38 protein-coding genes and 1 riboswitch are annotated in these 46,279 nt (G+C 73.8%); of the genes, 12 read left to right on the top strand and 26 right to left on the bottom strand.

Features of this window, described 5'->3' with window-relative positions:
* Positions 1-130 precede the first annotated feature (130 nt).
* On the bottom strand, positions 131-889 hold the full coding sequence (locus tag ABZ920_RS05235; RefSeq protein WP_361498981.1) for a TraR/DksA family transcriptional regulator: 759 nt from the start codon (positions 887-889) through the stop codon (positions 131-133).
* Positions 890-1,453: 564 nt separating this feature from the next.
* Between ABZ920_RS05235 and ileS the strand changes: the two genes are divergently transcribed.
* Positions 1,454-4,606: an isoleucine--tRNA ligase gene (gene ileS, locus ABZ920_RS05230; protein ID WP_361498979.1), complete on the top strand. Its 3,153-nt coding sequence runs from the start codon at positions 1,454-1,456 to the stop codon at positions 4,604-4,606.
* 337 nt (positions 4,607-4,943) lie between these two features.
* On the opposite strand, the gene ABZ920_RS05225 is transcribed toward ileS, so the two are convergent.
* From ABZ920_RS05225 to rsmH, 16 genes are all read right to left on the bottom strand, one after another.
* Complete coding sequence (locus ABZ920_RS05225; protein WP_361498977.1) at positions 4,944-6,116, bottom strand: DivIVA domain-containing protein; 1,173 nt, start codon at positions 6,114-6,116, stop codon at positions 4,944-4,946.
* Positions 6,117-6,169: 53 nt separating this feature from the next.
* Complete coding sequence (locus ABZ920_RS05220) at positions 6,170-6,454, bottom strand: YggT family protein (RefSeq protein ID WP_276106645.1); 285 nt, start codon at positions 6,452-6,454, stop codon at positions 6,170-6,172.
* Between the two features lie 51 nt (positions 6,455-6,505).
* Positions 6,506-7,150 (bottom strand): cell division protein SepF, encoded by a 645-nt coding sequence (gene sepF, locus ABZ920_RS05215; RefSeq protein ID WP_361498975.1) that lies wholly within the window; start codon positions 7,148-7,150, stop codon positions 6,506-6,508.
* A 126-nt stretch (positions 7,151-7,276) separates the two neighbouring features.
* Positions 7,277-7,996: a YggS family pyridoxal phosphate-dependent enzyme gene (locus tag ABZ920_RS05210; protein WP_361498974.1), complete on the bottom strand. Its 720-nt coding sequence runs from the start codon at positions 7,994-7,996 to the stop codon at positions 7,277-7,279.
* A gap of 6 nt (positions 7,997-8,002) precedes the next feature.
* Positions 8,003-8,728, bottom strand: coding sequence for a peptidoglycan editing factor PgeF (gene pgeF / locus ABZ920_RS05205; protein WP_361498972.1), 726 nt, complete (start codon positions 8,726-8,728; stop codon positions 8,003-8,005).
* The gene (gene ftsZ, locus ABZ920_RS05200; protein WP_361498970.1) at positions 8,725-9,936 is read right to left on the bottom strand and encodes a cell division protein FtsZ; all 1,212 of its coding nucleotides are present in this window, start codon (positions 9,934-9,936) and stop codon (positions 8,725-8,727) included. The genes pgeF and ftsZ overlap by 4 nt, the downstream gene beginning before the upstream one ends.
* A gap of 287 nt (positions 9,937-10,223) precedes the next feature.
* The gene (locus tag ABZ920_RS05195) at positions 10,224-11,018 is read right to left on the bottom strand and encodes an FtsQ-type POTRA domain-containing protein (protein ID WP_361498968.1); all 795 of its coding nucleotides are present in this window, start codon (positions 11,016-11,018) and stop codon (positions 10,224-10,226) included.
* Between the two features lie 26 nt (positions 11,019-11,044).
* A complete protein-coding gene (gene murG, locus ABZ920_RS05190) occupies positions 11,045-12,133 on the bottom strand; it encodes an undecaprenyldiphospho-muramoylpentapeptide beta-N-acetylglucosaminyltransferase (protein ID WP_361498966.1) in 1,089 nt (362 codons plus the stop codon).
* Positions 12,134-12,139: 6 nt separating this feature from the next.
* On the bottom strand, positions 12,140-13,522 hold the full coding sequence (ftsW, locus tag ABZ920_RS05185) for a putative lipid II flippase FtsW (RefSeq protein WP_361498964.1): 1,383 nt from the start codon (positions 13,520-13,522) through the stop codon (positions 12,140-12,142).
* A gap of 144 nt (positions 13,523-13,666) precedes the next feature.
* Positions 13,667-15,085: a UDP-N-acetylmuramoyl-L-alanine--D-glutamate ligase gene (gene murD / locus ABZ920_RS05180; RefSeq protein WP_361498962.1), complete on the bottom strand. Its 1,419-nt coding sequence runs from the start codon at positions 15,083-15,085 to the stop codon at positions 13,667-13,669.
* Positions 15,067-16,158: a phospho-N-acetylmuramoyl-pentapeptide-transferase gene (gene mraY, locus ABZ920_RS05175; protein ID WP_361499408.1), complete on the bottom strand. Its 1,092-nt coding sequence runs from the start codon at positions 16,156-16,158 to the stop codon at positions 15,067-15,069. Before mraY ends, murD begins: the two co-directional genes overlap by 19 nt.
* The gene (gene murF, locus ABZ920_RS05170) at positions 16,158-17,588 is read right to left on the bottom strand and encodes a UDP-N-acetylmuramoyl-tripeptide--D-alanyl-D-alanine ligase (RefSeq protein ID WP_361498960.1); all 1,431 of its coding nucleotides are present in this window, start codon (positions 17,586-17,588) and stop codon (positions 16,158-16,160) included. Before murF ends, mraY begins: the two co-directional genes overlap by 1 nt.
* A 4-nt stretch (positions 17,589-17,592) precedes the next feature.
* The gene (locus ABZ920_RS05165) at positions 17,593-19,260 is read right to left on the bottom strand and encodes a UDP-N-acetylmuramoyl-L-alanyl-D-glutamate--2,6-diaminopimelate ligase (protein ID WP_361498958.1); all 1,668 of its coding nucleotides are present in this window, start codon (positions 19,258-19,260) and stop codon (positions 17,593-17,595) included.
* A 49-nt stretch (positions 19,261-19,309) separates the two neighbouring features.
* A complete protein-coding gene (locus ABZ920_RS05160; protein ID WP_361498956.1) occupies positions 19,310-21,265 on the bottom strand; it encodes a penicillin-binding protein 2 in 1,956 nt (651 codons plus the stop codon).
* Positions 21,266-21,270: 5 nt separating this feature from the next.
* Complete coding sequence (locus ABZ920_RS05155) at positions 21,271-21,840, bottom strand: septum formation initiator family protein (RefSeq protein ID WP_361498954.1); 570 nt, start codon at positions 21,838-21,840, stop codon at positions 21,271-21,273.
* Between the two features lie 82 nt (positions 21,841-21,922).
* Positions 21,923-22,927: a 16S rRNA (cytosine(1402)-N(4))-methyltransferase RsmH gene (gene rsmH / locus ABZ920_RS05150; protein ID WP_361498952.1), complete on the bottom strand. Its 1,005-nt coding sequence runs from the start codon at positions 22,925-22,927 to the stop codon at positions 21,923-21,925.
* Positions 22,928-23,374: 447 nt separating this feature from the next.
* Here rsmH and ABZ920_RS05145 point away from each other — a divergent pair, with 447 nt between their 5' ends.
* From ABZ920_RS05145 to ABZ920_RS05130, 4 genes are all read left to right on the top strand, one after another.
* Positions 23,375-23,920, top strand: coding sequence for a carbonic anhydrase (locus ABZ920_RS05145; RefSeq protein ID WP_361498950.1), 546 nt, complete (start codon positions 23,375-23,377; stop codon positions 23,918-23,920).
* A gap of 268 nt (positions 23,921-24,188) precedes the next feature.
* Positions 24,189-25,223, top strand: coding sequence for a MoxR family ATPase (locus ABZ920_RS05140; RefSeq protein ID WP_361498948.1), 1,035 nt, complete (start codon positions 24,189-24,191; stop codon positions 25,221-25,223).
* The gene (locus ABZ920_RS05135; protein ID WP_361498946.1) at positions 25,223-26,596 is read left to right on the top strand and encodes a DUF58 domain-containing protein; all 1,374 of its coding nucleotides are present in this window, start codon (positions 25,223-25,225) and stop codon (positions 26,594-26,596) included. Before ABZ920_RS05140 ends, ABZ920_RS05135 begins: the two co-directional genes overlap by 1 nt.
* Entirely contained in the window at positions 26,593-29,013 is a 2,421-nt protein-coding gene (locus tag ABZ920_RS05130; protein WP_361498944.1) for a DUF3488 and transglutaminase-like domain-containing protein, read from the top strand. The genes ABZ920_RS05135 and ABZ920_RS05130 overlap by 4 nt, the downstream gene beginning before the upstream one ends.
* Positions 29,014-29,405: 392 nt before the next feature.
* Here ABZ920_RS05130 and ABZ920_RS05125 read toward each other — a convergent pair whose 3' ends face one another.
* From ABZ920_RS05125 to ABZ920_RS05115, 3 genes are all read right to left on the bottom strand, one after another.
* Positions 29,406-29,795, bottom strand: a complete 390-nt coding sequence (locus ABZ920_RS05125) for a DUF3040 domain-containing protein (protein ID WP_361498942.1) — start codon at positions 29,793-29,795, stop codon at positions 29,406-29,408.
* Between the two features lie 276 nt (positions 29,796-30,071).
* Positions 30,072-30,842 carry a methyltransferase gene (locus ABZ920_RS05120; protein WP_361498940.1) on the bottom strand — a complete coding sequence of 257 codons (771 nt, stop codon included), beginning with the start codon at positions 30,840-30,842 and terminating at the stop codon, positions 30,072-30,074.
* A gap of 314 nt (positions 30,843-31,156) precedes the next feature.
* Complete coding sequence (locus ABZ920_RS05115; RefSeq protein WP_361498938.1) at positions 31,157-31,720, bottom strand: SAV_6107 family HEPN domain-containing protein; 564 nt, start codon at positions 31,718-31,720, stop codon at positions 31,157-31,159.
* 165 nt (positions 31,721-31,885) lie between these two features.
* On the opposite strand from ABZ920_RS05115, the gene ABZ920_RS05110 reads away from it, so the two are divergent.
* The 4 genes from ABZ920_RS05110 (at position 31,886) to ABZ920_RS05095 (ending at position 37,979) form a co-directional block, all read left to right on the top strand.
* The gene (locus tag ABZ920_RS05110) at positions 31,886-33,007 is read left to right on the top strand and encodes an ATP-binding cassette domain-containing protein (RefSeq protein WP_361498936.1); all 1,122 of its coding nucleotides are present in this window, start codon (positions 31,886-31,888) and stop codon (positions 33,005-33,007) included.
* Positions 32,979-35,063 (top strand): YhgE/Pip domain-containing protein, encoded by a 2,085-nt coding sequence (locus tag ABZ920_RS05105; protein ID WP_361498934.1) that lies wholly within the window; start codon positions 32,979-32,981, stop codon positions 35,061-35,063. The genes ABZ920_RS05110 and ABZ920_RS05105 overlap by 29 nt, the downstream gene beginning before the upstream one ends.
* 101 nt (positions 35,064-35,164) lie before the next feature.
* Positions 35,165-35,794 carry a TetR/AcrR family transcriptional regulator gene (locus ABZ920_RS05100; protein ID WP_361498932.1) on the top strand — a complete coding sequence of 210 codons (630 nt, stop codon included), beginning with the start codon at positions 35,165-35,167 and terminating at the stop codon, positions 35,792-35,794.
* Between the two features lie 673 nt (positions 35,795-36,467).
* Positions 36,468-37,979 (top strand): NAD(P)/FAD-dependent oxidoreductase, encoded by a 1,512-nt coding sequence (locus ABZ920_RS05095; protein WP_361498930.1) that lies wholly within the window; start codon positions 36,468-36,470, stop codon positions 37,977-37,979.
* Between the two features lie 337 nt (positions 37,980-38,316).
* Here the strand turns inward: ABZ920_RS05095 and ABZ920_RS05090 are convergent, their stop codons facing one another.
* The 6 genes from ABZ920_RS05090 to ABZ920_RS05065 form a co-directional block, all read right to left on the bottom strand.
* Positions 38,317-39,294, bottom strand: coding sequence for a hypothetical protein (locus tag ABZ920_RS05090; protein ID WP_361498928.1), 978 nt, complete (start codon positions 39,292-39,294; stop codon positions 38,317-38,319).
* A gap of 23 nt (positions 39,295-39,317) precedes the next feature.
* Entirely contained in the window at positions 39,318-40,274 is a 957-nt protein-coding gene (metF, locus tag ABZ920_RS05085; RefSeq protein ID WP_361498926.1) for a methylenetetrahydrofolate reductase [NAD(P)H], read from the bottom strand.
* A gap of 360 nt (positions 40,275-40,634) precedes the next feature.
* Positions 40,635-41,294, bottom strand: a complete 660-nt coding sequence (thiE, locus tag ABZ920_RS05080) for a thiamine phosphate synthase (protein ID WP_361498924.1) — start codon at positions 41,292-41,294, stop codon at positions 40,635-40,637.
* 211 nt (positions 41,295-41,505) lie between these two features.
* On the bottom strand, positions 41,506-41,871 hold the full coding sequence (locus tag ABZ920_RS05075; protein ID WP_361498922.1) for an Rv2175c family DNA-binding protein: 366 nt from the start codon (positions 41,869-41,871) through the stop codon (positions 41,506-41,508).
* 132 nt (positions 41,872-42,003) lie between these two features.
* A complete protein-coding gene (locus ABZ920_RS05070; RefSeq protein ID WP_361498920.1) occupies positions 42,004-43,233 on the bottom strand; it encodes an FAD-dependent oxidoreductase in 1,230 nt (409 codons plus the stop codon).
* A gap of 166 nt (positions 43,234-43,399) precedes the next feature.
* A complete protein-coding gene (locus ABZ920_RS05065; protein ID WP_361498918.1) occupies positions 43,400-43,738 on the bottom strand; it encodes a hypothetical protein in 339 nt (112 codons plus the stop codon).
* A 53-nt stretch (positions 43,739-43,791) separates the two neighbouring features.
* A riboswitch (TPP riboswitch) is annotated at positions 43,792-43,903 on the top strand.
* Here ABZ920_RS05065 and thiO point away from each other — a divergent pair.
* From thiO to ABZ920_RS05050, 3 genes are all read left to right on the top strand, one after another.
* Positions 43,901-45,067 carry a glycine oxidase ThiO gene (gene thiO / locus ABZ920_RS05060; RefSeq protein ID WP_361498916.1) on the top strand — a complete coding sequence of 389 codons (1,167 nt, stop codon included), beginning with the start codon at positions 43,901-43,903 and terminating at the stop codon, positions 45,065-45,067. (Overlaps the previous riboswitch by 3 nt.)
* A 32-nt stretch (positions 45,068-45,099) precedes the next feature.
* Complete coding sequence (gene thiS, locus ABZ920_RS05055; protein WP_361499406.1) at positions 45,100-45,300, top strand: sulfur carrier protein ThiS; 201 nt, start codon at positions 45,100-45,102, stop codon at positions 45,298-45,300.
* A gap of 3 nt (positions 45,301-45,303) precedes the next feature.
* Positions 45,304-46,098: a thiazole synthase gene (locus ABZ920_RS05050; RefSeq protein WP_361498914.1), complete on the top strand. Its 795-nt coding sequence runs from the start codon at positions 45,304-45,306 to the stop codon at positions 46,096-46,098.
* Positions 46,099-46,279: the final 181 nt, after the last annotated feature.

The raw sequence follows: 46,279 nt of genomic DNA, 5'->3' as shown, positions 1-46,279 counted from the left end.
GGTACGTGCGTGCCCGCGCGCGGTGACTCGGGGACGTCCGTCCTGGGGCCGGCGTGAGTTTCTCAGCGCCGGCCGCTGCGGGCGGGCACCCCCCGACACGGCCCCTTCCGTCCGTGGGCCGCTGCGGGGTTCAGCGGCGTTCCTGTTTCTGCTTGCACTCCACGCACAGCGTGGCGCGGGGGAAGGCCTGCATACGGGCCTTGCCGATGGGCTTGCCGCAGGTTTCGCACAGGCCGTACGTGCCCGTGGCCAGCCGGTCCAGTGCGCGTTCGGTCTGGGTGAGCATCTCGCGCGCGTTGGCGGTGAGGGCCATCTCGTGCTCGCGGGTGATGTTCTTGGTGCCCGTGTCGGCCTGGTCGTCGCCGGCGCCGTCCCCCGAGTCCCGCATCAGGCCGGCGAGCGACTGCTCCGCCGTGGTGATCTCCGCGTCCAGGCGCTCCATCTCGGACTGGAGTCCGGCGCGGGCCTCCTCGACCTCGTCCGCGGTCCAGGGGTCCTCGCCCGGGCGGACCGCGAGGTCGCCCGGTTCCGCGGCGTCGCCCCGCGCCTTGGGGACGGCGGACTGCTCGGCCGTGACCGTGCCAGGGGTCTTCTTCGCGCCCACTGTCGTGGCTCCCGTCTGCTTCGCGGCCCGTGCCGCGCCCGCCTTCTTCCCGACCGCGTCCGCGGTGGTCTTCCTGCCCGCCTTCCGGGCGGTGTTCTTCCTGGCCGGGGGCGCGGCGCCGGTCCCGGCCGTCACGCCGGTGGTCCTCTTCGCCGCTGCCCCGGTCCCGCTCTCGGCTCCGTCGACCCGGGCGCCGGTCTTCCCCCTCGTGTCCTCGGCCGCGCCGCCGGAGTCCTTCGCGGACCTGCCGGTCGCCGAATGCTCGGCGGTCTTCTTCGCCACCATGGCACGGCCCCTTCACATATTGTGATCTTTTTCGCGTATCGTGCTGGGACGATAAATCGACTTGAAGTCCCGCGGCAACGGGGCACGCCGCCGGATCGGCCCGCCGCGCGCGCCCCACGCGGCCGGCATGCATGCGTTGTGCCCAGCTCTTCGCCGGGTATTCCGCCGCGGCACGCGGCTCGGGATCCGCCACCGCCGACCTCGCCATTCGGGTCACCGGGCGGCCCGCGCCGCCGGCTGCGGAAACCGGTCGGCCGCTGTCCGCGCGGCGCCGTACACTGGGCGGAGCGAAAAGCGTGGATGGGGACGAGTAGCGGCGTAGGCAGCCCAGAGCGACCCGGGGACGGTGTGAGCCCGGGGGCGAGCGCGGCGTGAAGATCACCCCGGAGCCGCCGGAGGAACACCCGCCGAGGGTCAGTAGAACCGGCATCGCGATCCCAATGAGGGGGCTCACCGGTGCGTACGCGCCGGGGGCCAAGGAGGGTGGTACCGCGGGAGCGCGCCGCACACGGCGCAGGTCTCGTCCCTCCGACGGAAGGCAGTACGTCCGTTGGAGGAAGGTCGTTGAGTACGCAGCCGCAGTACCGCCAGGTGCCCGCCCAGGTCGACCTGCCCGCCCTCGAGCACGGGGTGCTCGACTTCTGGCGCGAGCAGAAGATCTTCGCCAAGAGCCTGGAGCAGTCCGAGGGCCGCCCCGAGTGGGTGTTCTACGAGGGACCGCCCACCGCCAACGGCATGCCGGGCGCCCACCACATCGAGGCCCGTGTCTTCAAGGACGTCTTCCCCCGCTTCCGCACCATGCGCGGCTACCACGTGGGCCGCAAGGCCGGCTGGGACTGCCACGGCCTCCCCGTGGAGCTGGCGGTGGAGAAGGAGCTCGGCTTCAGCGGCAAGCAGGACATCGAGGCGTACGGCATCGCCGAGTTCAACGCCAAGTGCCGCGAGTCCGTGACCCGGCACACCGACGCGTTCTCCGAGCTGACCACCCGCATGGGCTACTGGGTCGACCTGGACGACGCCTACCGGACGATGGACCCCGACTACGTCCAGTCGGTCTGGTGGTCGCTGAAGGAGATCTTCAACAAGGGGCTGCTGGTCCAGGACCACCGCGTCGCCCCCTGGTGCCCGCGCTGCGGCACCGGGCTGTCGGACCACGAACTGGCGCAGGGCTACGAGACGGTCGTCGACCCGTCGGTGTACGTCCGCTTCCCCCTCACCTCCGGCCCGCTCGCCGGCGAGGCGTCGCTGCTGGTGTGGACGACGACCCCGTGGACGCTCGTGTCGAACACCGCGGTCGCCGCGCACCCGGACGTCACCTACGTCGTCGCGACCGACGGCGAGGAGAAGCTGGTCGTGGCCGAGCCGCTCGTCGGCAAGGCCCTGGGCGAGGGCTGGGAGCCGACCGGGCAGACCTTCACCGGCGCCGAGATGGAGCGCTGGACCTACCGGCGCCCGTTCGAGCTGGTGGCCTTCCCGGAGGGCACCGAGGCGCACTTCGTCGTCAACGCGGAGTACGTCACGACCGAGGACGGCACGGGTCTGGTCCACCAGTCCCCCGCCTTCGGTGAGGAGGACCTGAAGGTCTGCCGCTCCTACGGGCTGCCGGTGGTCAACCCCGTGCGCCCGGACGGCACCTTCGAGGAGGACCTGCCGCTGGTCGGCGGCGTCTTCTTCAAGAAGGCCGACGAGCAGCTGACCGAGGACCTCGCCGGCCGTGGTCTGCTGTTCCGGCACCTGCCCTACGAGCACAGCTACCCCCACTGCTGGCGCTGCCACACCGCGCTGCTCTACTACGCGCAGCCCTCCTGGTACATCCGCACCACGGCCGTCAAGGACCGCCTGCTTCAGGAGAACGAGGGCACCAACTGGTACCCGGACACGGTCAAGCACGGCCGTTACGGCGACTGGCTGAACAACAACATCGACTGGGCGCTGTCCCGCAACCGCTACTGGGGCACCCCGCTGCCGATCTGGCGCTGCGCCGAGGACCACCTCACCTGCGTCGGCTCGCTGGCCGAGCTGACCGAGCTGACCGGCACCGACCAGTCCGGCCTCGACCCGCACCGCCCGTACATCGACGAGGTCACCTTCGCCTGCCCGCACGAGGGCTGTGGCGCGACGGCCACGCGGGTGCCCGAGGTCATCGACGCCTGGTACGACTCGGGCTCCATGCCGTTCGCCCAGTGGGGCTACCCCTACAAGAACAAGGAGCTGTTCGAGGCCCGCTACCCGGCGCAGTTCATCTGCGAGGCCATCGACCAGACCCGCGGCTGGTTCTACACGCTGATGGCGGTCGGCACGCTCGTCTTCGACAAGTCGTCCTACGAGAACGTGGTGTGCCTGGGCCACATCCTCGCCGAGGACGGCCGGAAGATGTCCAAGCACCTGGGCAACATCCTCCAGCCGATCCCGCTGATGGACCAGCACGGCGCGGACGCGGTCCGCTGGTTCATGGCGGCCGGCGGCTCCCCCTGGGCGGCCCGCCGCGTCGGCCACGGCACCATCCAGGAGGTCGTCCGCAAGACGCTCCTCACCTACTGGAACACCGTCGCCTTCCAGGCCCTGTACGCCCGGACGTCCGGGTGGGCGCCCTCGGAGGCGGACCCGGCCCCGGCGGACCGCCCGCTGCTGGACCGCTGGCTGCTCAGCGAGCTGCACGCGCTGACCGACCAGGTGACGCAGGCGCTGGAGGGCTACGACACCCAGCGCGCCGGCAAGCTGCTGTCGGCGTTCGTCGACGACCTGTCCAACTGGTACGTCCGCCGCTCCCGCCGCCGCTTCTGGCAGGGCGACAAGGCGGCGCTGCGCACGCTGCACGAGGTCCTGGAGACGGTGACCCGGCTGATGGCGCCGATCACCCCGTTCATCACCGAGCGGGTCTGGCAGGACCTCGTCGTGCCGGTGACCCCGGGCGCCCCGGAGTCGGTGCACCTGGCCACCTGGCCGGAGGCGGACCTGTCCGCGATCGACCCGGAGCTGTCGCGGCAGATGGTGCTGGTCCGCCGGCTGGTGGAGCTGGGCCGTGCCACCCGCGCGGAGTCGGGCGTCAAGACGCGCCAGCCGCTCTCCCGCGCCCTGGTGGCCGCCGCCGGCTTCGGGTCCCTGGACGAGGAGCTGCGCGCGCAGATCACCGAGGAGCTGAACGTGACGTCGCTGGCCTCGCTCAGCGAGGTCGGCGGCTCCCTGGTGGACACCACCGCCAAGGCCAACTTCCGGGCGCTGGGCAAGCGGTTCGGCAAGCGGGTCCAGGACGTGGCGAAGGCGATCGCGAACGCGGACGCGGCCGCGCTGTCCCTGGCGCTGCGCGAGGGCACGGCGTCGGTGGAGGTGGACGGTGAGACCGTCTCCCTCGCGCCCGACGAGGTGATCATCACGGAGACCCCGCGCGAGGGCTGGTCGGTGGCCTCCGACGCGGGCGCGACGGTGGCGCTGGACCTGGAGATCACGGAGGAACTGCGCCGGGCGGGCCTGGCCCGCGACGCGATCCGCCTGATCCAGGAGGCCCGCAAGAACAGCGGCCTCGACGTCGCCGACCGCATCGCGCTGCGCTGGACGTCCACGGACCCGGCGGTCCTGACGGCCCTGACCGAGCACGCCGGCCTCATCGCCGAGGAGGTCCTCGCCACGGACTTCGGCCAGGGCGAGGCCGGGGCCGGCTACGGCGAGCCCTTCACGGACGAGGGCCTGTCGCTGACCTTCCGGCTGCGCAAGGCGTAGTCGCCGGCGTCGGGGTTGACGTGGACGTCAGCCGGCGTCGGCGACACAGAGGGCCCGGCTCCGCCGATCAGGGGAGCCGGGCCCTCTTCGTTGACAGGGCGGGCGAGGGGAGGAAGACGCCGGGGGCGGACGATCCGCTGCTACCGGTGCCGTGGAGACCCCCGCGGCGTATGCGGCCGCGGCGGGGTGGGGTGGCCGCTCGGCGGGGCCACGCGGCCGGTCACCTGCCCCCGGCGGGCGCCGCCGGGCACCACGGACGAACAGGGCGGGGCCCCGGACCAGAGTCCGGGGCCCCGCCCTATGAACGCCGCCGACGGCTACGCCGTACCGCCCACTGTCAGTTGTCGTCCTCGTCGATCAGGAACCCGCGCATCGGCGAGGGGGCCTGACCCATCGGCGAGGGGCCCTGCGGGCGCACCGGCGCCATCGGCTGGGTCATCGCCGGGGACATCTGCTGCTGACCGCCGTAGGACGGACCGGACGGGCCGGGCGCACCGCCCATCTGCTGGTTGCCGCCGCCGTACGACGGGGCGCTCGCGCCGGCCGGGGCCATGGAGGGCGCCGGGGACGGCGGCAGCGACGCGGTCGCCGGGGTGCGCGGCGGGGCCAGGGAGTCGTCCGCCTGCGTCTCCAGCTGGCGCAGCTGCGACTCCAGGTAGGACTTCAGCCGCGTGCGGTACTCGCGCTCGAAGCCGCGCAGGTCCTCGACCTTGCGCTCCAGCGTGGCGCGGGCGGACTCCAGGGAGCCCATCGCGACGCGGTGCTTCTCCTGCGCGTCCCGCTCCAGCGCGTCGGCCTTGGCGCGGGCGTCCCGCTCCAGACCCTCGGCACGGCTGCGGGCCTCGCCGACGATCTTGTTGGCCTCGGACCGGGCCTCGGCGATCGCCTGGTCGGCGGTCTGCTGGGCCAGCGACAGGACGCGGGCCGCGCTGTCGCCACCGGGACCCTGACCCATCGGGCCGGGACCGCCCATGGGGCCGCCCATCGGTCCGGGACCCATCTGACCCTGCATCGGGCCCTGGCCCATCGGACCCTGGCCCATCGGACCCTGCATCTGACCCTGCATCGGGCCCTGGCCCATCGGACCCTGGCCCATCGGACCCTGGCCCATCGGGCCGGGGCCCTGGGGACCCTGGCCGCCGGGACCGGCCGGCAGCTGCGGGGCACCGCTCGGCAGCTGGGGCGGGCCACCCATGGGGCCGCCCATCTGCTGCTGCGGCGGGCCCGATATCCCGGCGGGGACGGGAGCGCCGGGACCTCGCATGCCCTGCTGCTGGTGCTGCGGCGGCTGCTGGTCCTCCGGGGGCTTGCGCATGTTCTGCTGGTTCTGGGCGGCGGCACGCGTCGCCGCGGCCAGCTTGGCGCGCAGGTCCTCGTTCTCCCGGAGGAGACGGGTCAGCTCGGCTTCGACCTCGTCGAGGAAGGCATCGACCTCGTCCTCGTCATAGCCTTCTCGGAGGCGGACGGTCGTGAACTGCTTGTTCCGCACGTCCTCGGGGGTCAACGGCATCTCTTCACCTCAACGTAGTCGTCGGCGTTCGGCAAGACGGTAGTTCACATCGCTCACAGCCGGCTCACGATCGAGATCAGGATGTAGACGATGATCATCAGCACGAAGAAGGACAGGTCGAGCGCCACGCCCCCGAGACGCAGCGGCGGAATGAACCGCCGCAGAAGCTTCAGCGGTGGATCGGTGACAGTGTAGGTGGCCTCGAGAATGACCACCATCGCCTTGCCGGGTTGCCACGAGCGGGCGAACTGGAAGACGTAGTCCATGACCAACCGGAAGATCAGCACGATGAGGAAGCACATCAGCGCGATGTAGATCACGTCCAGGAACACGCTCATGACCCGTGCTTCCCTCTCCCCTGTTTCCCTTGCGCTGTCCGGTAGTGCGTCTCAGCTCTGGTTGAAGAACCCGCCCTCTGCGATACGGGCCTTGTCCTCCGCCGTGACATCGACGTTAGCAGGCGACAACAGGAACACCTTCTGCGTCACCCGTTCGATGCTGCCGTGAAGACCAAACACCAAACCAGCCGCAAAGTCGACAAGTCGCTTCGCGTCCGTGTCATCCATCTCAGTGAGATTCATGATCACCGGGGTGCCCTCACGGAAGTGTTCCCCGATAGTACGGGCCTCGTTGTAGGTCCGGGGGTGGAGCGTGGTGATTCGGTACGGCTCCCGCTCCGACACGACCTTGGGCATGATCACCGGTGCGTTCTTCTCCAGGCTCTGACGTTCTTGTGTGATGGATGCCACGGGCGCGATGCGCGCCGGACGGGCCGATTCCGCCGGAAGCGAAGTGGCGTGGGGGACCGGCTCGCGCGGCGCCGGAGGCTGCACCACTCGAACCGGTTCGTCCCTTTGTGGCTCGTGTGTTCCAAGTGACTGGGGGTGCGGCGGCTCGTGCCGTCGCCGGTCCCGCTCGGGCTCCGGGTCCAGTTCGGGTTCGAAGTCGTCATCGGGGTCGAATCCCCGGCCGTCGTACCCATCGTCCTCCACGAGGCCGAGGTAGACCGCCATCTTGCGCATCGCGCCGGCCATTCTCCGAGTCCTCCGCTCTGTGGTGGATCCGCTGACGACTGCCAAGTCCCGCGATCCACGTGGTCGTTGCGCCCTCTTCGGCGGTATTGACCATATTTTCTGCTGTGGTCCGACTTCCTGGCGACGTTACCCGAGCCCGGGGCGGACTCCGAGTACCGCGGTGCCGACGCGCACATGTGTCGCTCCGGCCGCGACGGCCTCCTCGAGATCCGCACTCATCCCTGCTGAGACCATGGTTGCAGCCGGATGGGCTCTGCGCAGGTCGGTCGACAAATCCATGAGCCGTTCGAACGCCGCCCGTTGACGTCCCGCGTACTCCCCGGTGAGCGGCGCGACGGTCATCAGGCCGTCGAGCCTGAGACCCGGGGACCCGGCGACGAGATCGGCCAACTCGCCGATTCCGCCGGGCGCCACGCCGCCGCGCTCGCCCCGTCCGTTCTCCCCCGCGTCGAGGGCGACCTGGATGAGGCAGCCCACCTCGCGCCCGGCCCGCACGGCCTCCTTCGACAGGGCCGTGACGAGCCGTGAACGGTCGACGGACTGCACGACGTCGGCGTAACCGGCCACGGAACGCACTTTGTTGGTCTGCAACTGGCCCACGAAGTGCCAGGTGAGGGGCAGATCCGCACACGCGGCGGCCTTGGGCGCCGCCTCCTGGTCGCGGTTCTCGGCGACCTGCCGCACCCCGAGGTCCGCCAGGATCCGCACGTCCGACGCCGGGTAGGTCTTGGTGACCACGATGAGGGTCACCTCCTCCCGTGCGCGGCCGGCGGCCGCGCAGGCGGCGGCGATGCGTTCTTCCACCCTCGCCAGATTCCCGGCCAGTTCGCCCTTACGCTCCGTCATGCCCCATCAGTCCAGCCAGACATAGCCCGCGAGCCGCCCGGTGGTGCGGTCACGGCGGTACGAGTAGTGGTCGCGCGACTCGCGCGTGCACACCGGCGACTGCCGCCGGTCGCGCACCCCGAGCCGTTCGAGCTGCGCGTACACCCCGGCGCTCACGTCGACCGCCGGCGTGCCCCAGCTCGTCTCGGCGTGCGCCGCCGGCTCGACGGCGGCCACCTCGGCGCGCATCTCCTCCGGCACCTCGTAGCACCGGCCGCAGACGGCCGGTCCGGTGCGGGCGACGATCCGGGCGGGCTCGGCACCGAGCGAGACCATCGCGTCGACGGCGGCGGGCACGATCCCGGCGACCATGCCGGGCCGTCCCGCGTGGGCCGCCGCCGCCACCTTGGCGACCGGGTCCGCGAGCAGCACCGGCACGCAGTCGGCGGTCAGGACGGCGAGTGCGAGGCCGCGGGCCGCGGTCACCAGGCCGTCGGCCTCCGGGGCACCGGCGGTCCACGGGCCGTCCACCCGGGCGACCTCGCGGCCGTGCACCTGGTTCATCCAGACCACGCGGTCCGGCTCGAGTCCCAGGGCTCCGGCGGCCAGTTCGCGGTTGGTGCGCACGGCGCCGGGGTCGTCGCCGACCGCGCCGCCGAGATTGAGCTCCTCGTACGGAACGGCGCTCACCCCGCCCCACCGGTCGGTGAAGGCGAAGTGCGCGCCGTTCACGGTGTCGCGCTGTCCTATCACTTCAGGAAGTCCGGCACGTCCAGTTCCTCGGCCGCGCTGTCCGCGTAGGTCCGCGACGGCGGGAGCGGCGGAGTGGGGGCCGGGAGGTCGGTCACCGGTTCCGGAGCCGGCGCCGGAACGGCCGGCTCCGGCTCCTCCTTGGGCGTGACGCTGCCGAGGGAGCCGAACGTCGGCCGGCTCTCGGGCTGCGTCCGCACCGGGGCGGGCTCCTCGCGCTTGACCGAGGACGAGCCGAGGACGTTGTCGCGCCGGGCCGGCGGCTGGCCGCCGTCGAAGCCGGCCGCGATCACGGTGACCCGGACCTCGTCGCCGAGGGCGTCGTCGATGACGGCGCCGAAGATGATGTTGGCCTCGGGGTGGGCGGCCTCGCTGACCAGCTGGGCGGCCTCGTTGATCTCGAACAGGCCGAGGTCGGAGCCGCCGGAGATGGACAGCAGCACGCCCCGTGCGCCGTCGATGGACGCCTCGAGGAGCGGGGAGGAGATCGCCATCTCGGCCGCGGCCACGGCGCGGTCGTCGCCGCGGGCGGAGCCGATGCCCATGAGGGCCGAACCGGCCTCGGACATGACCGACTTCACGTCGGCGAAGTCCAGGTTGATCAGGCCGGGGGTGGTGATCAGGTCGGTGATGCCCTGCACACCGGACAGCAGCACCTGGTCCGCGGACTTGAACGCGTCGAGCACGCTGACCTGGCGGTCCGAGATGGACAGCAGCCGGTCGTTGGGGATGACGATGAGGGTGTCGACCTCTTCGCGAAGCTCGGCGATGCCGTCCTCGGCCTGGTTGGCCCGGCGCCGTCCCTCGAAGGTGAACGGGCGGGTGACCACGCCGATGGTGAGGGCACCGAGGGAGCGTGCGATGTTGGCCACGACGGGCGCGCCGCCGGTGCCGGTGCCGCCGCCTTCACCGGCCGTCACGAAGACCATGTCGGCCCCCTTGAGGACCTCCTCGATCTCCTCGCGGTGGTCCTCGGCGGCCTTGCGGCCGACGGCCGGGTTGGCTCCGGCGCCGAGTCCGCGGGTGAGTTCGCGGCCGACGTCGAGCTTGACGTCGGCGTCGCTCATCAACAGCGCCTGTGCGTCGGTGTTGATGGCGATGAACTCGACGCCCTTGAGACCGACCTCGATCATCCGGTTGATGGCATTGACACCACCGCCGCCGACACCGATGACTTTGATGACTGCGAGGTAGTTCTGCGGTGCTGCCACGTCGAAGGCCTCTCGCCTCGAGTTACGTGTCACCGGCCCGCGGGACGCGCTGCGCGCCGCGATCCGACGACTGATGCCGAATGGGACGGTTCCGAATGCCGACCCGAACCCTAACCCTGAAGTTTAGGGTTACCAGTGTGCCTGTTCCGTGAAGTCTTCTGAACAGGACAGTAAGTCGACACGTGGCGCCCGTTCAACGAACACGCCGAACCTCCCGTTTTTCTTTTCACCCTATGTGATCAGGCACAGCGGTGCCCACCCAGGGTGCTGGCCTGCTCTGATGTGCGTCAACTCCCTGATGACGCAGGCGCCGTGGGGACACTGACGTCGAAGTGCCGCGCCCCGGGCGAGGCTTTCATCAGAGCGGTCAGCGCACGGGCCTTCTCGTGTGCCCGCTCACCGCTGCCCCACGCCACGGTGCGCCCGCCGCTCAACTCCAGCGAGATGTCGTCATAGGTACGGACCTTGACGACCCTGGTCTGCCGTGCGACGGCGGCGGGGATGCGCCCGGCCACCGCGACCGCCTCGCGCACCAGCCGGTCCGGGGGGAAGCGGCGCAGGCTCGCCGCGGTGGAGGGCGTGCGGGAGAGGGCGAGTTCCAGGACGGGCACACCTCTCGGCGCGCGGGACAGCGTGGCGAACCGGACCCCCTCGTCGTCCACTTCGACGAACTTCCCGCCCTTCCTCTCCACCAGGACCGCGGTACGCTCCGTCACCTCGAGGGTGATGCCGTCGGGCCATGAGCGGCCGACGGTCACCACGTCGATCCGGGGCAGTCCGCGGCGCAGCCGGGCCTCGATGGCGTCGGTGTCCACGGACGCGAGCGGAGCCCCGAGGGGGACCTCGGCGGCCGCGCGCACCTGCGCGGGGGTCAACACGCGGGTGCCGGAGACGGATACCCGCTCCACGCGCAGCCACTGCGAGCCGTACAGCACCCAGAGCGAGGCGCCGCCGAGGAGGGCGCCGGCGGCCGCCAGGATGACGATCGTACGAAGGCGCCGACGCCTCAACCGGCCGGCCCGAGGCGGGCCGGACGACTCCTGTCGGCGGTCACCGCGCTCGGCGGTCGTCGGTCCGGCCACGCTCTCTGCCCTCCGTGCGTAGGGTCCTAACGGTGCGAGGCGATGGCCTCGTACACCATGCCGACGAGCAGGTCGTCGGCGTCCCGGCGGCCGAACTCGGCGGCGGCGCGGGACATCTGGTACAGCCGGTGCGGATCGGCGAGCACGGGCAGGACGTTCTGCTGCACCCACTCCGGGGTCAGCTCCGCGTCGTCGACCAGCAGGCCGCCGCCGGCCTTCACCACCGGCTGGGCGTTCAGCCGCTGTTCGCCGTTGCCGATGGGCAGCGGGACGTAGGCGGCCGGGAGTCCGACGGCGGAGAGCTCGGCGACGGTCATCGCGCCCGCGCGGCAGAGCATCAAGTCGGCCGCGGCGTACGCGAGGTCCATCCGGTCCAGGTAACTTACCGGGATGTAGGGGGGCATTCCCGGCATCTGGTGCACCTGTGGCAGTTCGTTCTTCGGGCCGACCGCGTGCAGGATCTGGATCCCGGCCTGCTGGAGGTAGGGGGCGACCTGCTGGACGACCTCGTTGAGGCGGCGGGCGCCCTGTGAGCCGCCGGAGACCAGCAGCGTCGGCAGGTTGGGGTCGAGCCCGAACGCCGCCCGCGCCTCGGGGCGCACGGCCGCCCGGTCGAGGGTCGAGATGGAGCGGCGCAGCGGGATGCCGATGTAGCGGGCGCCCCGCAGCTTGCTGTCCGGCGTGGACACGGCGACCTGGGCGGCGTACCGCGAACCGATCTTGTTGGCCAGGCCGGGGCGGGCGTTCGCCTCGTGAATGACGATCGGCACCCCGAGCCGCTTGGCCGCCAGGTAGCCGGGCAGGGCCACGTAGCCGCCGAAGCCGACGACGGCGTCCGCCTTGGTGCGCTCCAGGACCTGCTCGGCGGCCTTGATCGTGCCGCGCAGCCGGCCCGGGACGGTGATCAGCTCGGGGGTGGGCTTGCGCGGCAGCGGCACCGCCGGAATGAGCGCCAGCTCATAGCCCCGCTCCGGGACCAGCCGGGTCTCCAGGCCGCGCTCCGTGCCCAGGGCCGTGATCCCCACGGTCGGGTCCTGCCTGCGCAGGGCGTCCGCGAGGGCGAGCGCGGGCTCGATGTGGCCGGCGGTCCCCCCACCGGCGAGTACGACATGCACCGAAATTCACCGCTCTCCGGACGAACGCGCCGCCGAGGCGCGCCGTCTCATCGTGTTCCATCTCCGAGGCTCCCGATCGGGCCCACGCCGGGTTCCCCGATCGGCTGCGGAACCTCCCGCCCGCTTTCTACCAAAGCGGGGTTGCCGCATCGCAAGCGCCGCCCGCGCAGCGGGCTCGTCGCGCGCGAAGGCGATCAGCAGCCCGATGGCGAACATGGTCGGCAGCAGGGCGGACCCTCCGTAGGAGAACAGCGGGAGGGGGACACCGGCGATCGGCAGCAGACCGAGCACCGCACCGATGTTGATCACCGCCTGCGCGGTGATCCAGGTGGTCACGCCTCCCGCGGCATACCTGACGAAGGGGTCCTCCGTGCGTCCGGCCACGCGGATACCCGCATAGCCTAGAGCCGCGAAGAGGGCGAGCACCGACAGTGTTCCCGCCAGACCCAGTTCCTCACCGGTGACGGCGAAGATGAAGTCCGTATGGGCTTCGGGGAGTTGGCCCCATTTCTCCACACTCGCGCCCAGGCCGGATCCGAAGAACCCGCCCGACGCGAGGGCGTAGATCCCGTGCACGGCCTGCCAGCAGGTCCCTCCCGGCCCGAGGTCGGTGGCGCCGATGCAGGCGAGCCGGTCCATGCGGTTGGGGTTGGTCTTGATCAGGAACACCCCGATCGCGGCGGCGACCGACAGCACGCCGACGAACAGCCGCGTGGGCGCGCCCGCCAGCCACAGCAGGCCGAACAGGATCGCGGTGAGGATGATCGCCGTCCCCATGTCGCCGCCGAGCATGATCAGACCGAGCAGCATGAAGGCGACCGGCACGAGCGGCACCAGCATGTGCTTCCACTGGGCCAGCAGCCTCCGGTCCTGCTTGCGCGCGATCAGGTCGGCGCCCCACAGCACCAGGGCCAGCTTGCCGATCTCGCTGGGCTGGATCTGGAAGGAGCCGCCGAGCGAGATCCAGTTCTGGTTGCCGTTGACCGACATCCCTATCCCCGGCACCTGCACCAGCACCATCAGGAACACCGCGCCCGCCAGGATCGGGTAGGCGAGCGCCCGGTGCAGCCGCACCGGCATCCGGGACGCCGCGAAGAGCAGCCCGCCCCCGATGACGGCGGCGAGCAGCTGCTTGCGGAAGAAGTACGAGCCCGGCAGCGACATCTGCAGCGCCGTGATCTGGGAGGCCGAGTAGACCATCACCAGGCCGAGGACGGTGATCAGCAGACTGCCGCCGAGGATCAGGTAGTACGCGGTCAGCGGCCGGTCCCAGGCGCGGCGGGCGCGCGTGAACAGCCGGCGCACGGGGTTGTCCCCGAGCGGCCGGGAGCTCACGGGCCGCCGCGCGGCCCGCTGGACGGGCGCCCGTCCGGTGCGGCTACCGGGCATCGGTGCCTCCCCCGTACGGCAGCGGTGACCGCGTGCGTACGGTCCGCCGCGCCCGCGGGGCGCGCCCGCCCGTGCCGGCGCGCCCCTTGCGCTCACTCGCGCGTCCCATGCGTCCCTCCCAAGGTCGCCCGGCAGGCGGCCGGGTCAGGCGCCGAGTTCGCGCACCGCCTGGGCGAACGCGTCACCGCGCCTGTTGTAGTTGGCGAACATGTCCATGGAGGCGCAGGCCGGGGCGAGCAGCACCGTGTCGCCGGGCTCGGCGAGCCGCTGCGCCTCCTGGACGGCCTGGAGCATGGCCCCAGTGTCGGTCCGGTCGAGGTCGACGACGGGTACTTCCGGGGCGTGTCGCGCGAGGGCTTCGCGGATCAGCGCGCGGTCGGCGCCGATGAGGACCGCTCCGCGCAGCCGCCTCGCCGACCTGGCGACCAGTTCGTCGAAGGTCGCGCCCTTGGCCAGTCCGCCGGCGATCCACACGATGGACTCGTAGGCCGCCAACGAGGCTTCCGCCGCGTGCGTGTTGGTGGCCTTGGAGTCGTCGACGTAGGCGACGCCGTCCAGGTCGGCCACGTGCGCGATGCGGTGGGCGTCCGGGGTGAACGCCCGCAGACCGTCCCGTACGGCCCTGGCGGGCACCCCGAAGGCGCGCGCGAGGGCGGCCGCGGCGAGGGCGTTGGCGATGTTGTGCGGGGCCGGCGGGTGGACGTCGGAGACCTCGGCGAGTTCCTGGGCGTTCTTCTGCCGGTTCTCGACGAACGCCCGGTCGACCAGGATGCCGTCCACGACGCCGAGTTGGGACGGCCCCGGCGTGCCGAGGGTGAAGCCGACCGCCCGGCAGCCCTCCTCGACGTCGGCCGCGCGGACCAGGTCCTCGGTGGCCTTGTCGGCGACGTTGTAGACGCAGGCGACCCGATTGCCTTCGTAGATGCGGCCCTTGTCGGCGGCGTAGGCCTCCATGGAGCCGTGCCAGTCGAGGTGGTCGGGTGCCAGGTTGAGCACGGCGGCGGAGTGGGCGCGCAGCGACGGCGCCCAGTGGAGCTGGTAGCTCGACAGCTCCACCGCGAGGACGTCGTACTGCTCCTCGCCGAGCACCGCGTCCAGCAGGGAGACGCCGATGTTGCCGACGGCGGCGGTGCGCAGGCCCGCCGCCTTCAGGATGGCGGCGAGCATCTGCACGGTCGTGGTCTTGCCGTTGGTGCCGGTGACGGCCAGCCAGGGGGCGGCGCCGGGGCCGCGCAGCCGCCAGGCCAGCTCGACGTCGCCCCAGACCGGGACGCCCGCCTCGGCCGCCGCGGCGAACAGCGGCTTGTCCGGCTTCCAGCCGGGCGCGGTGACGACGAGTTCGGTGCCCTCGGGCAGGGTCGCCCCGTCGCCGAGGCGCACGGTGACGCCCAGGGACCTCAGTTCGGCCGCCTGCTCCCGTGCCCGTTCGTCGTCGCCGTCGTTGACGACGGTGACGCGGGCGCCGAGGCCGCTCAGCACCTTGGCCGCCGGGACGCCGGAGACGCCGAGCCCGGCGACGGTGACGTTCTTCCCCTGCCAGTCGGTCACTTGTCCGCTGCCCATCCCGCGTAGAAGAGGCCCAGTCCGACGATCACGCAGATGCCCTGGATGATCCAGAAACGGACCACGACGAGCACTTCGGACCAGCCCTTGAGTTCGAAGTGGTGCTGGAGCGGCGCCATCCGGAACACCCGCTTGCCGGTGAGGCGGAAGGAGCCGACCTGGATGACCACCGACATGGTGATCAGGACGAACAGGCCGCCGAGCAGCGCGAGCAGCAGCTCGGTGCGGGAGCAGATCGCGAGGCCGGCGAGCACACCGCCGAGCGCCAGCGAACCGGTGTCGCCCATGAAGATCTTGGCGGGCGAGGTGTTCCACCACAGGAAGCCGAGGCAGGCGCCCATCAGCGCCGAGGCGACGACGGCGAGGTCGAGCGGGTCGCGGACCTCGAAGCAGGCGTTCGGGTTCGTCAGCGTCATGGAGTTGGCGCACGACTCCTGGAACTGCCAGACGCCGATGAAGGTGTAGGCGCCGAAGACGAGCACGGAGGCGCCGGTCGCCAGGCCGTCCAGGCCGTCGGTGAGGTTCACGCCGTTCGACATCGCGAGGATCATGAACAGCGCCCAGACCACGAACAGCACCGGGCCGATCGTCCAGCCGAAGTCCGTGATGAACGACAGCTTGGTGGAGGCGGGGGTGTTGCCGCGGTTGTCGGAGAACTGCAGCGCGAGCACCGCGAAGGCGATGCCGACGATGAGCTGGCCGGCCATCTTCGCCTTGGCGCGCAGGCCCAGCGAACGGCGCTTGACGATCTTGATGTAGTCGTCGAGGAAGCCGACCAGGCCCATGCCGACCATCAGGCCGAGGACCAGCAGACCCGAGAAGGTGGGCGCCGCGTCGGCCTCCGGGTCCAGGTAGACCGTGATCACCTTGGCCAGGAAGTACGCGGCGACCGTCGCCAGGATGAACGCGATGCCGCCCATGGTCGGCGTACCGCGCTTGCTGGCGTGCTCGCGCGGGCCGTCGTCGCGGATGTACTGGCCGTAGCCCTTGCGGGCGAGGAGCTTGATCAGCAGCGGTGTGCCGACCAGCGTCAGGAAGAGGCCAATGACACCTGCGAACAGGATCTGCTTCATCATCGGGCGGCAACCTCACCCTCGGCACCGGTCTCCAGGAGCGCCTGGGCGACGCTCTCGAGACCGACCGAACGCGACGCCTTCACGAGTACGACGTCCCCCGGGCGCAACTCGCTGCGCAACAGGTCGATCGCCGCCTGTGCGTCGGACACGTGCACCGACTCCTCACCCCACGAACCCTCGTTATATGCGCCCAGTTGCAGCCAGGACGCTTCCCTGCCCCCGACCGCGACGAGCTTGCTGACGTTGAGCCGGACGGCGAGCCGCCCGACCGCGTCGTGCTCGGCGAGCGCCTCGTCCCCGAGCTCGGCCATCTTGCCGAGCACCGCCCACGTGCGACCCCCTCGTGCCCGTGAGGCCTCCCCCATCGCCACCAGCGCGCGCAGGGCGGCCCGCATGGACTCCGGGTTCGCGTTGTAGGCGTCGTTGACGATCGTCACGCCGTCAGGGCGCTCGGTGACCTCCATCCGCCAGCGGGAGAGGGAGCCCGCCTCGGAGAGGGCGGTGGCGATCTCCTCCGCGGACATGCCCAGCTCATGGGCGACGGCGGCCGCGGCGAGCGCGTTCGACACGTGGTGCTCACCGTACAGGCGCATGGTCACATCGCTTGCACCGGAGGGTGTGTGAAGCCTGAACGAGGGCCGTCCGCTGTCCGTGAGTCGCACGTTCTCGGCTGAGACGTCCGCTTCGTCGGACTCCCCGAAGAGGACCACCTTCGCCTTGGTGCGGGCGGCCATGGCCCGGACCAACGGGTCGTCGGCGTTGAGGACCGCCACGCCCCCGTCCGCGGCCGCGGGCAGCGACTCGACCAACTCGCCCTTGGCCTGGGCGATCTGCTCCCGGCCGCCGAACTCACCGATGTGGGCGGAGCCGACGTTCAGCACGACGCCGATCCTCGGCGGTGTCAGCTCCGTCAGGTACCGGATGTGGCCGATGCCGCGGGCGCCCATCTCCAGCACGAGGAACCTGGTCTCCTCGGTGGCGGTCAGCGCGGTCAGCGGCAGCCCGATCTCGTTGTTGAGGGAGCCGGGGGTGAAGACCGTCGGCCCCGACCGCTGCAGCACCTGGGCGATGAGGTCCTTGGTGCTGGTCTTGCCGGCCGAGCCGGTCAGGGCCACGAGGGTCGTGCCGAGCCGGCGCACCACGTGGCGGGCGAGGGCGCCGAGGGCGGCCTGCACGTCGTCGACCACGATCGCGGGCACGCCGACGGGGCGCGACGCCAGCACGGCGGCGGCGCCCGCCTCCACGACGGCCCGGGCGAAGTCGTGGCCGTCGACGCGCTCGCCGACGAAGGCGACGAAGAGGCTGCCCGGTCCCGCCTCGCGGGAGTCCCGGACGACGGGTCCGGTGACCTGGACGGACGGATCCGGTATGTCGTGCTTCTGCCCGCCGACGACTTCTGCGATCTCGGCGAGGGAGAGGGCGATCACAAGTTCATCCCTGGGTCTTCTGGATAGCTTCGCGGAGCACCTGGCGGTCGTCGAAGGGACGGACCACTCCGGCGATGTCCTGGCCCTGCTCGTGGCCCTTGCCCGCGACCAGCACCGTGTCCCCGGGCCGGGCCCGGGCGACGGCGGCGGCGATCGCGGCGGCCCGGTCCTCGAACAGGAGCACCTCGCCGCGCTCGTGCGCGGGCACGGACGCCGCGCCCTGGAGCATGGTCGCGAGGATGGCGAGGGGGTCCTCGGAGCGGGGGTTGTCCGAGGTCAGCACGGCCGTGTCGGCGAGCCGGGCCGCGGCGGCGCCCATCGGCGCGCGCTTGGTGGTGTCACGGTCGCCGCCGCAGCCGAGGACGACGTGCACGCGGCCCTTGGTGACCTTGCGCAGGGCGCGGAGCACCGATTCGACGGCGTCCGTCTTGTGCGCGTAGTCGACCACGGCGAGGTAGGGCTGTCCGGCGTCCACGCGCTCCAGGCGGCCGGGCACGCCCGGCACCGCGGCGATGCCGTCGGCCGCGGTCTGCGGGTCGAGTCCCGCGGCGGCCAGCGCGACGATCGCGGCGAGGGTGTTGGCCACGTTGAAGGGGCCCGGCAGGGGCGATCTGGCGCTGACGCGCCGGCCCTCGGGCCCGACGGCGGTGAACGTGGAGTCCATGGGGCCGATGTGCACGTCCTCGGCGCGCCAGTCGGCGTCGGGGTGCCCCTCGGCGGAGTACGTGACGACGGGCACCGTGGCCTCCGCGGCGAGCCGGCGACCGTACTCGTCGTCGTGGTTGACCACGCCGAGCCGGCTGCGCTCGGGCGTGAAGAGCTGCGCCTTGGCCCGGAAGTAGTCCTCCATGTCGGAGTGGAACTCCATGTGCTCCGGGCTCAGGTTGGTGAACACGCCGACGTCGAAGACGCAGCCGTCGACCCGGCCGAGGACCAGGGCGTGGCTGGAGACCTCCATGGCGACGGCCTCGACACCGCGTTCGCGCATGACGGCGAACAGCGCCTGGAGGTCGGTGGCCTCCGGCGTGGTGCGCTCGGACTTGATGCGCGTCTCGCCGATGCGCATCTCCACCGTGCCGATCAGCCCCGTGGCCCTGACCGTCTTCAGGCCGCCCTCGACCAGGTAGGCGGTGGTGGTCTTGCCGGAGGTGCCGGTGATGCCGATCTGGAGCAGGTCGCGCCCGGGACGGCCGTAGATGGTGGCCGCGAGCTCGCCCATGCGGCCGCGCGGATCGTCGACGACCAGCACGGGCAGGCCGCTCGCGGCGGCGCGCCCGGCGCCCGCCGGGTCGGTCAGCACGGCGGCGGCGCCGAGGGAGGCGGCCTGCGCGACGAAGTCGGCGCCGTGGGCGCGGGCGCCGGGCAGGGCGGCGTACAGGTCGCCGGGGCGCACGGCGCGCGAGTCATGGGTGATGCCCGTGACCTCGACGCCGTCCCGCGCGCCCGCCGGCTGCCCGGCACCCAGCTGCCCGGCGAGCTCCGCGAGGGGTGTGGCGGAGACCTGGGCCGGCCGTGGCGGTCCCGGATAGGTCACGGAAGCGCCCTTCTGGGTGATGTGGGACTGATCAGCGTGTGGCACGGCGGTGAGCGTACCGGGCGCGGCCGCCCGGGAGCGAAGTGAGCTGCCGGCGGGGTCGTCGTGGTTCCCGGGATCGGGGGTGATCGTTGTCACGGGCTCGTTCCTGATCGGTGGTGCGCGGCGGTGCGGGTGGCGGCGCCGGTCACGGCTTGAACTCGACGGGCAGGTTCGCGGGCTGCGCCCCGGTCGGCGGCACCTGGAGGGTCTTCAGCGCGAACTCCATGACCTGCTTGTAGATCGGGCCGCAGATCTGGCCGCCGAAGTAGCTGCCCTCGGTGGCGTTCTGGATCGCGCAGTAGACCGTCAGGCGCGGCTTGTCGGCGGGGGCGAATCCGGCGAACGAGGAGGTGTAGCCGCGGTACTTTCCGGTGGCCGGATCCACGCGGTTGGCCGTACCCGTCTTGCCCGCCACGCGATAGCCGGGGATCCGTGCCCTGGTGCCGGTGCCCTGCTCGTCGTCCACCACGGACTCCAGCATCCGGGCGAGCTCCTTCGCCGTCCTCGCGCTCACCACCCGGGTCTTGTCCGGTTTCGGGGCGGGGGTGAAGTGCCCGTCGGCTCCCTTGGTGCCGCGCACCAGCGTGGGCTCGACACGGACGCCGCCGTTGGCGATGGTCGAGTAGACGGACGCGGCCTGCATCGCGTTGATGGAGAAGCCCTGACCGAAAGGGATCGTGTACTGCTGCGAGGTGGACCACTTGTCCGGCGGCGCGAGGATGCCCCTCGTCTCCCCGGGGAAGCCGAGTCCGGTCGGCTCGCCGATGCCGAACTTGCGCAGGTAGGAGTGGAGGACCTTGTTGGCCTGCCGCTGGGTCCTGCCGAGCTGGCCGGTGGCCAGGATCGTGCCGATGTTGCTCGACTTGGCGAGGACGCCGTTGAGCGTCAGGTTCCAGGTCTCGTGGTCGACGTCGTCCTGGAAGAGGCGGTCGCCGCGGTGCAGCCGGTTGGGCACGACGACGTGCGTGAGGGGTTCGGCCGCGTTCTCCTGCAGCACGGCGGCCATCGACATGACCTTGGCGGTGGAGCCGGGCTCGTAGGCGTCCTGCAGGGCGGCGTTGCCCAGGGCGGCCGGGTCGGCGTGGGCGAGGTCGTTGGGGTCGAAGCCCGGCGAGTCGGCCATGGCGAGGATCTCGCCGGTCCGGGTGTCCTGCACGATCACGTAACCGCGGTCGGCGCCGGACTTCTCCACCTGCTCGGTGATGGCGTTCTGCGCGGCCCACTGGATGTCGCGGTCGATGGTGAGCTCGACGTCGGAGCCGGGCACCGCCGGGGTCTCGGTGGACCCCACGGTGGGCACCTCGCGCCCGCCGGCCTGGGCGTAGCGGATGCGGCCCTCCTTGCCGGCCAGCTTCCCCTCCAGCTGCTGCTCGACGCCGCCGCCGCCCTTTCCCTCGGCGTTGACCCAGCCCAGTATCCCGGCGGCGAGGTCGCCGTTGGGGTACACACGCTTGCTGCTGGGGTCGGAGAAGACGCCGGCGAGGACGTTGACGGTGGTCTTGTCCGTCTGGGACTTCTTGGCGAGCGCGGTCTTGAGGTCCTTGATCTGCTTCCAGACCTCGGGGGTCCGGCGGCGGGCCAGGAGCACGTACCGGGTGTTCTGCGTGCGCAGCTTCTTGGCGATCGCGGCCTGGTCCTGGCCGAGGATCGGGGCGAGCAGGGCGGCCGCCTGCTCGGGGCCGTCGCCGATCTTCAGCTCCTCGGCCGTGAACATCGTGGGGTCGGCCGTGATGTCGTCCGCGTCCACGCTGATGGCCAGGGCGACGCCGTTGCGGTCGGTGATGCCGCCCCGCTCGGCGGCGATCGTGTGGACGACGTACCGGTTCTGGTCGGCCTTGGCGGCGTACGCGGCGGCGTCGACGGCCTGCACCTGCAGCAGCCGTCCGGCGAAGACGAGCAGCACCAGGGTCAGCGCGAGGGCGACCAGGCGCAGTCGCGGGCGCGGGCTGCCGAGCCGGATGGCCTTGGGGGGCGCGGGCCTGCGGGCCGGGGCGGGGCGGCGGGCCGGGCGGGCACCGGGTGCGGGACCGCGCCGGTTGCCGGGGCGGGCCGGCCTGGCGGGTCCGGGCACACGGCGGCGCGGCGGTTCCCTGTCGGACACTTCCGTCACCTGCCGGGGGTCGTGGTCGTGGCGGGCTGGGGTGCGGTGGGGGCGGCCGTGGCGCCGGGGCCGGCGGGCTGGACGTCCACCGGGCCGGCCGGCGGTGTGGCCAGGGGACCGGGCGGGGGCGCGCCCTGTCCCGGGTACGGCGAGGTGGTCAGCACCTCGGGGGGCAGGACGTCCGCCGGGTCCGGGAGCGAGGACGGGTCGGCCTGCGCCGGCGAGGGGACGCCGTTCACGGTGCCGTCGGGGTCGAGGAAGGCCGGGTCGCCGCCGGGCACCATGCCGAGCTCGCGGGCGCGGCGCTGCAGGGCGTCGGGGGCGGAGTAGGAGTCGATGTCGCGCTGCAGGGCCTGTTCCTCGTCGGTGAGGTTCTTGGTGTCCTTCTGCAGGTCGTCGAGGTCGAACGCCCCCTCGCTGAGCGCGGAGTTCAGCACCAGCAGCCCGATGAGGCCGCCGCCGAGGAGGAGCACGACGAGGAGGACGAAGGGCGTGCGGGCGGCCTGCGCCCGCTTCGCCGGGAAGAGCCGGGCCAGCCGGGCGGCACGGCCCCTCAGTTCGGGTTTCCCGCTCACCGCTCCCCCCGGCTCCGCCGGTCCCGCGCGCCCGCGCGGCGGGTGGGGGCGTCGCACCCGCGGGGCCGTCCCGTCGCCTGGCTCACTCGGCGTCCTCCCTGATGCGCTCGGCCCCGCGCAGCCGCGCGGGGGCCGCTCGCCGGTTCTCCGCGACCTCTTCCTCGGTGGGAAGTTCGGCACCCCGGGTGAGCAGCTTGAGCCGGGGCTGGTAGCGCTCGGGCACGACCGGCAGTCCGGGCGGCGCGGTGGAGGTGGCGCCGGCCGCGAACACCTGCTTGACCAGGCGGTCTTCGAGCGAGTGGTAGGACAGCACGGCGATCCGCCCACCGACGGCGAGCGCCCGTACCGCGGCGGGGACCGCCCGCTCCAGGACCGTGAGTTCGCCGTTGACCTCGATGCGCAGCGCCTGGAAGGTGCGCTTGGCCGGGTTCCCGCCGGTGCGCTTGGCGGCCTGCGGGAGCGCGTCGCGGATCAGCTCCACCAGGCGGGCGCTGTGCGTGAACGGCTCCTTCTCACGCTCGCGCACGATCGCGGACACGATCCGCTTGGCCTGCTTCTCCTCGCCGTAGGCGCGCAGGATGCGGACCAGTTCGCCGGCCGGGTAGGTGTTGAGGACCTCGGCGGCGCTGAGGCCGGTCGTCTGGTCCATGCGCATGTCCAGGGGGGCGTCCTGGGCGTAGGCGAAGCCGCGGTCGGCCTCGTCGAGCTGCATGGAGGAGACGCCGAGGTCGAACAGGACGCCCTGGACGCGCGGGACGGCGAGGCGGTCCAGCACCTCGGGCAGTTCGTCGTAGACGGCGTGCACCAGGGTGGCCCGGTCGCCGAAGGGGGCGAGACGCTCCCCGGACAGGCGCAGGGCCTCCTTGTCGCGGTCCAGGCCGATCAGCCGGACGCCGGGGAAGCGGGTGAGCAGGGCCTCGCTGTGGCCGCCGAGGCCGAGGGTGCAGTCGACGACCACCGCTCCCGGCCGCTCCAGGGCGGGCGCCAGCAGGTCCAGGCACCGCCGGAGCATCACGGGGACGTGCCGGCTGTCACCCTCCCGGCGCCCGCCGGCCCCCTCGTACGGAAGCGCTTCGCGCCCGTTCATTTCCTGGGCCCTCTCAGATCCGGCGCCGCGGTACGCACCGCCGGGTCCCCGCCCTGTCCCGGCCGGCGCCGGGGTGTCCCCGGTGAAGGGGAGGCCGCCGGCGCCGGAGGCGTCAGCCGACCGGGAGCGGGAGGAGGCCGAGCCGTACGTACGCGCCGCGCACGCGGGGAGACCGTCCGTGCGGGTGCCGGGGTCTCCGGGGAATGCAGTCGAGCAGGGAGGGCCGCGCCTCCCGCTTCGCGTCACTTTAGTCCACCGCGTCTCCCGGTCAATCAACCGGCCTGCGCGTCGCCCGCCGCAGCGGCGGCGACACCCCGTCCCGCCGGTATTCACCCGGACAGGCGCCGCTGGCGCTGAGTGTGGAGTCGCTCACAACAAGCCACGATGGTGTTCTTTGTCCCCTCTCACAGCAGGACCGGAGCACCGGTGACCAGTACCGTCTTGAGTATGACGACTTCTGCAGCAGTTCCGTCCGGATCCGGAGACGCCATGACGCGCGGCCCGGTCACCGACCGTCTTGTGGAGGCCAACGAGCGCTACGCCGCGGAGTTCACCGACCCCGGCATGGACGCCCGGCCCGTCCTGCAGGTCGCCGTGGTGGCGTGCATGGACGCGCGTCTCGACCTGCACGCCGCGCTGGGCCTGGAGCTCGGCGACTGCCACACCATCCGCAACGCGGGCGGCGTCGTCACCGACGACGTGATCCGCTCCCTGACCATCAGCCAGAGGGCGCTCGGCACCCGCAGCGTCGTTCTCATCCACCACACGGGCTGCGGCCTGGAGTCCCTCACGGAGGAGTTCCGGCACGACCTGGAGATGGAGGTCGGGCAGCGTCCCGCCTGGGCCGTGGAGGCGTTCCGCGACGTCGACCAGGACGTCCGGCAGTCGATGCAGCGCGTGCGCACCTCGCCGTTCCTGCTGCACACCGACGACGTGCGCGGCTTCGTCTTCGACGTCAGGACGGGTCTGCTGCGCGAGGTCGACCCCGCCTGATCCGCGGGCCCGCCCCGGAACACCGTCGCACCCCGCCGGCCGTCCCCACAAAAGGCCGTAAGACCTGACAGATCGCGGCCACTTGTCCACAGGCGAGTGACACGAACCGGTAACGGCAACAAGAATGCGGGGTGCGGCGCCACGCGGGGGTTCTCCCGCGTGGTGCCGGGTTTCGGGGTGGGCCGGGCGGCACAGCGGCGCGCCGGCCCGGGAAAGCTGGGGAATCCCCCGCTCCTGCGGAGCGCGGGGAAGGGCCGAGGAGGGCCGGGTGACGACCTATGACGAGCGAGCGAGCCTCACTGATCTGACCGCCACCGCGGAGCGTGTCCGCAGTTCGGTGGAAGGAGTGATCGAGGGCAAGCCCGAGGTCGTACGGCTCTCGCTGACCGTACTGCTCGCCGAGGGGCACCTCCTGATCGAGGACGTCCCGGGCGTGGGCAAGACCATGCTGGCCAAGGCGCTGGCGCGGTCCGTCGACTGCTCGGTGCGGCGCATCCAGTTCACCCCCGACCTGCTGCCGTCGGACATCACCGGCGTGTCCATCTGGGACCAGCAGCGCCGGGACTTCGAGTTCAAGCCGGGCGCCATCTTCGCGCAGATCGTCATCGGCGACGAGATCAACCGCGCCTCGCCCAAGACGCAGTCGGCGCTGCTGGAGTCGATGGAGGAGCGCCAGGTCACCATCGACGGGCAGACCTACGAGCTGCCCAGCCCGTTCATGGTGGTGGCCACGCAGAACCCGGTCGAGATGGAGGGCACCTACCCGCTGCCCGAGGCCCAGCGCGACCGCTTCATGGCCCGCGTCTCCATCGGCTACCCGAGCCCCGACGCCGAGCTGCAGATGCTGGACGTGCACGGCGGGGTCAACCCCCTGGACGACCTCCAGCCGGTCGCCCACGCGCACGAGATCGTCAAGCTGGTCGAGGCCGTGCGCGGGGTCCACGTGGCCGAGTCGGTCCGGCGCTACGCGGTCGACCTGGTCGCCGCCACCCGCACCCACCCCGACCTCAGACTCGGCGCCTCCCCGCGCGCCACGCTGCACCTGCTGCGCGCCGCGAAGGCGTCCGCCGCGCTCTCCGGCCGGGACTACGCCCTCCCGGACGACATACAGGCCCTCGCGGTCGCCGTGCTGGCGCACCGGCTGCTGCCGACGGCCCAGGCCCAGCTCAACCGCCGTACCACGGAGGAGGTCGTCCACGACATCCTGCGGCACACGCCGGTGCCGGCGTCGCCGCAGGCCGGCGGCTTCGGCCTGGGCCGCGGCGCACCCGCGTTCGGCGAGCGCCCGCCCCGGAGGCTGTGATGGCCGACGCGGGGACGGTGCGCGCCGAGGCCGACCGGGACGGCCGGGGCGGGGTCCGCACCGCGCTCGCCGGTCTGACCACCCGCGGACGCTCCTTCCTGGCCGCCGGGATCGCGGCCGCGATCTGCGCCTACGTCCTCGGGCAGAGCGATCTGCTGCGGGTGGGCCTGCTGCTCGCCCTGCTCCCCCTGATCTGCGCGACGGTGCTCTACCGCACCCGCTACCGGGTGGCCGGCACCCGCCGCCTCTCCCCCGCGCGGGTGCCCGCCGGCAGCGAGGCCCGCGTGCACCTGCGCATGGACAACGTCTCCCGCCTGCCCACCGGCCTGCTGATGCTCCAGGACCGGGTGCCGTACGTGCTCGGGCCGCGGCCGCGCTTCGTGCTCGACCGGGTGGAGCCGGGCGGCCGCCGGGAGGTGTCCTACCGCGTCCGCTCGGACCTGCGGGGCCGCTACCCGCTGGGCCCGCTGCAGCTGCGGCTGAGCGACCCGTTCGGCATGTGCGAACTGGCCCGTTCCTTCTCCACCTACGACACGCTGACCGTCGTCCCGCGGGTGGAGCCGCTGCCGCCCGTGCGGCTGAGCGGCGAGAGCCAGGGCTACGGCGACGGGCGGCAGCGCGCGCCGGCCCTGGCGGGCGAGGACGACGTCATCCCGCGCGGGTACCGGTACGGCGACGACCTGCGCCGGGTGCACTGGCGCTCCACCGCGCGCTACGGCGAGCTGATGGTGCGCCGCGAGGAGCAGCCGCAGCGCGCCCGCTGCACGGTGCTCCTGGACACCCGGGCCGTCGCCTTCGAGGGCTCGGGTCCCGACTCGGCCTTCGAGTGGGCGGTGTCGGGCGCCGCGTCGGTCCTTGTGCACATGATCGAACGGGGCTTTTCGGTGCGGCTGCTGACGGACACCGGCAGCTCGGTGCCCGGCGAGGGCGCCGACGGCTTCGCGGGCGCCGGCCAGGAGCCGGCGGACGCGGCCGGGCTGATGATGGACATGCTCGCGGTGATCGACCACTCCGACGGCGCGGGCCTCTCGCGCGCCCACGACGCGCTGCGCGCGGGCTCCGACGGGCTGCTGGTGGCCTTCCTCGGCGACCTCGACGAGGAGCAGGCGGCGATGGCGGCCAGGATGCGCCGGCGCGGCGCCGGCGCGATCGCGTTCGTGCTGGACGGCGAGGCGTGGGCGCGGGAGCCGGGTGACGTGCCCGGTCCCGGCGACGGGGCCGGGGAGCGGCTGCGGATGCTGCGTGAGGCGGGCTGGACCGTGGTGGAGGTGCCGCGGGGCGCCTCGCTCACGGAGGTGTGGCGCCAGGCGGACCGGGAGCGGACGGGCGCCGGCGCGGCGAGCGGGGCGGCCGGCGGGGAGGAACGGTCGTGAGCGGGCGGACACGTATGGCGCTGTGCGCCGCGGCGGCCACGCTGATGGTGGCGTGCGCCCTGCTGCCGCTGGTGGACCGGACGACGTGGGTCCTGCAGGCCGGACTGCTGCTGGCGGTGCAGGCCGGCGTGGGTGCGGCAACCCGCCGGGTGCCGCTGCCGCGGGCCCTGACCGTGGCGGCGCAGGTGCTCGTCGCGGTGCTGCTGCTGACCCTGGTCTTCGCCCGCGACCAGGCCCACGCCGGGCTGGTCCCGGGGCCGGACGCCCTGCGGCACCTCGCTCACCTGCTGCGGGACGGCGCCGACGACGTCGGGCAGTACGCGATACCGGCGCCGCTGAGCACGGGCATCCGGCTGATGCTGGTCGGGGGCGTCCTGCTGATCGGGCTGCTCGTGGACGTGCTCGCGGTCACCTTCCGCCGGGCGGCTCCCGCGGGCCTGCCCCTGCTCGCGCTGTACTCGGTGGCCGCGGGCCTGTCCGACAGCGACGCCGACTGGCTGTGGTTCCTGGTCGCGGCCGCCGGTTACCTGATGATGCTGCTCGCCGAGGGCCGGGACCGGCTCGCGCAGTGGGGCCGGGTGTTCGGCGCGGGGCCGCGCACCCCGGGCGGTCCCGAGGGCGGCGGCCCGGCGGCGCCGCTGCGTACCGGGCGGCGCATCGGTGTGCTGGCGCTGGGCCTCGCCGCGCTGCTGCCGCAGGTCGCCCTGCCCTCGATGAACGGCGGGCTGCTGGACGCCGCCGGGGGCGGCGTGGGGTCGGGTTCCGGAGGCGGCGGCACCATCTCCGCGGTGAACCCCCTGGTGTCGCTGCGCGACAGCCTCAACGTCGACGAGGACCGCACGGTCATGACCCTGCGCACCGACAGCCAGGACGCGTCGGACCTCTACCTGCGGATCGTATCCCTGGACGAGTTCGACGGCACCACCTGGAAGCCGTCCCAGCGCCACATCGTCGCTCTGCCCGACCCCTTCCCCACGCCCGCGGGCCTCGGCCCGGACGTGGACCGGGCGGAGATCTCGACGACGGTGGCGACCGCGGACTGGTACGCCCAGGACTGGCTGCCGATGCCGTATCCGCCGAGCGGGGTGCGGATCAAGGGCAGCTGGCGCTACGAGCCCGTCGGGATGACGCTCGTCGGCGACCACGGCCAGAACACACAAGGGCTGACGTACCAGGTCAAGAGCCTCGACATACGGCCGACGGCGGAACAGCTCGCCACGGCGCCGCAGGCGCCCGAGCCCCTGCTGAGGGAGTACACCAGGGTGCCCGCGTCCCTGCCGGGAGCGGTCGCCGCGACCGCCCGTGAGGTCACCGACGGCGCGGCCAACCCCTACGAGCGGGCCGTCAGCCTCCAGGACTGGTTCGCCGTGACGGGCGGCTTCGAGTACGACACCGACGTCGAGGTGGGCACCGGCCCGCGGGCGATCGAGCGGTTCCTGAAGGACCGCCGCGGCTTCTGCGTGCACTACTCCTTCGCGATGGCCGCGATGGCCCGCACGCTCGGCATCCCGGCGCGGGTCGCGGTGGGCTTCGCGCCGGGCTCCATGCAGGCCGACGGCACCATGTCGGTGGGCCTGAAGGACGCGCACGCCTGGCCCGAGCTGTACTTCGAGGGGGTCGGCTGGACCCGCTTCGAGCCCACCCCGACGCGCGGCACGGTTCCCGCGTACACCCGGCCCGACGCCCCCGGCAGCACCCTGCCGGACCCGGCATCGCCGTCCGGCGAGGCGAGCGCGGCGCCCTCCGCGGCTCCCTCGGCGAGCCAGAGCTGCCCCCCGCAGATGAAGCGGCTCCAGGAATGCGACAGCCAGTCCCCGCAGGCCGTGCTGGACCGGGGCGGCGGCGGCCCCAGGTGGTACGAGGTACTGGGCTGGACGCTGGGCGGGCTGGCCGCCCTCGCGCTGCCGCTGACGCCGCTGCTGTGGCGGACCCGGACGCGGGCCGTCCGGCTCGGGTCGCACGGGCGCGGCGCCGGTGACGCGGCGGTCCACACCCTGGCCGTCTGGCAGGAGGTGACCGACACGGCCTGGGACCACGGGATCCCGCCGGACGAGTCGCAGACCCCGCGTACGGCGGCCGCCCGGATCGTCCGCCTCGGGCACCTCGATCCGCCGGCGGCGGCCTCGGTGCACCGCCTGGCGGACGCGGTGGAACAGGTCCTGTACGCGCCGCACCCGCGGCCCGCGGCGGGGCTGGCGGAGGACGCCCGCCGCGTGGCCGACGGCCTGCGCGGCGGGGCCGGCCGCGGCGCGGCGCTGCGCGCCAGGTTCGCGCCCCGCTCCAGCGCCCGGCTGGTCTGGGCGCTCTCCGCCTGGTGGACCGGCCTCACGGCCCGGGCGGCGGCGCTCCGTCCGGCACTGCGCGGACGCACGGTGGGCGGGCCCTCGACGGGCGTCCCGCCGGGGAGGCGCGGCTGAGGCGCTGAACGGCCGAAGGGGGCGGGGCGTAGGGCCGCCGGTTGCGCCGCGGCCCCGCGCGGGCCGTCGCGGGGTGTGCGGTGCGAGCCGGGTGGACCGCACCGGGACGTGCCGCACACCGCTGGAAGACAGAGAGCGGCTGGGCTCCGAATCCGGCCGGGAACACGCAGAGGGTGCCTGCCCGCGTCGCGTCCGTAGTCTGCGGTGAGCCGGGCCGGCCGCCCACCACCGGGCGGGTGATCAGAAGGTCCGGGACTCTCGGGCCGGACCCGGTGCCCCCGCCGGCGGCGCAGGCCGGCACCCGGCGAGGGCCTGTGCGGAACATGCGTGAGGGGGCGACCACACCTGGTGGTCGCCCCCTCAGCTCGGTCGTGAGGATCCGTCCGGTGGGCTCAGTGGCCCTGCTCGTCCCGGCGGCGCTGCCAGCGCTGTTCGATGCGGTCCATCATGGAGCGCCTTGGCCGGGCCTGACGGCGGGCGTGCGGGCCGCCGACGGCCTGCTCGCCCGGCTTCGGCGCCTTGCGCCAGCCGGTCACCGCCAGCACCGCGCAGCCCAGCATGACGAGGAAGCCCACCACGCTGACCCAGATCTGCTGGGCGACCATACCTGCCATGAGGAGCGCGATACCCACGAGGAAGCCCGCGACCGCCTGGTAGACCCGCCGCCGGGTGTACGTACGCAGCCCGCTTCCCTCAAGCGCCGACGCGAACTTGGGATCTTCGGCGTACAGCGCTCGCTCCATCTGCTCGAGCATGCGCTGCTCGTGCTCCGAGAGCGGCACGGAGTCCTCCTCATCGTGCAGTCGCCGGGGCGACCCGGGGGGTCCCTTCAGGATAGGCAGGGAATCGCCCCCGTGAAACCCGCCCCTCTGCGCCATTTGGCCAACCAGAACCCGCCATGGCCGGCCCGGTCGCTGAGGCTTGCATTCCCCGGCGGCCGGCCCGTCATGCCGGGCGGTCTCCTCGATCATACGGCGCACGGCCCGCAACCGGGGGCCCTGTGGCGTACTGCATCCCCGGCCGGAAGGCCGGCCGGGGGAGACACCGGGGAAGGCGGTTCAGTGCCCGGCCGCCGCCGGTGTCTCGCCCAGCACGTGGATCTGCGTGGCCACGGAGTGGAAGGCGGGGAGCTCGGCGGCCGCGGCCTCCAGTTTCAGCAGGGCGTCCAGGGCGCCGGGCTCGGTGTCCACCAGCACGCCGGGCACCAGGTCGGCGAAGACCCGGACGCCGTGCACCGCACCGACCGTCAGACCGGCGCCCTCGACGAGCGCGGTGAGCTGCTCGGCGCTGAAGCGGCGCGGCATCGGGTCGCTGGCGCCCCAGCGGCCGTCGGGGTCGTCGAGGGCGTGCCTGGCCTCCTTGAAGTGGCCGGCCAGGGCGCGTGCGAGCACGGCACCGCCGAGCCCGGCGGCGAGCAGGCTCAGCACTCCCTCGGCGCGCAGGGCGGCCACCGCGTTGCGCACGCCCTCGGCGGGGTCGTCCACGTGCTCCAGGACGCCGTGGCAGAGCACGACGTCGTAGTCGCCGCGCTCGACGACGTCGAACAGGCCGTGGGCGTCGCCCTGCACGCCCCGCACACGGTCCGCGAGGCCGGCCTCGGCGGCTCGGCGCTCCAGGGCGAACAGCGCGTTGGGGCTCGGGTCGACGACGGTGACCCGGTGCCCGAGGCGGGCGACGGGCACGGCGAAGTTGCCGCTGCCGCCTCCGGTGTCGAGGACGTCCAGCGACTCCCGGCCCGTGGCCTTGACCCGGCGGTCGAGGGCGTCCTGCAGGACCTCCCAGACCACGGCGGTACGGAGAGAAGCGCGGGGGCGCATCGGGTCCGACACGGCAGTTGACTCCTCGGCGCGGCACCGCCTCTGGCACGGCGGAGCGATCGGGCTGCCTCCCCGGCCCGGGTAGGGAAGGAGGGAAGGCTTCAGGCGCCCTCCACCCTATTGCCTCGCCGGGCCCGCCTGCCTCTCGCCTCCGGCGGCCCGCCTGCGTTTCCGGCTTCCGACGGGTCGTCGGCCGTCGCCCCTCGCCCGACGGCGGTCCGCCCGCCTGCCGGCTCCGGGCACACGCCCCGCGGGACCACGCCGCGCGCCGCCGGCCGTGCCCGCCCGACGGCGCGTGCGGGCCGCGAGGGCCGCGGCGCGTCCCCTCAGCCCGCGTCGGGCACGTCGGGCCGGGCCCGGGAGCCGTCCGGCTCGTCCGCGTCCCGGCGGGGCTGCGGCAGCACCGGCTGGAGGACCAGCATCCGCTCCACGAGGCGGATGAACATGGCCACGTCGCGGATCAGGTCGTCGGCGTCCCGCCGCCCGGCCGCCCCCCGGATGCCCGCCTCGGCGCGGGCGCGGCGCTGGGCGCCGGAGGCGAACAGCGCGCTCCACTCGGTGAGTTCGGGCGCTGTCTCCGGGAGCACCTCCCAGGCGCTCCTGATGCGCGCCCGGCGCCGGGGGGTGGACTCGGGGCGCCCGCGGGCGGCGAGCACCGCGGCGGCGGTGCGCAGGGCGGCGAGGTGGGCCGTGGCGTACCGCTCGTTGGGCGTCTCCAGGGCGGTGGCCTCCTCCAGACCGGCGCGGGCCTGGGCGAGCAGGTCGAGGGCGGCGGGCGGGGCCGTGGCCCGGCGGAGCACGGGGTGGACGTCGCTCGCCGGGCCGGTCAGTGAGGGTGCAGGGCCTGCGGCGCGGCGCCGACGGGCGGCGGCTGCGGACGAGTTGGCCATGACGAACCTCCTGTCGTCTGTGTGACGGCACGGATGCCGTATGTACCCATCGTGCGATATGGCACTGACAATCCGTTCTGAGCAGGCCTTTTGCCTCGATCGAGAGTTCGGGCTACTTTTTGCACTGACCAGTCAGTTCAAAAACTGCAGGGGGAAGGGGGAGCCGTGGACGATCCGCAGGACCATGCCCGCGGCCTCGGCGTCTCGGTCCGCGACCTCGGGCTGCGGGGTTCCCGCGGCTGGGTGTTCCGCGGGGTCGGCGTGGAGGCCGGGCCGGGCTCGCTCATCGCGGTGGAGGGCCCGTCCGGTTCGGGCCGTACGTGCCTGCTGCTGGTGCTCACCGGGCGCATGAGGCCCACGGAAGGAGTGGCCGCCGTCGGCGGCTTCAAACTCCCCCGCCACATGTCCGCCGTGCGACGGGCCAGCGCCCTCGCCAACGTCACCGGCGTCACCGACCTCGACCCGGCCCTGACCGTCGGCGAGCACCTGCGCGAACGAGCACTGCTGCAGCGGAGGTTCGGCGGCTCCCTGCGGGCCCTGATCAGGCCGCGTGCCGAACGCCGGGCCGAGGCCGCGCTGCTGACGGACACCGCGCTGTCCGCCGCGGGGCTCGACCCGGGCGCCCTGCCCAAGGGCTTGCGCACGGCCGTGCGCGACCTGGAGCGTCCTGAGGCGCTGCGCCTGTCCCTCGCCCTGGCGCTCATGTCGCAGCCGCGGCTCCTCGCCGTCGACGACACCGACTTCAAGCTCTCGGACGCCGAACGCGCCGAGACGTGGGCGCTGTTGGCGGCCCTCGCCGAGTCCGGCACCACCGTGCTGGCCGTGTGCAGCGAGGCGCCGGAGGGAGTGACGGCCGTGTCCACCGCCGCCCCGTCCGGCCCGAGCACGGCCGGCGACGAGGCGGACGCACCGCACGCCGACGAGGCGACGGACACCGAGGCGGCCGGCGACGAGGCGGACCCGCGGTCCGCCGACGGGGAAGCGGCCCCGGGGCCGGCCGACGGCCGAACGGGCACGGCCGCGCCCCGCGCGGCGACGGACACCGGGGCACCCGGGGACCAGGCCGCCGGGCACGCCGGGGCGGCCGGCGACGGCACGGCCCGGCACACGGCCGGCGACGACGCCGCCCGGCCCACCGGGGCAGCCGGGGACGACGCCCGGCCCACCGGGACACCGGGCGGGGACGTCCCGCCCACCCGGACCGCCGGCGGCGGCACGGCCGCGCGCACCACCGACGACGAAGTGAAGGAGGCGGCCGATGCGCTCGCCGAAACTGGCCGCTCTTGAGCTGAGGCGCTTCGGCCGGGGCAGGCTGCCGCGGGCGGCCCTGGTCGCGCTGCTGGTGCTGCCGCTGCTGTACGGCGCGCTGTACCTGTGGTCCTTCTGGGACCCCTACGGCCGCCTGGACCGCATCCCCGTGGCGCTCGTGAACGACGACGAGGGCGCGACCGCCGACGGCGGGAGGCTCACGGCCGGGGACGACCTCACCAAGGGCCTGCTCGACAGCGAGGTCTTCGAGTGGCACCGGGTGAGCGCCGCCGAGGCGCGCCGGGGCGTCGAGGACGGCACGTACTACCTGTCGCTGACCATGCCCGCCGACTTCAGCCGGCGCCTCGCCTCCAGCGCGGGCGCCTCCCCGGAGACCAGCGCGCTGCAGGTGCGCACGAACGACGCGAACAACTACATCGTCGGGCAGATCTCGCGGACGGTCTTCAACGAGGTCCGCACCGCCGCGTCCACGAAGGCGTCGCGCTCCTTCCTCGACAAGATCTTCATCTCGTTCTCCGACATCCACGGCCAGACCGTGAAGGCGGCCCAGGGCGCCGACAGGCTCAACAGCGGCATCGGGAAGGCCGAGAAGGGCTCCGAGGACCTCGCGGACGGGCTGACCGAGGCCAAGAAGGGATCCGGCAGGCTGGCCAAGGGGCTGAAGAAGCTCAACTCCGGCGCCGGCGACCTGGAGGACGGCTCGAAGCAGGTCGCCGAGGGCACGCAGGCGCTCGCCGACCGGGTCAACGGCGTCGCGGACAAGGTGGGGCCGTTCCTGAAGGACAACGAGAAGACCATCGGCGACACCGCCCGGCTGGTGGCGGACTCGTCGAAGACGATCCGCCGCCACCTCGACACCCTGGTGGAGCGGGCCCCGGCCGCCGCCAGGGGCGCGCACACCGCGTCCGGCGTCCTCGACGGCGTCTACACGCGGCGCTGCGAGCAGCCGGCGCTGCCCGACCCGGCCTGCCCCGACCTGAGGAAGGCCAAGGAGACCGCGGCGGACGTCGCGACGGTCGCGGACGACCTGAACACCCTGATCGCGGACCAGGACGGCGACCTGAACGAGCTCGACACCCACCTGGCCACGCTGCAGAAGCAGGCCCAGGCCCTCGCCGACCGCGCCCCGCACCTGTCCGAGGACCTCGACGACGCCGTGCGGAGGATCAACAAGCTGAACGAGGGCGCCGGGAAGGTCGCCGCGGGCGCGAAGAAGCTGCACGCCGGACTCGGCACGGCCAGGACGGGCGCGGCGGACCTCGACACGGGGATCGGCGAACTCAAGACGGGTGCCGACGATCTCCAGGGCGGCATCTACAAGCTGGCCGACGGTTCCGGAAAGCTCGCCGGCGGGCTCCACGACGGCGCCGGGAAGATCCCCGACTACGACAAGAAGGACCGCGACCGGCGCACCGGCGTGATGGCCGACCCGGTCCAGCTCGCCTCCGAGGACCTGCACCACGCGCCCAACTACGGCACCGGCTTCGCCCCGTACTTCATCCCGCTGTCACTGTGGGTGGGGGCCATGGTGGCGTACATGCTGATCCCGCCGCTGAACCGGCGGGCCCTGGCCGCGGGCGCCCCGGCGTGGCGGATCGCGGTGGCGGGCTGGCTGCCGGTGGCGGCGATCGGGGTGCTGCAGACGGCCGCCCTGATGGCGGTGCTGCACTGGGCGGTCGGGCTGCAGATGGCACGGGCCGCCGGGACGGTGGGCTTCCTGTTCCTGGTGACGGCGTGCTTCGCGGCCATCGTGCAGTGGCTGAACGCGCGCTTCGGGGCGGCGGGCCGGATCCTCGTCCTCGCGCTGCTGATGCTCCAGCTGACGTCGGCGGGCGGCACCTATCCCGTGCAGACCAGCCCGGGCTTCTTCAACGCGATCCACCCCTTCCTGCCGATGAGCTACGTCGTGGAGGCCCTGCGGCGGCTGATCACGGGCGGCGGGACGGGCCCGGTGTGGCAGGCGTGCGCCGTGCTCACGGCGTTCACCGCGGGCGCGCTCGCGCTGACCGCGCTGTCGGCCCGGCGCCGGCAGGTCTGGACGCTGGACCGGCTGCACCCGGAGCTGAGCCTGTGACCCCGCGGCCGGCGTCCTCCGCCTCCCCGCCCCCGGCGCCGTCCCGGGCACGTGCCGCCTCCGCGTCCGCCCGGGCGTCCGTTCCTGTGACAATCGGGGCCATGGAAAGCAGCAGCACCACCTCCGGCGGCCGCACCCGCCGCGAGGCCACCCGCCAGCGGCTGTACGAGGCGGCCGTCACCCTCATCGCCGAACAGGGGTTCTCCGCCACCACGGTGGACGAGATCGCCGAGCGGGCCGGGGTCGCGAAGGGCACGGTCTACTACAACTTCGCGAGCAAGTCCGTCCTCTTCGAGGAACTGCTGCGGCACGGCGTGGGCCTGCTGACCGCCTCCCTCAGGGAAGCGGCCGAGAGGACCGCGCGCGACGGCGGCAGCAGGGTCGACGCCCTGGACGCGATGATCCGGGCCGGGCTCGTGTTCATCGACTGCTACCCGGCCTTCACCCAGCTGTACGTGGCCGAGCTGTGGCGCACCAACCGCGCCTGGCAGTCGACGCTCATGGTGGTCCGGCAGCAGGCGGTCGCCGTCGTCGAGGACGTGCTGCGCGAGGGCGTCGAGAACGGCGAGTTCAGCGACGAGATCGACGTGCCGCTGACCGCCGCCGCGCTGGTCGGGATGGTGCTGGTGGCCGCGCTGGACTGGAAGTCCTTCCAGCCGGAGCGCTCCCTGGACGACGTGCACGCGGCGCTGTCCCGGCTGCTCCAGGGGCGGGTGAGCGGCCGCCCCTGAGCCGGGCCCGGGTCCGGCGTCGACGCCGGCGGAACGGCCCGTGCGGCCGGCCCGCCCGGCTGCACGGCCGGCGTCACGGCCCGTGCGGGCGGGTCACCCGGCCGCACCGGACCGGGCCGCGAGCGGTACCGGCCGCCGGCCCCGGACGTACGGACCCGTGAGGCGACCCGTGGGGCGGTGGCCCGGCCGTGCGCAGCCGTGAGGCGGCCCGTGCGGCCGCCGGTCCTGGACGTGTCGCGGTGGCCCGTCGCCGTCGTCCGGGCGGGCGAGGGCGGGGCGGCGCGGAGAAGCGCCGGTCGCGCTGGCCGCGTCCCCCGCGGGCCACCGCGAACCGGCGCTCCCCGTACTCCCCCGCAGGACCCCCGTTCGGTCGTTCCCCCGGGTCCCCCCGTACCTCGCTCCCGCCGACGGGCGCCGGCGAAAGGAGCGGTCCAGGGCCGCGCCGTTCCGCCGCCCCGTGCCGGCGGTGCCGGCGCCTCGCCCCGTTCCGTGCCTCCACCTTCTCCTCCAGGCGGCCGGCGGCCCATCCGCGCGCGTACTCATCTCGCGCACTAGGTACGGATACCTACTAGTGCCCGGCAGGCACTGGCCGGCGGCGCTGCGGGAGAAGCCCTGGTCACCGTCACCGCCCCTGCGCCACGGACCGCCGGGCGCGGCGGCTAGAGTCGCCGGCATGGGACGGATCGCGGTGATCGGCGCCGGAATGGGCGCGATGGCGGCCGCCGCCCGGCTGGCGGTCGCGGGCCACCGGGTGGTGGTGTACGAGCGGACGGAGACCTACGGCGGGGCCGTGCGCCGTCTGGAGCGGGACGGCTTCGCCTTCGACACCGGCCCCGGGCTGCTCCTGCTGCCCGCGGTCTACCGCGACCTGTTCGTCAAGACCGGCCGGCAGCCGCTGGAGGAGTGCGTCGAGCTGGTCCAGGTCGACCCCTCCTCCCGTCACGTCTTCGCCGACGGCACCGAGGTGTCGCTGCCGAACGCCTCCCGCGCGGGGGTCCTCGCGGCCCTCGACGACGCCCTCGGGGCGGGCGCCGGACAGCGCTGGGGCGACTTCCTGGTGCGGGCCCGCGAGGCCTGGGACCGCACCCGCCGGCCGCTGCTGGAGGAGCCCCTGTGGCCCAACTGGCGGGTGCTGGCCGAGCGCGAGCCCTATCCGGCGGTCCCGCACCGGCGCCTGCTGCGCGCCCGGCGGGCGGGCACGCTCGACGAGGTCGGCGCGTGGGAGCTGCGCGACGCGCGCCTGGCCGCGCTCCTGGACGGCTACGCCCTGGCGTACGGCCTGGACCCGCGCACCGCTCCGGCGAGCGCGTCCGTGCTGCCGTACATGGAGTACGCGTTCGGCACCTGGCACGTCCGCGGCGGCCTGCGCCGGCTGGCGGCCGCGGTGTACGAGCGGTGCCTGGAGCGGAAGGTGGAGTTCGTCTTCGGCGCCGAGGTCGCCCGCGTGCTGGAGAAGGACGGCCGGGCGGCCGGAGTGGAGCTCGCCGACGGGACCGTGGCCGAGGCCGACACCGTCGTCGGAGGTGCGCCCGGCCGGCTGGGCCGTCTGCTGCCGGGCCGCGAGCCGTACGAGGGGAACGCCGTCCGGCCGGCGGCCGAGGGCGCCTCGCCGGGCCGGGTCGTGGTCTGCCTGGCGCTGCGCGGTCCGCGGGCGGAGGGCGCGGCGCACCGGACCGTGGTGCACACCCCGGACCGCGAGGCCGAGTGGGAGGCCCTGCGGCGCGGCGAGCCGCCCGCCCGGCCCACGGTGCGGATCGACCGGCCGGACGACCCCGCCCTGCGCCCGGACGACGCCCACGAGTCGGTGGTGCTGACGGCGACGGTGCCGTCCGGAGCGTCCTTCGACTGGACCGCGCCCGGGGTCGCCGGGGCGTTCGCGGACCGGATGGTCGCCGCCGCCGAACGCGCGGTGCCGTCACTGGCCGGGCGGATCCTGTGGCGCGAGGTGCGCACGCCCGCGGACACGGAACGGGAGACGGGTGCGGCGGGCGGCGGTGTGCCCGCGCCCGCCCTGGCCGCGGGGGCGGGCGCCTTCCTGCGGCCCGCCAACACCACCGCTCTGTCGGGGCTGTTCGCCGTCGGCGGCTGGTCGCATCCCGGGGGCGGTCTCCCGCACGCGGGCATGTCGGGCGCGCTGGTGGCCGGCCTGGTGGTGGAGGGGCCGGAGTTCCGGGGCTCCCAGTGACCGCGCCGCGCCGGTAGGGGCCGCCGGGCAGGCCGGGCCTCCGGGGTCCTGCCCCTCGGGTGCGCGTGGATCCCGGGCCGGCCGTCCGGCGGTTGCCGGGCGTTCCCGGCGTTGGGGGGTGTGTCTGGTGGCCGGGTGCACTCGGTGTCCCGGGTGGCCCGGTGTTCCGGTGTCCCCGAGCTTCCGGTGCTCTCGGTGCTCCCGAGCTTCCAGTCCTCCGGCGGATGGTCAGACCTTCGACGCCCCGCCGTCAGTTCCAGGACGGGCGCCCATCGCGCCGCCGCGGCCCGGCCTGACGTTCACCGGGGCGGTCCGCTGACACGGCCGCGCCGCGCGCTCAGAACCGGTACTGCTCGTCGAACCCGGCGCCCTGCGCCTGGTTCGGGCGCCCCTGCCCGTCGCCCTGGTACGGGTACGGCTGCTCCGGCGGGAGTTCGCCGCCGTAGGAGTCGTCGGAGCGCTGCTGCGGCACCCAGAGCCCGCCGGCCGGGCTCTCGCCGCCGTAACCGCCGGCGTACTGGTCCTGGCCGTAGCCCTGCTGCCCGTAGCCCTGCTGGCCGCCGTAGGCCGCCTGGTCGTAGGAGCCGCCGTAGCCCTGGTCGCCGCTGTAGGGGTCGGTGTACGCGGCGTACTGCTGCTGGCCGGTGGTGTCGTAGCCGTAGCCCTGCTGCTGGCCGTAGCCGGAGTAGTCGTACCCGTAGGCCTGGTCGGCGCCCTGGGCGGCCGTGGCGTACTGGTCCTGGCCGGCGCCCGCGTAGGAGGAGTCCGCGCCCGCCCCGTACGAGGAGGCGCCGTCGTACACGCCGTACGAACCGGTGTCGTCGGGCAGGGGCTGCGGCGCGTACACCGTGGTGTCGGCCGCCGCCGGGTCCGCCGCGCGGGCGGGGGTGAAGACGTCGTCGCCCTCGTAGTCGTCGTGCCCGTACGGCAGGCCGTCCCCGCGGCCGGCGCCGTCCTCGTCGCCGTGGCCGTCCGCCCCTGCGAGGCCGGGGAGCTCCTGGTCCGCTCCCTGCCGGCCCGGTTCGCCGCGGCGGCGCTTGCTGCCTCCGGTGCCCGCGGCCGGGCGGTTGACCGCCCAGCCGGCCGCGAAGCCGCGGCGGAACGACAGCGTCACGTACGTCTGCCCCACCGCGAAGGCGGCGGCGCCCAGCCCGATGACGACGACGGACGGGATCAGCACGCCGAGCACGACGCCGAGGAAGCCCCCGAAGGCGAGCAGCCGCCAGCGCAGACGTGCCTTGTACTGCAGCAGCACCTCGCCCAGCAGCCACAGCGCGACGACGCCGAACGCGATGTAGAGGACCGTCCAGCCCATGTACGCCCCTCTCCCAGTGGCCGCTACGCAGTGTGGCCCACGCCCGTGCGGTCGGTCCAGGCCCGCGGTGGATGGTGCAGGCCCAGGTTCTCGTAGATCTCCAGTGTCGCCGTCGAGTTGTTCAGCGTGATGAAGTGCAGTCCGGGCACTCCCTCGGCCAGCAGCCGGGCGCAGAACTCCGTGGCGAACTCGATCCCGATCGAGCGTACAGCCGCCGGATCGTCCCGCGCTGTGAGGATCCGCTCTTTCAGGACATCCGGGATCGAGGCGTTGCTGAGTTGTGGCAGACGTTCCAGCATCCGCACGCTCGTGACCGGCATGACTTCGGGGATCACGGGCGTTTCGCAGCCGGCCGCGGCGACCCGGTCGCGCAGGCGCAGGTACGACTCGGGCCGGAAGAACATCTGGGTGATGGCGTAGTCGGCGCCCGCGCGGCACTTGTCGACGAAGTGCGCGACGTCCGTCTCCCAGTCGGCCGAGCGGGGGTGCATCTCCGGGAAGGCGGCGACGCCCACGCAGAAGTCGCCCGACTCCTTGATGAGCCGGACGAGTTCGGCCGCGTAGGTCAGGCCCCGCGGGTGGGGGACCCAGTCGCCCATCGGGTCGCCGGGCGGGTCGCCGCGCACGGCCAGCATGTTGCGGATCCCCGCGTCGGCGTACTGGCCGATGATGTTGCGCAGCTCCGCGACGGAGTGGTTGACGGCGGTGAGGTGGGCCACCGGGGTGAGCGTGGTGTCGGCGACGATCTGCTCGGTCTCCTTGACCGTGCCCGCGCGGGTCGAACCGCCCGCGCCGTAGGTCACCGAGACGAAGTCCGGGGCGACCGCCTCGACCCTCCGCAGCGCGCTCCACAGGTTCCGCTCGCCCTTGGGCGTCTTCGGCGCCGAGAACTCGAACGAGTACGTCGTCTTGCCGGCGGCGAGGATGTCGCGCACGGTACGGGCGCGATCAGTCCTGGTGGATGCGGTTCCGAGGGCCATGGTCGCAGGTTAACCAGGGGTTGGCGGTCCCCCAACCGCACGCCGGTCATTTGACCGAATTGTCGGCCTGCTGTCCACGCCTCGGACAGTGGGGGCGGGAATCCGGGCGGAAGCGGACCATTCCGTCCGCCGGACGAGACACCCGGAGGCGTCGTGCGGCTGCGTTCGGTCGGGCGCGGCGCCCGGTGCGGTGCGTCACCCGCGGGCACCACCCGCGCACGGCAGCCTCTCGGGTGATCCGGCACCGCGGACCCACTCGGGTGATCTCCGGCACCGCGGACCCACTCGGGTGATCCGGCACCGCGGCGGGGTGCCGCGCGGCGCAGCCCGCGTGCGGACCACGGGCCGGTGCGGGCCGCCTCAGGCCCGGCGCAGGCGCTCGGCGAACTCGGCCGCCGCCGCACCCGGGTCGTCCGCCTCGGTGATCGCCCGGACCACGACGACGCGACGGGCGCCGGCCTGAAGGACCTCGTCGAGGTTGCCCAGGTCGATGCCGCCGATGGCGAACCAGGGCCGGTCGGTGCCGAGGGCCGCCGTGCTGCGCACCAGGTCGAGGCCGGGTGCGGGACGGCCGGGCTTGGTGGGGGTGGGCCAGCACGGCCCCGTGCAGAAGTAGTCCACGCCGTCCTGGACGGCGGCCGCGGCGGCCTCGGACTCGGCGTGCGTGGAACGGCCGATCAGGACGTCCTCGCCGAGGATCGCGCGGGCCGCCGGCACCGGCAGGTCGCCCTGGCCCAGATGCAGCACGTCGGAGCCGGCGGCGTGGGCGACGTCCGCCCGGTCGTTGACCGCGAGGAGCCTGCCGTGGCGGGCGCAGGCCTCGGCGAGGACCGCCAGGTGCTCCAGTTCCTCCGCCGCCTCCATGCCCTTGTCGCGCAGCTGCACGATGTCGACGCCGCCGGCCAGGACCGCGTCCAGGAACTCGGGCAGGTCGCCCTGGCGCCTGCGGGCGTCCGTGCAGAGGTAGAGGCGGGCGTCGGCGAGCCGGGCCCGGGCGGTGGCGGCGGCGGTGTCGGGCATGCGTGAGTCCCCCCGGACGGTCGTGTCGGACGGTGGTGGCGCACGGGCCGCGGCCCGCGCCGGCCGGCGCGGCGCCCGCGCGCGGGTCCTGGCCGGGCGGCCCGGGGCCGGCGCGGCGTCCGCGCGCGGGCCCTGGCCGGGCGGCCCGATGGCTGTGGCCCTCCCGGCCGTGGCCCCCCGGGTCACGGCCGGACGAGCCGGTGTCGTTCGGTCAGACGGCGAGCGCCTGGGCGCGGCGCTTCACCTCCGTGCCGCGATTCTCCCTGAGGGCCTGCGCGGGCGTGCCGGGCAGGGTCGGGTCGGCGGTGAAGAGCCACTCCAGCATCTCTTCGTCCGTGAAGCCGTCGTCGCGCAGGAGCGTCAGGGTGCCGGACAGGCCCTTGACGACCTTGTCCCCGTCGATGAAGTCGGCGGGCACGTGCAGCGCGCGGTTCTCACCCCGGCGCACGGCGATGAGCTGGCCGTCCTTGACCAGCTGCCGCACGCGCGTCACCTCGACGCCGAGCATCTCGGCGATGTCGGGGAGGGTGAGCCAGGCGGGGACGAGAGCATCGATCTTCGTGTCAATCTCGGTCACGGGATCAAGCGTGCCATCTCCGACCGACACTCGGAAGCCGGGGCCGTCCACCCGGGACACGCGCCCCCGGCCATGGCGCCGACCTCCCGCCCGTCCGCGTCGCCGGACGGCGACGCGGGCCGGACGGCACACCTAGGCCGTCGCCGCCTTCAGGGGCCGCGCGGGGTCCGCCAGCAGCTCCGCGTCCATGGGCGTGCCCGCCTCGATCAGGCGCCTGCCCTGGGCCAGGTCCCGCGGCCGGCCCACCGCGAGCAGGGCCACCAGGCGCCCCTCGCGCAGCCAGCAGACGGTCCACGCCGGGCCCGCCGGGTCGCCCCGCCGGACGGTGGTGTCGGCCGACGCGTGGTGGCCGGCGTACTGCACGAACCGGCCGAACTGCTCCGACCAGAAGTACGGCACCGGGTCGTAGACCGCCGGGGCCTCGCCGACGATGCCGGCCGCGACCGTGCGGGGGCCCTGGAGGGCGTTGTCCCAGTGGTGGATCAGCAGGCGCTCGCCGTACCGCCGGGAGGGGAAGGAGGCGCAGTCGCCGACCGCGTACACGTCCGGCACGGAGGTGCGCAGGTGTTCGTCGGCGACGATCGCGCCGTCCTCGCCCAGTTCGACGCCGGAGCCGGCCAGCCAGGCGGTGGCGGGGCGCGCGCCGATGCCGACGACGACGGCGCCCGCGGGCAGCCGCGTGCCGTCGTCGAGCACCACCGCGCCCGGTTCCACGTGCTCGACGCGCGCGTGCGTGCGCAGCACGGCGCCGCTGTCGGCGTACCAGGCGGCCATCGGGGCGGCCACGTCGGCGGGCAGTGCCCCCGCGAGCGGCCGGTCGGCGGCTTCCACGACGGTCACGGCGCAGCCCGCCTCCCGGGCCGCCGTGGCGAACTCGGCGCCGATCCAGCCCGCTCCGACGACCACGACGTCGTGCTGCCGGGCGAGCACGGGCCGCAGCCGTTCGGCGTCGTCCAGGGTGCGCAGCAGGTGCACGCCGGGCATGTCCTCGGTGCCGGGCAGCCGGATCGGTTCGGCGCCCGTCGCGAGGACGAGGACGTCGTACGGGACGGGGCCGGCGGAGGTGTCGAGGACGTGGGCGTCGGGGCGTACGGCCAGGGCCTCGCAGCCGAGCCGCACCTCGGTGCCGAGGGTCTCGAAGTCGACGTCGAAGGCGGAGCCCTCGGCCTTGCCGAGCAGGACGGCCTTGGACAGCGGAGGCCGGTCGTAGGGCTGGTGCGGCTCGGCGCCGATCAGCGTCACGGTGCCCTGGAAGCCCTGTTCGCGCAGGGCGACCGCGGTCTGCACGCCGGCCATGCCCGCGCCGGCGACGACCACCCGCCGCGGCTGTGACGTGCCCTGTTCCTGCGTCTGCTCGCTCACCTGATCACCTTAGTCAACTGACGCGGCGTCAGACAGGGGGCGTGCGCCGTGACGTGCTCCACAGCCGCGCCGGCCGCTCCCGCGCCGGGACCGGCGGTCACCGCCCGCGCCGGACCGCGGACCGGCCGCCGCCCGCCGCGGCGGTCAGCCGGCTGCCGCCGGCTGCTCAAGCCACCTGCTCCACCACGCTCGTCCCGCTGCCCGGCTGCGACTCCCACCGCCAGGTCTCCTCCAACCGCACCCGGCCGTCGGGCAGTTCGACCACCGTCGACACGCAGTGCCCGCTGGACGTGGTGCCGTCGGCCTTGAGCTGCACGTACCGGAAGTCGAGCCGGTCACCCTCCCTGGTACCCACGAGATGCCCGCGTACGACGTCGCCGCCCGCGTACTCGGCCCAGATCTCGCCGTCCTTCTCGTGGTAAGCGAAGCGGGTGCGCGTGCCCACCTGCCCCGGCGCCTGGTCGGCGACGGGGGCGAGGACGAGACCGTCGAGCGAGCGGGACATGCGGAAGGACTCCCTTACGAAGGCGCTGGTCCAAGGACTAGGGTGGCCACGGTACAAGCACTCGCGGGAGCCCGGACGCACCGGGCTGAGAGGGAGGCTGGCGGCCTCCGACCGTACGAACCTGATCCGGGTCATGCCGGCGAAGGGAGGGGCTGGACGCCCATGTCGTCTCCACGTACGTCAGACGTCCTCGTGCTCGGGGGCGGGCTCATCGGGCTGGTGACGGCCTGGCGCTCGGCACAGCGCGGGCTCGCCACCGCCGTGGTGGACCCCGAGCCGGGCGGCGGAGCCGCGCAGGTGGCCGCCGGGATGCTGGCCGCCGTCACGGAACTGCACTACGGCGAGCAGACGCTGCTCGCGCTGAACCTCGCCTCCGCCCGCCGCTACCCGGACTTCGCGGCCGAGCTGACCGAGCTGACCGGCCACGACCTCGGGTACCGCCGGTGCGGCACGCTCGCCGTGGCGCTCGACGCGGACGACCGCGCCCATCTGCGGGACCTGCACGCGCTGCAGCGGCAGTCGGGCCTGGACGCGGAGTGGCTGTCCGGGCGGGAGTGCCGGCGGCTGGAGCCGCTGCTCGCCCCGGGCGTGCGCGGCGGGCTCCGCGTGGACGGCGACCACCAGATCGACCCGCGGCGGCTGGCGGCGGCGCTGGTGGCGGCGTGCGAGCGGGCGGGCGTGGTCTTCCACCGGGCCTGGGCCGAGCGGCTCACCGTGGCGCGGGAGCGGGCCGCCGGCTGCGTCCTGCGTGACGGCACCGCGCTCGCCGCGGACCGGGTGGTGCTGGCGGCCGGCAGCCTCAGCGGGCAGCTCGCGGGCGTCCCGGACGACGTGCTGCCGCCGGTGCGGCCGGTGAAGGGACAGGTGCTGCGGCTGACCGTGCCGAAGCGGTACGCGCCCTTCCTCAGCCGGACCGTGCGCGCCGTGGTGCGCGGCAGCCACGTCTACCTGGTGCCGCGGCTCAGCGGCGAGCTGGTCGTCGGCGCCACCAGCGAGGAACTGGGCTGGGACACGACGGTGACGGCCGGCGGCGTGTACGAGCTGCTGCGCGACGCGCACGAGCTGGTCCCGGGCATCACGGAGCTGCCGCTGACCGAGACGCGGGCCGGGCTGCGCCCCGGCTCCCCCGACAACGCGCCGCTGCTGGGCCCGACGGCGCTGGACGGGCTGCTGCTGGCCACCGGCCACTACCGCAACGGGGTGCTGCTGACCCCGGTCACCGGGGACGCGCTGGCGCACGTCCTGACCACGGGCGACCTGCCCGAGGAGGCCCGCCCCTTTACCCCGAGGCGTTTCGGGGCCACCGCGCTCACGGAGCAGCCCGTATGACCGTGAACAAGCCGGCCGGCACCGCCGGCACGCTGACCGTCTCCGTCAACGGGGAGCCGCGCGGGATCGCGCCGGGCACGGCTCTCGACGCCGTCGTCCGGTCGCTGACCGCGGCGCCGTCCGGGGTGGCCGCCGCCCTCAACGAGACCGTCGTCCCGCGCGCGCAGTGGCCGGCCACGGTCCTGGCCGAGGGCGACCGTGTCGAAGTGCTCACCGCCGTCCAGGGAGGCTGACCCGTGGCCGACGACCCCTTCCTCCTCGGAGGCCTGTCCCTCACCTCGCGCCTGATCATGGGCACGGGCGGCGCGCCCAGCCTGGACGTGCTCGAGCGGGCGCTCGTCGCCTCCGGCACGGAGCTGACGACGGTCGCGATGCGGCGCGTGGACCCGTCCGTGCACGGGTCCGTGCTGTCGGTGCTGCGGCGGCTGGGCATCCGGGTGCTGCCGAACACGGCCGGCTGCTTCACCGCCGGTGAGGCCGTGCTGACGGCGCGGCTGGCCCGGGAGGCGCTCGGCACCGACCTGGTCAAGCTGGAGGTCATCGCCGACGAGCGGACGCTGCTGCCGGACCCTATCGAGCTGCTGGACGCCGCCGAGACGCTGGTCGACGACGGGTTCACGGTGCTGCCGTACACGAACGACGACCCGGTGCTCGCCCGGAGGCTGGAGGACGTCGGCTGTGCGGCGATCATGCCGCTGGGGTCGCCGATCGGCTCCGGGCTCGGCATCCGCAACCCGCACAACTTCCAGCTGATCGTGGAGCACGCGCGCGTGCCGGTGATCCTGGACGCCGGCGCCGGTACGGCGTCGGACGTGGCGCTGGCCATGGAGCTGGGGTGCGCGGGGGTGATGCTGGCGTCGGCGGTGACGCGGGCGCAGGAGCCCGTGGTGATGGCCGAGGCGATGCGGCACGCGGTGGAGGCGGGGCGGCTGGCGCGGCGGGCGGGGCGGATCCCGCGGCGGCACTTCGCGCAGGCGTCGTCCCCGGCGGAGGGACTGGCGCTGCTGGACCCGGAGCGGCCCGCCTTCTAGGCGGCCTCCGCCGCCCGGCGCGGCGGCGCGCCCCCGCGGCTGCCGGTCGGGTCCCGCGGTGTGGCGCCCGGGGGCGGCCGCGGGGGGGATGTTCATGTTCGGTATACGGACAAGCTGCCGGGTGTGGGTACAAGGCGCCGGCTGCCCGTGCCGCCGCGGTGGCCGGATCGCATCGGTCCGG

The organism is Streptomyces sp. NPDC046831 (assembly GCF_040645305.1).
Classification (GTDB): Bacteria; Actinomycetota; Actinomycetes; order Streptomycetales; family Streptomycetaceae; genus Streptomyces.
This window is presented reverse-complemented; position numbering and strand designations above follow the sequence as displayed.

Coding starts and splice junctions, on each gene's coding strand:
- thiO (WP_361498916.1), top strand. CDS start 43,901: ATGTCGTCTCCACGTACGTCAGACGTCCTCGTGCTCGGGGGCGGGCTC.
- ABZ920_RS05095 (WP_361498930.1), top strand. CDS start 36,468: ATGGGACGGATCGCGGTGATCGGCGCCGGAATGGGCGCGATGGCGGCC.
- ABZ920_RS05100 (WP_361498932.1), top strand. CDS start 35,165: ATGGAAAGCAGCAGCACCACCTCCGGCGGCCGCACCCGCCGCGAGGCC.
- ABZ920_RS05115 (WP_361498938.1), bottom strand. CDS start 31,720: ATGGCCAACTCGTCCGCAGCCGCCGCCCGTCGGCGCCGCGCCGCAGGC.
- rsmH (WP_361498952.1), bottom strand. CDS start 22,927: ATGAACGGGCGCGAAGCGCTTCCGTACGAGGGGGCCGGCGGGCGCCGG.
- ABZ920_RS05135 (WP_361498946.1), top strand. CDS start 25,223: ATGGCCGACGCGGGGACGGTGCGCGCCGAGGCCGACCGGGACGGCCGG.
- ABZ920_RS05220 (WP_276106645.1), bottom strand. CDS start 6,454: ATGAGCGTGTTCCTGGACGTGATCTACATCGCGCTGATGTGCTTCCTC.
- ftsW (WP_361498964.1), bottom strand. CDS start 13,522: ATGCCCGGTAGCCGCACCGGACGGGCGCCCGTCCAGCGGGCCGCGCGG.
- mraY (WP_361499408.1), bottom strand. CDS start 16,158: ATGAAGCAGATCCTGTTCGCAGGTGTCATTGGCCTCTTCCTGACGCTG.
- ABZ920_RS05225 (WP_361498977.1), bottom strand. CDS start 6,116: ATGCCGTTGACCCCCGAGGACGTGCGGAACAAGCAGTTCACGACCGTC.
- ABZ920_RS05235 (WP_361498981.1), bottom strand. CDS start 889: ATGGTGGCGAAGAAGACCGCCGAGCATTCGGCGACCGGCAGGTCCGCG.
- murD (WP_361498962.1), bottom strand. CDS start 15,085: ATGGGCAGCGGACAAGTGACCGACTGGCAGGGGAAGAACGTCACCGTC.
- metF (WP_361498926.1), bottom strand. CDS start 40,274: ATGGCCCTCGGAACCGCATCCACCAGGACTGATCGCGCCCGTACCGTG.
- sepF (WP_361498975.1), bottom strand. CDS start 7,150: ATGGCCGGCGCGATGCGCAAGATGGCGGTCTACCTCGGCCTCGTGGAG.
- ABZ920_RS05090 (WP_361498928.1), bottom strand. CDS start 39,294: ATGGGCTGGACGGTCCTCTACATCGCGTTCGGCGTCGTCGCGCTGTGG.
- ABZ920_RS05145 (WP_361498950.1), top strand. CDS start 23,375: ATGACGACTTCTGCAGCAGTTCCGTCCGGATCCGGAGACGCCATGACG.
- thiE (WP_361498924.1), bottom strand. CDS start 41,294: ATGCCCGACACCGCCGCCGCCACCGCCCGGGCCCGGCTCGCCGACGCC.
- ABZ920_RS05210 (WP_361498974.1), bottom strand. CDS start 7,996: ATGACGGAGCGTAAGGGCGAACTGGCCGGGAATCTGGCGAGGGTGGAA.
- ABZ920_RS05105 (WP_361498934.1), top strand. CDS start 32,979: ATGCGCTCGCCGAAACTGGCCGCTCTTGAGCTGAGGCGCTTCGGCCGG.
- ABZ920_RS05065 (WP_361498918.1), bottom strand. CDS start 43,738: ATGTCCCGCTCGCTCGACGGTCTCGTCCTCGCCCCCGTCGCCGACCAG.